Annotated in this window: 50 protein-coding genes and 2 pseudogenes (2 of these 52 running past the window's edge); 30 read left to right on the forward strand and 22 right to left on the reverse strand. The window is 53.5% G+C overall.

All coding sequences use genetic code 11. The features are described from left to right. From PO881_RS09130 to PO881_RS09145, 4 genes are all read right to left on the reverse strand, one after another. Positions 1-26: the 5' portion of an ABC transporter permease gene (locus PO881_RS09130; RefSeq protein WP_280172793.1), read on the reverse strand. 880 nt of this gene lie to the left of the window's left edge; the window shows 26 of its 906 coding nt (coding positions 1-26); its start codon is at positions 24-26; the stop codon falls past the left edge of the window. Next, positions 23-1048 carry an ABC transporter permease gene (locus tag PO881_RS09135; RefSeq protein ID WP_064741146.1) on the reverse strand — a complete coding sequence of 342 codons (1026 nt, stop codon included), beginning with the start codon at positions 1046-1048 and terminating at the stop codon, positions 23-25. Before PO881_RS09135 ends, PO881_RS09130 begins: the two co-directional genes overlap by 4 nt. Next, complete coding sequence (locus tag PO881_RS09140) at positions 1045-2676, reverse strand: ABC transporter substrate-binding protein (RefSeq protein ID WP_277974831.1); 1632 nt, start codon at positions 2674-2676, stop codon at positions 1045-1047. Before PO881_RS09140 ends, PO881_RS09135 begins: the two co-directional genes overlap by 4 nt. Positions 2677-2737: 61 nt before the next feature. After that, a complete protein-coding gene (locus PO881_RS09145) occupies positions 2738-3892 on the reverse strand; it encodes a mandelate racemase family protein (protein WP_192411886.1) in 1155 nt (384 codons plus the stop codon). A gap of 322 nt (positions 3893-4214) precedes the next feature. Here PO881_RS09145 and PO881_RS09150 point away from each other — a divergent pair, with 322 nt between their 5' ends. The 4 genes from PO881_RS09150 to PO881_RS09165 all read left to right on the forward strand — a co-directional run bounded on the left by PO881_RS09150 (position 4215) and on the right by PO881_RS09165 (position 9145). Beyond that, positions 4215-5330 carry an ABC transporter substrate-binding protein gene (locus PO881_RS09150; protein WP_280172794.1) on the forward strand — a complete coding sequence of 372 codons (1116 nt, stop codon included), beginning with the start codon at positions 4215-4217 and terminating at the stop codon, positions 5328-5330. Positions 5331-5460: 130 nt separating this feature from the next. Then, entirely contained in the window at positions 5461-5883 is a 423-nt protein-coding gene (locus tag PO881_RS09155; protein WP_192411885.1) for a DUF2231 domain-containing protein, read from the forward strand. Then, complete coding sequence (locus tag PO881_RS09160; protein ID WP_101764461.1) at positions 5880-7172, forward strand: sorbosone dehydrogenase family protein; 1293 nt, start codon at positions 5880-5882, stop codon at positions 7170-7172. Before PO881_RS09155 ends, PO881_RS09160 begins: the two co-directional genes overlap by 4 nt. 590 nt (positions 7173-7762) lie before the next feature. Beyond that, the gene (locus PO881_RS09165) at positions 7763-9145 is read left to right on the forward strand and encodes an aminopeptidase P family protein (protein ID WP_277974834.1); all 1383 of its coding nucleotides are present in this window, start codon (positions 7763-7765) and stop codon (positions 9143-9145) included. 158 nt (positions 9146-9303) lie between these two features. On the opposite strand, the gene uxuR is transcribed toward PO881_RS09165, so the two are convergent. The 3 genes from uxuR to uxuA form a co-directional block, all read right to left on the reverse strand. Next, positions 9304-10080 (reverse strand): Uxu operon transcriptional regulator, encoded by a 777-nt coding sequence (gene uxuR, locus PO881_RS09170; protein ID WP_137385745.1) that lies wholly within the window; start codon positions 10078-10080, stop codon positions 9304-9306. A 121-nt stretch (positions 10081-10201) separates the two neighbouring features. Then, the gene (gene uxaC, locus PO881_RS09175; RefSeq protein ID WP_280172888.1) at positions 10202-11620 is read right to left on the reverse strand and encodes a glucuronate isomerase; all 1419 of its coding nucleotides are present in this window, start codon (positions 11618-11620) and stop codon (positions 10202-10204) included. Then, positions 11617-12810, reverse strand: coding sequence for a mannonate dehydratase (uxuA, locus tag PO881_RS09180; protein WP_280172795.1), 1194 nt, complete (start codon positions 12808-12810; stop codon positions 11617-11619). The genes uxaC and uxuA overlap by 4 nt, the downstream gene beginning before the upstream one ends. Positions 12811-13040: 230 nt before the next feature. On the opposite strand from uxuA, the gene PO881_RS09185 reads away from it, so the two are divergent. Both PO881_RS09185 and PO881_RS09190 read left to right on the forward strand, forming a co-directional pair. Further along, on the forward strand, positions 13041-14342 hold the full coding sequence (locus PO881_RS09185) for an MFS transporter (RefSeq protein WP_280172796.1): 1302 nt from the start codon (positions 13041-13043) through the stop codon (positions 14340-14342). Positions 14343-14355: 13 nt separating this feature from the next. Next, positions 14356-16749, forward strand: coding sequence for a glycoside hydrolase family 31 protein (locus tag PO881_RS09190; protein WP_280172797.1), 2394 nt, complete (start codon positions 14356-14358; stop codon positions 16747-16749). Positions 16750-16832: 83 nt separating this feature from the next. Here PO881_RS09190 and PO881_RS09195 read toward each other — a convergent pair whose 3' ends face one another. Both PO881_RS09195 and PO881_RS09200 read right to left on the reverse strand, forming a co-directional pair. Then, the gene (locus PO881_RS09195) at positions 16833-16994 is read right to left on the reverse strand and encodes a hypothetical protein (protein WP_225608150.1); all 162 of its coding nucleotides are present in this window, start codon (positions 16992-16994) and stop codon (positions 16833-16835) included. Between the two features lie 14 nt (positions 16995-17008). Beyond that, positions 17009-17884, reverse strand: a complete 876-nt coding sequence (locus PO881_RS09200; protein ID WP_280172798.1) for a LysR family transcriptional regulator — start codon at positions 17882-17884, stop codon at positions 17009-17011. A gap of 103 nt (positions 17885-17987) precedes the next feature. Between PO881_RS09200 and PO881_RS09205 the strand changes: the two genes are divergently transcribed. Continuing rightward, a complete protein-coding gene (locus PO881_RS09205) occupies positions 17988-19082 on the forward strand; it encodes an NADH:flavin oxidoreductase (RefSeq protein ID WP_280172799.1) in 1095 nt (364 codons plus the stop codon). 53 nt (positions 19083-19135) lie between these two features. Here PO881_RS09205 and PO881_RS09210 read toward each other — a convergent pair whose 3' ends face one another. Continuing rightward, positions 19136-20038, reverse strand: a complete 903-nt coding sequence (locus PO881_RS09210) for a ParB/Srx family N-terminal domain-containing protein (protein ID WP_222233484.1) — start codon at positions 20036-20038, stop codon at positions 19136-19138. Positions 20039-20170: 132 nt separating this feature from the next. Here PO881_RS09210 and PO881_RS09215 point away from each other — a divergent pair, with 132 nt between their 5' ends. Next, positions 20171-20803: a DapH/DapD/GlmU-related protein gene (locus PO881_RS09215; protein WP_280172800.1), complete on the forward strand. Its 633-nt coding sequence runs from the start codon at positions 20171-20173 to the stop codon at positions 20801-20803. Between the two features lie 77 nt (positions 20804-20880). Beyond that, entirely contained in the window at positions 20881-22179 is a 1299-nt protein-coding gene (locus tag PO881_RS09220) for a Fic family protein (protein ID WP_280172801.1), read from the forward strand. A gap of 58 nt (positions 22180-22237) precedes the next feature. Here PO881_RS09220 and PO881_RS09225 read toward each other — a convergent pair whose 3' ends face one another. The 3 genes from PO881_RS09225 to PO881_RS09235 form a co-directional block, all read right to left on the reverse strand. After that, positions 22238-23203, reverse strand: a complete 966-nt coding sequence (locus PO881_RS09225) for a GT-D fold domain-containing glycosyltransferase (protein ID WP_280172889.1) — start codon at positions 23201-23203, stop codon at positions 22238-22240. A 236-nt stretch (positions 23204-23439) separates the two neighbouring features. Further along, positions 23440-24783 (reverse strand): NtaA/DmoA family FMN-dependent monooxygenase, encoded by a 1344-nt coding sequence (locus PO881_RS09230; protein ID WP_280172802.1) that lies wholly within the window; start codon positions 24781-24783, stop codon positions 23440-23442. After that, entirely contained in the window at positions 24780-25709 is a 930-nt protein-coding gene (locus tag PO881_RS09235) for an ABC transporter substrate-binding protein (RefSeq protein ID WP_280172803.1), read from the reverse strand. Before PO881_RS09235 ends, PO881_RS09230 begins: the two co-directional genes overlap by 4 nt. Before the next feature lie 368 nt (positions 25710-26077). Between PO881_RS09235 and PO881_RS09240 the strand changes: the two genes are divergently transcribed. The 6 genes from PO881_RS09240 (at position 26078) to PO881_RS09265 (ending at position 35918) form a co-directional block, all read left to right on the forward strand. After that, a complete protein-coding gene (locus tag PO881_RS09240; protein ID WP_280172804.1) occupies positions 26078-28438 on the forward strand; it encodes a membrane-bound PQQ-dependent dehydrogenase, glucose/quinate/shikimate family in 2361 nt (786 codons plus the stop codon). Between the two features lie 99 nt (positions 28439-28537). Further along, entirely contained in the window at positions 28538-29179 is a 642-nt protein-coding gene (locus PO881_RS09245) for a glutamate racemase (RefSeq protein ID WP_280172805.1), read from the forward strand. Positions 29180-29438: 259 nt separating this feature from the next. Continuing rightward, a complete protein-coding gene (locus tag PO881_RS09250; protein ID WP_280172806.1) occupies positions 29439-30581 on the forward strand; it encodes an efflux RND transporter periplasmic adaptor subunit in 1143 nt (380 codons plus the stop codon). Positions 30582-30583: 2 nt separating this feature from the next. Continuing rightward, the gene (locus PO881_RS09255) at positions 30584-33739 is read left to right on the forward strand and encodes an efflux RND transporter permease subunit (protein WP_280172807.1); all 3156 of its coding nucleotides are present in this window, start codon (positions 30584-30586) and stop codon (positions 33737-33739) included. A gap of 1 nt (position 33740) precedes the next feature. Then, the gene (locus tag PO881_RS09260) at positions 33741-35174 is read left to right on the forward strand and encodes an efflux transporter outer membrane subunit (protein ID WP_280172808.1); all 1434 of its coding nucleotides are present in this window, start codon (positions 33741-33743) and stop codon (positions 35172-35174) included. Between the two features lie 162 nt (positions 35175-35336). Beyond that, positions 35337-35918: a TetR/AcrR family transcriptional regulator gene (locus PO881_RS09265; protein WP_222182904.1), complete on the forward strand. Its 582-nt coding sequence runs from the start codon at positions 35337-35339 to the stop codon at positions 35916-35918. A gap of 2 nt (positions 35919-35920) precedes the next feature. Here PO881_RS09265 and PO881_RS09270 read toward each other — a convergent pair whose 3' ends face one another. Continuing rightward, positions 35921-36484 (reverse strand): TetR/AcrR family transcriptional regulator, encoded by a 564-nt coding sequence (locus PO881_RS09270; RefSeq protein WP_217546678.1) that lies wholly within the window; start codon positions 36482-36484, stop codon positions 35921-35923. Positions 36485-36688: 204 nt separating this feature from the next. Between PO881_RS09270 and PO881_RS09275 the strand changes: the two genes are divergently transcribed. The 5 genes and pseudogenes from PO881_RS09275 (at position 36689) to PO881_RS09295 (ending at position 40226) form a co-directional block, all read left to right on the forward strand. Continuing rightward, entirely contained in the window at positions 36689-37360 is a 672-nt protein-coding gene (locus PO881_RS09275) for a pirin family protein (protein WP_280172809.1), read from the forward strand. Between the two features lie 85 nt (positions 37361-37445). Beyond that, a pseudogene (locus PO881_RS09280) lies at positions 37446-37958 on the forward strand (GntR family transcriptional regulator); the annotation flags it as partial. A gap of 249 nt (positions 37959-38207) precedes the next feature. After that, positions 38208-38393, forward strand: a complete 186-nt coding sequence (locus tag PO881_RS09285) for a hypothetical protein (protein WP_280172810.1) — start codon at positions 38208-38210, stop codon at positions 38391-38393. A gap of 177 nt (positions 38394-38570) precedes the next feature. Next, a complete protein-coding gene (locus tag PO881_RS24100; protein WP_348273500.1) occupies positions 38571-39713 on the forward strand; it encodes an HNH endonuclease signature motif containing protein in 1143 nt (380 codons plus the stop codon). Between the two features lie 18 nt (positions 39714-39731). Continuing rightward, positions 39732-40226 (forward strand): YrhA family protein, encoded by a 495-nt coding sequence (locus PO881_RS09295; RefSeq protein WP_280172811.1) that lies wholly within the window; start codon positions 39732-39734, stop codon positions 40224-40226. Positions 40227-40273: 47 nt separating this feature from the next. Here the strand turns inward: PO881_RS09295 and PO881_RS09300 are convergent, their stop codons facing one another. From PO881_RS09300 to PO881_RS09310, 3 genes are all read right to left on the reverse strand, one after another. Further along, a complete protein-coding gene (locus PO881_RS09300; RefSeq protein ID WP_280172812.1) occupies positions 40274-40957 on the reverse strand; it encodes a hypothetical protein in 684 nt (227 codons plus the stop codon). Positions 40958-41061: 104 nt separating this feature from the next. Next, positions 41062-41667 (reverse strand): hypothetical protein, encoded by a 606-nt coding sequence (locus PO881_RS09305; RefSeq protein ID WP_280172813.1) that lies wholly within the window; start codon positions 41665-41667, stop codon positions 41062-41064. Then, the gene (locus PO881_RS09310; RefSeq protein WP_280172814.1) at positions 41667-42227 is read right to left on the reverse strand and encodes a hypothetical protein; all 561 of its coding nucleotides are present in this window, start codon (positions 42225-42227) and stop codon (positions 41667-41669) included. The genes PO881_RS09305 and PO881_RS09310 overlap by 1 nt, the downstream gene beginning before the upstream one ends. A gap of 1192 nt (positions 42228-43419) precedes the next feature. On the opposite strand from PO881_RS09310, the gene PO881_RS09315 reads away from it, so the two are divergent. Together PO881_RS09315 and PO881_RS09320 are read left to right on the forward strand one after the other, a co-directional pair. After that, entirely contained in the window at positions 43420-43800 is a 381-nt protein-coding gene (locus tag PO881_RS09315; RefSeq protein ID WP_280172815.1) for a hypothetical protein, read from the forward strand. Between the two features lie 474 nt (positions 43801-44274). Beyond that, the gene (locus PO881_RS09320; protein WP_280172816.1) at positions 44275-45036 is read left to right on the forward strand and encodes a hypothetical protein; all 762 of its coding nucleotides are present in this window, start codon (positions 44275-44277) and stop codon (positions 45034-45036) included. Positions 45037-45056: 20 nt separating this feature from the next. Here the strand turns inward: PO881_RS09320 and PO881_RS09325 are convergent, their stop codons facing one another. Together PO881_RS09325 and lplA are read right to left on the reverse strand one after the other, a co-directional pair. Beyond that, positions 45057-45263 (reverse strand): hypothetical protein, encoded by a 207-nt coding sequence (locus tag PO881_RS09325; protein ID WP_280172817.1) that lies wholly within the window; start codon positions 45261-45263, stop codon positions 45057-45059. A 339-nt stretch (positions 45264-45602) separates the two neighbouring features. Then, positions 45603-45707: pseudogene (lplA, locus tag PO881_RS09330) on the reverse strand (lipoate--protein ligase LplA); the annotation flags it as partial. A gap of 205 nt (positions 45708-45912) precedes the next feature. On the opposite strand from lplA, the gene PO881_RS09335 reads away from it, so the two are divergent. Continuing rightward, the gene (locus PO881_RS09335; protein ID WP_192411975.1) at positions 45913-46593 is read left to right on the forward strand and encodes a type 1 glutamine amidotransferase domain-containing protein; all 681 of its coding nucleotides are present in this window, start codon (positions 45913-45915) and stop codon (positions 46591-46593) included. Positions 46594-46692: 99 nt separating this feature from the next. Then, on the forward strand, positions 46693-47301 hold the full coding sequence (locus PO881_RS09340; RefSeq protein ID WP_280172818.1) for a TetR/AcrR family transcriptional regulator: 609 nt from the start codon (positions 46693-46695) through the stop codon (positions 47299-47301). Between the two features lie 60 nt (positions 47302-47361). On the opposite strand, the gene tkt is transcribed toward PO881_RS09340, so the two are convergent. Both tkt and PO881_RS09350 read right to left on the reverse strand, forming a co-directional pair. Beyond that, positions 47362-49353 (reverse strand): transketolase, encoded by a 1992-nt coding sequence (tkt, locus tag PO881_RS09345; RefSeq protein WP_280172819.1) that lies wholly within the window; start codon positions 49351-49353, stop codon positions 47362-47364. A 29-nt stretch (positions 49354-49382) separates the two neighbouring features. After that, a complete protein-coding gene (locus PO881_RS09350; RefSeq protein ID WP_101764432.1) occupies positions 49383-49841 on the reverse strand; it encodes an RpiB/LacA/LacB family sugar-phosphate isomerase in 459 nt (152 codons plus the stop codon). Positions 49842-50287: 446 nt separating this feature from the next. Here PO881_RS09350 and PO881_RS09355 point away from each other — a divergent pair, with 446 nt between their 5' ends. The 6 genes from PO881_RS09355 (at position 50288) to PO881_RS09380 (ending at position 56985) form a co-directional block, all read left to right on the forward strand. Beyond that, the gene (locus PO881_RS09355; RefSeq protein ID WP_101764431.1) at positions 50288-51622 is read left to right on the forward strand and encodes an MFS transporter; all 1335 of its coding nucleotides are present in this window, start codon (positions 50288-50290) and stop codon (positions 51620-51622) included. A 1-nt stretch (position 51623) separates the two neighbouring features. Then, positions 51624-53369, forward strand: coding sequence for a dihydroxyacetone kinase family protein (locus PO881_RS09360; RefSeq protein WP_280172820.1), 1746 nt, complete (start codon positions 51624-51626; stop codon positions 53367-53369). Positions 53370-53372: 3 nt separating this feature from the next. Next, positions 53373-54146 (forward strand): triose-phosphate isomerase family protein, encoded by a 774-nt coding sequence (locus tag PO881_RS09365; protein ID WP_101764429.1) that lies wholly within the window; start codon positions 53373-53375, stop codon positions 54144-54146. After that, positions 54146-54955, forward strand: a complete 810-nt coding sequence (locus PO881_RS09370) for a TIM barrel protein (RefSeq protein WP_210080639.1) — start codon at positions 54146-54148, stop codon at positions 54953-54955. The genes PO881_RS09365 and PO881_RS09370 overlap by 1 nt, the downstream gene beginning before the upstream one ends. 4 nt (positions 54956-54959) lie before the next feature. Further along, positions 54960-55817, forward strand: a complete 858-nt coding sequence (locus PO881_RS09375) for a phosphogluconate dehydrogenase C-terminal domain-containing protein (protein ID WP_280172821.1) — start codon at positions 54960-54962, stop codon at positions 55815-55817. Between the two features lie 193 nt (positions 55818-56010). Further along, a complete protein-coding gene (locus tag PO881_RS09380; protein WP_008104043.1) occupies positions 56011-56985 on the forward strand; it encodes a sugar-binding transcriptional regulator in 975 nt (324 codons plus the stop codon). A 197-nt stretch (positions 56986-57182) separates the two neighbouring features. On the opposite strand, the gene PO881_RS09385 is transcribed toward PO881_RS09380, so the two are convergent. Beyond that, positions 57183-57671, reverse strand: partial view of a nucleotidyl transferase AbiEii/AbiGii toxin family protein gene (locus tag PO881_RS09385; RefSeq protein WP_280172822.1) — the 3' portion only. It continues 429 nt past the right edge of the window; only the last 489 of its 918 coding nucleotides appear in the window; its start codon lies off the right edge, out of view; the stop codon is at positions 57183-57185.

The raw sequence follows: 57671 nt of genomic DNA on the forward strand, positions 1-57671 counted from the left end.
AACGGCGTATCGAGAGAAATCGTCATACTTTGGTCCTCGGATCGAACACCTGATAGAGCAGGTCAGAGAGAAGATTGAGCAGCACGAAAATCAGGCCGACCACCAGCACGCAGCCCATCACCGCATTCATATCGCCGAGCATCAAACTGCCGGTCAGATAGGAACCAAAACCGGGCCATGAGAACACGGTTTCAATCAGCACCGCGCCTTCCAGCAGCGAGCCGTACGCCAGCGCAACCACCGTCAGCAGCTGCACCAGAATATTGCGGAACGCGTGCTGCCAAATCACCTGCCATTCGCTGAGACCTTTCACCCGCGCCGTCAAAATGAACTCCTGCGACAGCTGCGCCAGCATAAAGCTGCGCGTCATGCGGCTGATGTAAGCCAGCGAGTGAAAGCCGAGCAGGGACGCTGGCAGAATCAGGTGATTGAGCGCATTGCTGAACACCGTGAAGTTGCCCACCAGCAAGGCATCGATCAGCAGAAAGCCGGTGCGACGCGGCACAATGCCATCGAGACTGAAATCCACACGGCCCGCGCCGCCAACCCAGCCGAGATGGGCATAAAACAGCAGCAGACCCACCATACCCACCCAGAAGATCGGCGTGGAGTAACCCGCCAGGCTGATGATGCGCACCAGATAATCAATCACGCTGTTGCGGCGCGCGGCGGCCCACACGCCCAGCGGGACGCCGAGGCCGGTACCAATCACAATCGCCAGCGTCGCCAGCTCCACCGTGGCCGGGAAGACGCGCAGGATATCGTTGATTACCGGTTGTCCGGTCAGCAGCGCCAACCCAAGATTGCCGTGCAGCAGGCCTTGCAGATAGATACCAAACTGCACCCACAGCGGTTTATCGAAGCCGAGTTGGTGATAAACCTGCTGATAGGTGTTGTGATCGGCATCCGGTCCGACAATCGCCAGCACCGGATCGAGCGGCATCACGCGACCAATAAAGAAGGTCAGCAACAGCAGGCCAAACAGCGTGATCGCCACCTGAACGGTGCGGCTACGCAGGCGCCGCCAGTGGCTTTTTGTCAGCTTCATTGCGCACCTCCCGCCAGGCTGTCTGGCGTTTTCCATACGTCACGCAGGAAAGTGGTGGCCGACGGATGCGGCACGTAATCCTGCACCCGATTATTCACCACCACCGAATCGGTCATTTGCGAGATCGGCATCAGCGCCGGAATCAGCTGGTCGTAGCGCTGCTGGATAGCGAAGTAATCCTGCTGCTGCTGTTTTACATCGCGCTCCAGCAGCGCTTTATCGATCATGCTGTTCAGCTGCGCGTCATAAAAACCGGTGCGCCAGCCCTGAAAATTGGTGAGGCGCGCGCTGTCGGCGTTGTTGGGGTTGTACACCAGCGCGCGCAGGCTGGAGTGCGGATGCGGCTCCACGCCGCTGCCGCCGCGCCCGACCAGCAGATTGAACTGACGATCGCGCATCGCACCGTAGATCTGGTTACCGGTGCCGGTAATGATTTTGGCGCGAATGCCGCCCTGCATCAGCGTGGACTGAATCGCAATCGCGACATTGAGGAACGGCTGATCGGCCAGCACGCGCAGCGTGGTATCAAACCCGTTGGGATAACCGGCGGCGGCCAGCAAGGCTTTGGCGCGCGGCACATCCAGCTTGTAGCCAGGATCGGGCAGCGTTGCCGGCATGCCGGCTTGAATTGGCCGCTGATGCAGCGTGCCGTAACCGGCCATTAGCGTTTTGTTAATCCCCTGATAATCCACCAGATAACGCAGCGCTTCGCGTACCTGCGGATGGGCGAAGTGATCGTCCTTCATGCTCATCGCCAGGTAATAAATCGTGCCTTTTTGTACCGCGTCGATGGTGAGATCGGGATCGTGGCGCAGCGCTTTTACATCGGGGATCGCCATGTTGCTGGCAATATCGAGATCGCCTTTCTCCATCATCAGACGCAAGGTTTGCGACTCCTGCAGATGACGGAACACCACACGCGTCAGCTTCGGCGCACCGCGCCAGTAGTGGGCATCGCGGCTGATGCGCAGCACATCTTTGGCCTGCCACACATCCAGGCGGAACGGTCCGGAACCCGCTTCGTGGGTGGTGAGCCAGCGATTGCCCCAATCGTTATTCACCGCCTGCGCCTGCACGGTTTTGCTGTCGAGCACCACCATGCTGCCGAGCGCCGCCAGCGAATAGAGCACCAGCTTGGGATCGTTAGGCTTGGGCAGGCGAATCACTACCGTGCGCGCATCCGGCGCGCTAATCATCTCATCCACGTTCTCTTTGCTGAAGCCGTAAGATTTCCATACCGAGGCCTGTGCCAGGTTCAGGTGCAGCACGCGACGCATCGACCAGATTACATCGGCGCTGCTCAACGGATTGCCGGAGTGGAAGGTGACATTGTCACGCAGATGGAAGGTGAGTTGACGATTGTCGGGGCTGATCTCCCAGCGCTCCGCCAGCGCCGGGCGCACGTTGGTGAGCTGTTGCGGATCTAACTCGACTAAACCGTCATAGAGATTGACGACAATGCCGACCACTTCGTTGCCGGTCATGGCGGCGGGGTCGAGCGTGAGCAGGTTATTCATGTTCATGCCCACAATCAGCTGGTCGTCTGGCGTGGCCGCCAGCAACGATGGGCTACAGGTGAGCAGCAGCAGCGCGGCGCACCACGCTCTGCAGGGGTTCATCAGGTTCATAAGCAAAGTCCAGCAGGTCAGAGGTTTATCGTTTTTATGCCGTACTGCTTGTGTTGGGCGCTTACCAGCGATTTAGCGTGTGTGTCTCAATCCACGCGAAATTGATGTCCTCCCCAAGTCCGGGACGCGTTGGCAGATGGACAAAACCCTCTGCGTCCATGGGATCGACCAGCGCGTTGAGATAGGCCGGCGGCTGTTCGTAATCGAGGAACGGATGCAGCAGACCGCGTTCGTACCAGCGGCAGTTGCGGATAGCGCCGACCACCGCGATGCTGGCGGCACCGTTGCCGTGTACTTCGCAATCCATACCAAAGGCTTCGGCCAGGCTGGCGACCTTCATGGTGGCGGAGATGCCGCCGACGCCGTTAGCACCGGCGCGCAGAATGTCACACGCACCAGCGCGCACCCAATCGGCGCGGCTGTGGTGTTTGCCGCCGAGACTTTCCGGGCCGAGCACATCAATGCTGAGGTTTTCCGCCAGCCACGCGTATGACGCCATGCTTTCCTCTTCCATCGGCTCTTCGAACCAGGCGAAATTGAGTTTTTCCAACGCTTTGCCGATGGTGAGCGCCTCGCTGCGGCTGTACCAGTGATAGCCGTCGAGCATCAGGGCGATGTCCGGGCCGACCGCTTCGCGCACCGCAGCGCAGGCTTTGATGTCCATTTGGGTGCTGGGCGCGAACGACACCGGCGGCATCCAGGTGTGTAGTTTGATGGCCTGATAACCGCGCGCGACCAGTTTTTCGGCAAACTGCGCGTATTCATCGGGCGTGGATAAACCGCCTTCCAGCTCATCGCCGCACATGGTGCTGCCGTAAGCGGGAATTTTCTCGCGATAACCGCCAAGCAGTTTGTGGACCGGTTGTTTGAGCTTGCGACCAATCAAATCCCACAGCGCCTGTTCCACCGCCGATAACGCGCGTTCGGTGAGCTGATGGGCGCTACCGCGCTGCCAGTGCACCAGATCCTGCCACAGACGCTCGCGATCAAAGGCATTTTGCCCAATCAGCACCTTGCGGAAGAAGGCATTCACCACGTGCGGACGAATCACTTCGGCGGGGGCAAACGCGTAGCCGCAATCGCCATCTTCGCTGGTGATGGTCAGCAGCGCCATTTGCGCATCGGTCTCTGCACCGGGATGCGAATGTCCGGCGCTGTCAGAGACGCGGCGCGTGGGGTAGCTAAACAGGGTGACATCAATGGCACTGATCTTCACGGTAACTCCTCCTTCAACTCAGTGGCTTGCCCAACTGGGTATTAACATAAAAATAAAACGACGTTTCATTTTGTAATTTAGCGTTCACATTTTGTTTACGCATTAGCCAAAGCGCGGGATAGCGTGGCGATTAATTGTGCATTTGCCCGGTGCGCTGTGAGGTTTTTCACGATTAACGGGCGTTTTGTGAGCGAATGCACAGCGGGAAAAAGCGCGGGGAATGTAAAAAAATGTGTATCCAGGGCTTTTCATTTCCTGTCTGCCAGGTAATAGTGACGCCGCGAAATTTAAATAATAATCATTATCATTCTAGGTGTACTAAATGAAATCATGGCTGATAGCACTGGGATTACTGGCGGTGGCGGGGCACGCTGCGGCGAAAACCATTACCGATGTGGCTGGACGACAGGTCGAGGTCAAGGAGGAGTCTAAACGCATCATTCTCGGCGAAGGGCGTCAGATGTACTTGCTGGCGGCGTTTGACACCGCTGCGCCGTTCCAGCGCGTGGTGGGCTGGCGTGACGATTTCCATAAAGCCGACTACGACGGCTATATGGCGTATGAAAAGAAATATCCGCAGATCAAAAAGCTGCCGACCTTTGGTGGCGCGAAAGATGGCACCTTTAACGTCGAACAGGCGCTGACGCTGAAGCCCGATTTGGTGCTGATGAACCTCGAATCCAAAGCCGCGACCGACGAAGGCAAGCTGATCGAGAAGTTACAAGCGGTGGGCGTGCCGGTGGTGTTTATCGACTTCCGCGAGAAGCCGATGGAACATGCTGAGCAAAGCATCCGCATCATGGGCGAGCTGGTTAACAATCCACAGCGCGCCGAAGAGATCGTGGCGTTCCGCCGTGCGCAAATCGAAAAGGTGACCGATCACCTGAAAAACTTTAACGGCACGCGCCCGAAAGTGATGATTGATCGTGCTGGCGGCTACAGCGACGAGTGCTGCATGTCGTTTGGTAACGAGAACTTTGGCCAGATGGTAGAACTGGCGGGCGGCAGCAACATCGCCAAAGCGTTGATTCCAGGCACGTTCGGCACACTCAATCCCGAGCAGATCATCGCCAGCCGTCCCGATGTGGTGGTGGTGACAGGCGCGAACTGGAAAAACTACAACACCGTGGGTAAATGGGTTGGCGTGGGGCCCGGTGCGGATGTGAAAGAAGCGACGGCGCGTTTACGCCTGCTAATGATGCGTGATGCCTTCAAAACACTGCCGGTGGCGCACAACGGTAACGCGCATGCCATCTGGCATCAGTTCTACGACAGCCCGTATCAGTTTGTCGCGATTCAGGCGCTGGCGAAGTGGCTGCATCCTGAATTGTTTGCCGATCTCGATCCGGACGCCACGTTCCGTGAGTTTCATGAAAAGTTTCTGCCCTTGCCTTATCAACCGGGTTATTGGGTAAGCCTGCCGGCAGATAAGTCTTAAGTTAGAGTGTGTTAGATAAGTGTTAAACGTTACTGTTTATCTTTACTAATATTTCACAGGTGGCTGCACGTTGTTTTATAAAAGCGAAACGCGTGCACCATCTGACAATAATACGGTAAGGGAGAGAGTAATGTTTCATACCTCAGGAAGATCGGTGTTCGGTGTGACGTTGTATACGCTGCTGGAACCGTTGCCGCTGGGCTTTTTTGTCGCCGCCTGGTTTTTCGATATCCTCTATTTGCAAACCTTCGTCATCATGTGGACCAAATCCGCCAGTTGGCTAATCACTATCGGTCTGGTGCTGGCCATCCTGCCACGTTTAATCAGTTTGGTTTATTTATTCCGCGGCGCGCGGCCGAACGAGAAAACCCATTTCTGGCTGTCGCTGCTGGCGATCGTGCTGGCGGTGGTGAATGCCTTTATTCACAGTCGCGATGCTTACGCGGTGGTGCCACTGGGCATCACGCTGTCGACGCTGGTGGTGGCGCTGCTGCTGATCGCTAACGTGCAGCTGGTGTTGCGCGAACGTCGCACGCAAGGAGGTCGCGTATGAAACACTTACTCAGTGCGGTAGCCATCGCGATGCTGCTCAGCGCCTGTGACGATGGGGCGCTGATCGATCCTCAAAAGCAAATTGGTGCGAATCCTGAACTGCCACAGGCGCAGAACTTCTTTATGCCGCCGATGCAGGTGCCGGAAGGCACGCCGTGGAAAGCCGGTGAAATGCCGAAAGTGGCGGATGGGTTAAAGATCGAAAAGATCGCCGACAATCTGCAGCATCCGCGTCAGGTGCTGGTGCTGCCGAACAATGATGTGCTGGTGGCGGAATCCAATGGCACACCGAAACCGACCACCGCACCGAAGCAGCTGATTATGGGCATTGTGCAGAAAGCGTCTGGCAAGGGCGGCGAGGGCGGTAATCGCATTACCTTGCTGCGTAATGTTAACGGCAAATGGGAGCAACATCGCTTTATCGACAACCTGACGGCGCCGTTTGGTATGCAGCTGGTGGGCAACACGCTGTATGTGGCGAACGCCGATAGCCTGGTGAAATTCCCGTATGAAACCGGGCAAACCGAGATCCGCACCCCGCCGGTGGAAGTGACCGAGCTGCCGGGCGGGCCAATTAATCATCACTGGACCAAATCGCTGCTCGCCAGCCCCGACGGCAGCAAGCTGTACGTTGGCGTAGGTTCGAACAGTAACGTGACGGAAAACGGCATTGGCGAGGAGTATCGCCGTGCGGCGGTGCTGGAAGTGGATGCGGCCAGCGGTGCCAGCCGGATTTATGCCAGCGGCCTGCGCAATCCCACCGGATTGCAGTGGGAGCCGCAGAGCGGCAAGCTGTGGGCGATTGTGAATGAACGCGACGAGATCGGTTCTGATTTAGTGCCGGATTACATGACGTCGGTGCAGGACAAAGGCTTTTACGGCTGGCCGTACAGCTATTATGGCCAGCACGTGGATGAGCGCGCGCAGCCGCAGAGGCCGGATCTGGTAGAGAAGGCGATTAAACCGGATTACGCCCTGAGTTCGCACGTCGCACCACTCGGTCTGTTGTTCTACGGCGCGGATAATATGCCGCAGTATCGCGGCGGGGCGTTTATCAGCGAACACGGCAGCTGGAACCGTACGCCGCTCAACGGCTATCAGGTGGTGTGGGTGAAATTCGAGAATGGGAAACCGGTGGGACAACCACAGCCGGTGGTGACAGGTTTCCTCACCGACGATCAGAAGCAGGTGCGCGGCTTGCCGGTTGGTTTAGCCACCGATCGGCAGGGCGGCGTATTAATTGCCGATGATGCGGGAAATACCATTTGGCGTATCAGTTCCGCCAGATAATTAATCGCAGGTAATAAAAAAGGATTTGGCATTAAGCCAAATCCTTTTTTTTATGTTCGCTAAACGGCTGGTAACCGCGCCGCGAACGGGGTGCTCAGCACTCCTCACAACAGCGATAATAAAATGTGCGGCGAGATATTTCAAGTTTTGCCATAATACTGTATGGTTATACAGGTATTGAGTGACGAGCGAAGCCTCATTGTTTTTCTGATGACTCCAGGGGCGCGGATAGTTAAATCCCGGCAGGTTTCAGGTGGTGCTGGCCTGTGGCTTTTACAATGAGAGCCGCTCAGCACTCCTCACAATTGTGCTTAGGCGGTCGGCGGGTGGAGTCAAAGCCCCGGCAGCTGAAAGGCGCGCTCCTCTCAGAGGAGAAGGAAAGTGATGGAACTTGTTCGATTGCTGCTGGACATCGTCCGCATCATTCTTCAAATCATCGTTGCCCTTTTGCAACTGACCGGTCAGGCACACTGACTGGAACTTGAGACAAGGCGGAGCTCACCCCTCCGCCTTTTTTCGCGTGGATCAAAATCCGCTGCGCTAAAAACGCGACTATCCTCATCTCATTCTGTAATGCGAGGAAGTGCATCATGGCAATCACGTTCGGGCCGATTACCGCGCCGATGACGTTCAGCGACGTTGAACCGGTTTTTCTCACCGATGATACGCTTGTGCAGCGCAAGAACGCGCTGCTGGCGGGCATGCAGCGCGAGGGTTTTGACTGGCTGGTGATCTATGCCGACAAGGAACACGGCAGCAATTTCGAATATCTGACCGGATTTATCCCGCGTTTCGAAGAGGGGGTGCTGCTGCTGAATCACTCCGGAGCTTGCACGCTGGTGCTGGGCAACGAAAACCTGAAAATGGCGCGCTTCTCACGCACAGCGGCCGCGCTGCTGCACACGCCGTACTTCTCGCTTCCCAATCAGCCCATGGACGATGAAGTGCCGCTGGAAAGTCTCTTCAAAGATGCGGGCTTAGCGAACGGCCATAAAGTCGGGCTGGTGGGCTGGAAGATGTTTACGCCCGCCGCCGGCAATGGGCGTGCGATGTTTGATCTGCCGTACTTTATTGTCGATGCCATTCAGCGCACGCTCAGCGATGACGCCACGTTAGAAAATGCCATCCATTTGTTTATTGGCGATAACGGCGCGCGCACCACCTGCAATGCCAATGAAATCGCCCATTACGAATATGGCGCAAACCTCGCGTCAAAGTGCATGCTGGACGCGCTGAATGCCATTGAGGTGGGCGTGCGTGAAACAGAATTGGGCGCGTTACTGCACGCCGAAGGGCAATGCAACTCGGTGGTCACCATCGCCGCGACCGGCAGCCGTTTCGACAAAGCGAACCTTTATCCCACCTGCAAAAAAGTGCAGCGCGGCGATCCGCTCTCGCTAACCACCGCTTTTAAAGGTGGACTCTCCAGCCGCAGCGGCTTTGTCGTTGCCGATCAAAGCGAGCTGCCGCCAGGCCAGCAAGATTATCTGGAGCGCATCGCCAAACCCTATTTCTCGGCCGTGGTGGCCTGGCTGGAAAACATTCGCTGCGGCATGAGCGGTAGCGAGCTGTATCAGCTTATCGAGCAGGTTTTGCCGAAAGCCCGTTTTGGCTGGCACCTCAATCCGGGACATCTGGTGGCGGACGAAGAGTGGATGTCGTCGCCGATTTATCATCAGTCCACCGAATTGCTCAAGAGCGGCATGATGCTGCAAATTGACATCATCCCGTCGGTGCCGGGCTACAGCGGTGCCAGCGCCGAAGAGTGCGTGGTACTGGCCGATGCGGCGCTGCAAAGCGACATCCGCAACCATTATCCGGCTTTGTGGCAGCGCATCGAAACCCGCCGCCGTTATCTGCGGGAAACCATCGGCATTCAGCTTAGCGATGAAATTTTGCCGCTGTCGAATAGCGTGGCGTATTTAAGGCCGTTCTTTTTGGCAAAGGATCAGGCGTTAAGCGTGGTGAGTTGATGTTGTAAGGTCGCCCTGAATGGCGTAATGCCGATCAGTCAAGCGCCGTGCCGAATCACCACACCTTTCGTAGCGGCGCGATTTAGCGCGCAATGATTTGCGCCGCTTCAATGTGTGCTCTGGGTAATTAGCCTTACAAGGTAAGTCGTTAACGCACATTAGTTTGGCGGATTATGGGTGGCGTACAGCGGCCAGGATTCAAACAGATAACCATCGAAATCAATATCATCAACGTCTGAGAACTCCAGCAGCCGCTGTTTCACATTTTCAAGGTGTTGCCACATCGCCAGCTTGGCGGCGCGCGCGTCTTTTTTGATCAGCGTCGCGAGGATTTTTTTGTGATCGTCGAGCCACTGTTTGCGGTAATCGTTGTTGACCAGATGGCGATGCAGTTGGCTCCACATCACGTTATCTTCGCGCCACTGCCAGGATTGCTTAAACAGCTCAACCAGCATGCTGTTATGGGTGGCTTCGGCAATCGCCAGATGGAAATTGCGATCGCCGTTTTCACTTTGGTTGACCGCTCCCGACGCCAGCTCTTTCTCTTCCAGCTCCAGCGCCTGGCGCATCTTCATGATGTCTTCACGCGTCGCCTGCAGCGCGGCGAACTCGGCAATATTGCTCTCCAGCAGCTGACGCGCCTGCAACATCTCGAACGGTCCGGCATCGTTGCTGGCTTTGTGAAGCGAAACAGGTTGCTGCGGCGAATCGTGAATCACATAGATGCCCGCACCACGACGTACCTCAATTAATCCTTCCAGCTCCAGCATAATCAGCGCTTCACGCACTAGCGTACGCGTCACATTCAATAGCGCGGCGAGTTCGCGCTCCGGCGGCAGCCGTTCGCCCACCGCATACTGCTTTTGCGTGATCATCTGGCGGAGCATTTCCCCGACTTCCTGATAAGGGCGCTGTGCTGAAGTTTGAGTTTTCATCGTGCTCTTTTCTGTGTGTTAAAGGATTCACAACCTCTGATACAGCCTCACTCAGAGACGCGCACTATAGCATAGCGAATAAGAATCGGCCTGGTCACGGCGTGCAGTGACCTGGCCACCATCACTGGGCTTTCAGCGCGAAATAGCGTTCGGCATTGTTAAAGCAGATGTCGCGCAGCATGTTGCCGAGCATCGGCTCATCGTGCGGCACAATGCCGTCTTTTACCCACTGCGCCAGCAGATTGCACAGAATACGGCGGAAGTATTCGTGGCGCGTGTAGGAGAGGAAGCTGCGTGAATCGGTCAGCATACCGACAAACTGGCTGAGTAAGCCGATTTGCGACAGTTGCTCCAGTTGACGCAGCATGCCGTCGCGCTGATCGTTGAACCACCAGCCTGAACCGAACTGCACCTTGCCAGCAATACCCGCGCCCTGGAAGTTGCCCGCCATAGTAGCCAGCACTTCGTTATCGCGCGGATTGAGGCAATAGAGAATGGTTTTCGGCAGCTGATCGTTGAGGTCCATCGCATCCAGCAGGCGCGCCAGCGGCCAGGCAATATTGTTATCGCCAATCGAATCAAACCCGCTGTCTGGCCCGAGCTGGCGGAACATGCGCGTGCTGTTGTTACGGATCGCGCCGATGTGCAGCTGCATTACCCAGCCGCGTCGCGCATATTCGCTGCCAAGCCACACCAACACTGCGCTGCTGAACTGGGCGATTTCCAATTCATCCAGCGCATCGCCACGGCGACGTTTCGCCAAAATCGTATCGAGCACGCGGTCGTCCGGCACCGGCGCAAAGCGCAGGGTTTCAATACCGTGGTCTGAGGCGCGACAACCGTGGGCGGAGAAGTGGTCAAGGCGTCGTAACATCGCGCGGCGTAGCGCCTCGAAGCTGTCGATGGCGACATCGGCGGCGGCTTCCAGACGAGCAAGATAGTCGACAAAACCCTCCAGCTCGATTTTGAAGACCTTGTCCGGACGCCAGCTCGGCGCAACGTCAATATCAAAGCTGCGGTCATCGGCGATTTGACGGTGATAGTGCAGTGAATCAACCGGATCGTCGGTGGTGCCGACCATGCGCACCTTCATCTGGCGCATGATGCCGCGCGCGGAAAATTCCGGCGTCGCCAGCTGTTCCGCGCAGCGCTGCCAGATCGCAGGCGCGGTGTCCGGGCCAAACAGCGTATCGGTGATGCCAAACGGGCGCCGCAGTTCAAGGTGCGTCCAGTGATAGAGCGGGTTACCGAGGGTTTTTGGCACCGTTTGCGCCCAGGCGAGATACTTGTCGTAGTCGCTGGTGTTCTTGCCGGTAATCAACGACTCATCGACGCCCGCGGCGCGCAGCGCGCGCCATTTGTAGTGATCGCCTTCCAGCCAGATTTGGCCGAGGTTGGCGAAGCGACGATCTTCAGCAATCTCCTGAGGATTGAGGTGACAGTGATAATCGTAGATTGGCATATCCGAAGCGAAGTCGTGGTACAAGCGCCGCGCGATGTCGCTCTGCAGCAGAAAATCTTCATCCATAAAGCGCATTATTGGGCTTCCTGAGCAAAATAGGCGCGGTGGATCGCCAGTTCGACGCCGCGAATTTCCGCCAATCCTTTCAGGCGACCAATCGCCGAGTAGCCGGGATTGGTTTTCTTCTTCAGGTCATCCAGCATCTGGTGGCCGTGGTCGGGACGCATCGGAATCAAATCCGGCTGTCCTGCGGCTTTACGTCGCTGTTCCTCTTCGGCAATCGCTTTGATCACCGCAAACATATCGACATCGCCACCCAAATGCGCGGCTTCGTGGAAGCTGTTGGGGTTCTCTTCCCGCTTGGTGGAGCGCAGATGCGCGAAGTAGATGCGTGGGCCGAAGCGCTTGACTATGCCGGCTAAATCATTCTCTGCCAGCACGCCGTACGAGCCGGTACACATGGTGAAACCGTTGGCGGGGCTGCTGACGGTATCGATCATCCATTGCAGATCGTCGGCGTTGGAAACGATGCGCGGTAAGCCGAGAATTGGGCGTGGCGGATCGTCCGGATGTACCGCCATGCGTACGCCCACTTCTTCCGCAACCGCGACAATGGCGCGCAGGAAGGTGGCAAAATTCTCTCGCAGCTCGGCCTTACCGATACCTTGATAACGCGCCAGCTGGGCGCGGAATTGATCCAGCGTGTAGCCTTCCTCCGCACCCGGCAAACCGGCGATGATGTTGCGCATCAGGCGGTTACGGTGCTCTTCACTCATCGTTGCAAAGCGTTCAGCAGCCTCGGCGATCTCTTGCGCACTGTAATCCTGCTCCGCGCCGGGACGCTGCAGAATGTGCAGTTCAAACACCGCGAACTCAATCTGATCAAAACGCAGGGCTTTCGCGCCATCCGGCAGCAGATATTCGAGATCGGTGCGCGTCCAGTCAAGGATCGGCATGAAGTTGTAGCACACGGTTTTAATGCCGCACTGCGCCAGGTTGCGCAGCGACTGCTGATAATTGCTGATCCAGTTCTGGCAGCGGCCGCTGCCGGTTTTAATCTCTTCATGAATCGGCACGCTCTCCACCACCGACCACACCAAACCGGCGGCTTCCACCAGCGCCTTGCGCTGCATGATTTCGTCGACTGACCACACTTCGCCATTAGGGATGTGGTGCAGTGCGGTGACGATGCCGGTTGCGCCCGCCTGGCGCGCATCGGCCAGAGAGACAGGATCGTTGGGGCCGTACCAGCGCCAGGTCTGCTTCATGTTGTTACCTCACTCACTATTGGTTGACCAATATTCTTTATTAGCGCATTACATCAGATAATAACTACGCGATTCCGGATTAAAACTCTGCTCTTTACGGGGTTAAGTCAACCTGGTAAGTGATTTTGGTTAACCAGATCACATTTGCGACATCAATCTGGCGACCACTTTTCGCAACTGTGGTTCACTCCTGGCGGATGGTTAGAAATGACTCACTAACGGAGAATCAGATGAACCGCAGTTTAAACCCAGGGATAACCGCCGCAGGCACCAAACGCACCTTGCGCAATCTGCGCTGGTGGGTATTGGTGCTGTTCTTAGCAGGCGTCACGGTCAACTACATCACCCGTAACTCGTTGGGCTTGCTGGCACCGGAGCTCAAAACCAGCCTCAACATCACCACCGAACAATATTCCTGGATCGTCGGCGCATTCCAGCTGGCGTATACCTTCTTTCAACCGATTTGCGGCTGGCTGATCGACGTTATTGGCCTGAAAGTCGGCTTCCTGATCTGCGCCACCATTTGGGCCGTCGCCTGTTTGTTCCACGCTGGCGCGGCCAATTGGGTGCATCTGGCTATCCTGCGTTTTGTCATGGGCGGCGCTGAAGCAGCAGCCACGCCCGCTAACGCCAAAGTGATTGGCGAATGGTTCCCGAAAAAAGAGCGTCCTATCGCCGCCGGATGGGCGGGGGTGGGCTTCTCGCTTGGCGCGATGCTGGCACCCCCGATTATCTACTTTGCGCACGCTTCCTTTGGCTGGCAGGGCGCGTTCCTGTTCACCGGCTGCCTGGCGTTGGGTTGGGTGGTGCTGTGGTGGTTGTTCTATCGCGATCCGGAGCAGCATCCCAATCTGCAGGCCTCGGAACTGGAATTTATTCGTCAGGATAACGAACCGCCAGCAGTGAAACTGCCGTTCTTCACCGCGCTGAAAACCGTGTCGAAAAACAAACGTTTTTACGGCATCGCCATTCCCGCCTTTATGGCTGAACCTGCCTGGGGCGTGCTGAGCTTCTGGGTGCCGCTCTATCTGGCGAAAGAGCTGGGTATGGATCTGAAGCAGATTGCTATGTTCGCCTGGCTGCCGTTCCTCGCCGCCGATTTAGGCAGCGCGGCCAGCGGCTATCTGACGCGGCTCTACACCAAAATCTTTGGTTTTACCCAGGTTAATTCCGTGGTGGCGAGTTCGGTGACGGGCGCTTTCCTGATGCTGTCGCTGGCGCTGGTCGCGGTGACTAAAGATCCTTATGTAGCGATTGCGCTGATCTCGATTGGTGGTTTCGGCCATCAGATCATCTCCTGCATGCTGAGCGCGCTGGTGGTGGAGAAGTTTGATAAAGGCCAGATGGCCACCGTCAACGGCATGCGCGGCTCGTTCGCCTGGATCTCCAGCTTCCTGTTCTCACTACTGATCGGCGTTACCGCCGACACCATTGGCTTTAATCCGCTGTTTGTCGCCATGGGCTTCTTCGACCTGATTGGCGCCGTATTCCTGATTGCTTTTATTGCTGAACGTCGCGCCCAGCGCGCATGAAAAGTAGGTAACGATGAAAACGTTAAAAAATTGGTCATTAGCCGGTTCCGATGCACACCACGTGGCGTTAAACGTCGACGGCAAACACACGCTGTGTCTGTATGTGCTGGAAACGGGCATGTTCCGCGTGGCGATTAAACGTCATGGCGCATACAGCCTCGATCGCACCTGGAGCATCGCGCCACAAAGTGATGTGCCGTGGGAAGGGCGTCAGCGTGACAGCCTGGCCGGATTCACCTTGCCATCGTTCACGCTGGAAGAAGAGGGCGACACGCTGGTGGTGGCCACCGATAAGCTGCGGGTGATCGTCCATCAACCGCTGGCGCTGGAGTGGCAATATTGCGACAGCCACGGCGCATGGCAGCTGCTGACCTGCGACCGTCCAACCAGCGCTTATCAAATCAACACGCACGGGGATGGCGTGGCGCACTATCAGTGCCGCATGAACGACGATCGCTATTATGGTCTGGGCGAGAAAACCGGCGATTTGCAGCGTAATGGCCAGCGCTATGAGATGCGTAACCTTGATGCGATGGGCTACAACGCGGCCTCCACCGATCCGCTGTACAAGCATGTGCCGTTTACCATCACCCGTCGTACCGATGTTAGCTTTGGTCTCTATTACGATAACCTCAGCAGCAGCTGGTTTGATCTGGGTAATGAACTCGATAACTATCACCAACCGTATCGCCGCTGGCAGGCCGAAAGCGGTGATATCGACTATTACCTGTTTGTTGGTGACAAGGTGCTGGATGTCACCAAAGCCTTTGTGCGTCTCACAGGTAAAACGCTGTTCGGCCCGAAATGGAGCCTTGGCTACAGTGGTTCAACCATGCATTACACCGATGCGCCGGATGCACAACATCAGCTGATGAACTTCATTCGTCTCTGCGAAGAGCACGATATTCCGTGCGATTCATTCCAGCTCTCGTCCGGCTACACCTCGATTAACAACAAGCGCTACGTGTTCAACTGGAACTACGACAAAGTGCCGCAGCCGGAGGTGATGAGCCAGGCGTTTCACGACGCCGGCTTGCGCCTCGCCGCCAATATCAAACCGTGTCTGTTGCAGGATCATCCGCGTTATAACGAAGTGGCGGAACAAGGGCTGTTTATTCGTGACTCCGAAGAAGATGCGCCTGAACGTTCGGTGTTCTGGGATGACGAAGGTTCACATCTCGATTTTACCCATCCGCAAGCCGTCGCCTGGTGGCAGGAAAACGTCACCAAACAGCTGCTGGAAAAGGGCATCGATTCCACCTGGAACGATAATAACGAATATGAAGTGTGGGACGGCGAAGCGCGTTGCCACGGTTTCGGCACGCCAATTGCCATCAAACACATTCGCCCGGTGATGCCGCTGCTGATGATGCGCGCCTCGATGGAAGCGCAACAGCGCTTCGCGCCGGAAAAACGTCCTTTCCTGATTTCCCGTTCGGGTTGCGCCGGGATGCAGCGCTATGTGCAAACCTGGAGCGGCGATAACCGCACCAACTGGACCACGTTGCGTTACAACATCCGCATGGGATTGGGCATGAGCCTGTCCGGTTTGTACAACGTGGGACACGACGTCGGTGGCTTCTCCGGCGATAAACCAGATGCAGAACTGTTTGTGCGCTGGGTACAAAACGGCGTGATGCATCCGCGTTTCACCATTCACTCGTGGAATGACGATCACACCGTCAATGAACCCTGGATGTATCCGGCGGCTACGCCTGCGATCCGCGCCGCGATTGAACTGCGTTATCGTCTGCTGCCTTACCTCTATACGTTACTGTGGCAGGCGCATGCTGACGATGAACCGATGCTGCGTCCGACTTTCCTCGATCATGAACAGGATGCGCAGACGTTCGCCGAGTGCGATGAGTTTATGCTGGGCCGCGATCTGCTGGTGGCCAGCGTGGTCGAACCGGGCCAGCGCGAGCGTCGTCTGTGGCTGCCCGACAACCAAACTGGCTGGTATGACTTCGCTACCCAGCAATGGTTCAGCGGCGGTCAATGGATCACGCTGGCGGCTCCGCTGGAAACCCAGCCGATGCTGGTGCGTGCCGGAGCGGGCTTACCGCTCAGCGAGCGCCTGCGTCATGTTGACACTAAAACTGACGATCGCCGCACCTTGCAGCTGTTCCCGCTGAAAGGCAAAGGTGTCAGCCACGGTATGCTGTTTGAGGATGATGGCGAAAGCTGGGGTTATCAGCAGGGCAATGCGCTGTGGCTCAACTGGAAAATGCGCAGCGATGCTGAGGCGATTCACCTCAACTTCCAGCGCAAAGGCAGCTTCCAGCCAGCCTGGCAGACGCTGAAGATTATGCTGCCGCCGGGTGAACAGCGTCAGCTGTTTATTGATGGCGTGGCGGTGGATAAGGCGCAGGCAGAAGCGGTGTTAGCGGATATTGCTGCGGAGTAATCGGTCGCCCTGAATGGCGGCACAACATCGATGTTGTATTCGTAGGGTGCGCATTCATGCGCACCTGGAATAAAGCAGAGAGATCAGTCGATTAACCCTTTCGCCCGCGCCAACAAAAACGCGGTAACCGTTGTCGCATCGCTGATCTTTCCTGCCAGAATTAGTTCAAGAAATGCGTCGATTTTAATTTTCTTCGCGGTTAATCCCACCTCTTCCGCATCCAGATTTTGCCCCTGATTCGCCATGCACATTTTCTGAATTAGCGCGCCATCGCCTGTTTTAGGGCGTTTAGAAAAACCGTGACGCGCGTTGGCAGGTGCCGTGCGGTGGGAAACAGCGCCCAGACGCCGAGAAGCTGCGGTTGGGCATCTCGCAAGGTAATCTCAGTCAGTTCACCTGCCGCCAACTCTTGCTGCACATCCCACGCAGAGAGCTGGGCGATGCCGCTGCCCGCCACGCACAAAGTACGCACGCCTTCCACATTGCTGCCGCTAAAACGGCCCTCAACGCTGACACTGGAAATATGGTCGTCGACTATAAAACTCCATTGCGGCACGCCGGATAAGCGCAGGCAGTTATGCTGATGCAAATCGGCCAGCAGTTTTGGCGTGCCAAAGCGCGCCAGATAGTCTGGAGAAGCACAGAGCACGCGCGGATTATCCGCCAGCCGCTGCGCGACTAAGCGCGAATCCCGCAGCGGGGCGATGCGAATGGCGACATCGTAGCCCAGCCCAACAATATCGGTGACGTTATCGCTGAGCTGGAAATCGGTCTTCAGTTCGGGATTCTCCGCCATCAGCGCGGACAGCAACGGAATAATGGTGCGGCGGCCAAAACCAGAAGGTGCGGTGATGCGCAGCTGGCCGGTGGCGCCCTGTTTATTCGGTGAGAACAGATTGCGCGCGCTCTGTTCGGTTTCCGTCAGGGTTTTGGCGTAGGGCAGAAACTCTTCACCTTCATCTGTTAACGCAATGGCGCGGGTGGTGCGATGCAGCAGGCGTACGCCGAGATCTTCTTCCAGCGAGGCGAGTCGGCGTGAGACCGTCATCGGCGTGGTGTTCAGTCGCCGCGCAGCCTGCGTCAGGCTGCGCGTCTGGGTGACCATCAGGAACACCTCAACATCTTTTGAGTTCATTGTAACGATTTCCGTTATACAGACGTATCATCATCGGCCATTTTTGTCCCTGTGGCGACCGAATATACTGCGCTCTGTAGATAATCCGCATCCAGAGAGCAATATGAGTGATAAACATCTTTTTCAGAGCGGCACACTGAACCGGCTGGCGCTGAAGAATCGCATTATGGTGGCGCCCATGACGCGCATCTCCGCCAGCGTTGACGGCATACCGGGCGAACGTATGCAGCACTACTATCAGCGCTTCGTGCGCGGCGGCTTTAGCGCCATCATCACCGAAGGCATCTATATCGATGAAGCCTGGTCGCAAACCTATGCGTTTCAGGCGGGGCTGATTAACGCTAAACAGAGCGCCGGCTGGCGCGCGATCACCGATCGGGTGCATCAGCATGGCGGCAAAATCATTGCGCAGTTGATGCATGCCGGGGCGATATCGCAGGGCAATATCTATCGACCGGACACGCTCGCGCCCTCAGCGGTGCAGCCGCGCGGGGAACAACTCGGTTTCTATCACGGTCATGGCGCCTATCCGCTGCCACGCGAAATGAATGAAGAGCAGATCCAGCAGGTGATCGACAGCTTTGCGCACACTGCGGCGCGGGCAATCGGCGAAGCGGGTTTTGATGGCATCGAAATTCATGGCGCTAACGGCTATCTGCTTGACCAGTTCTTTACCGATTACACCAATCAGCGCAGCGATCGCTGGGGCGGCGATATCGTGGCGCGTTTGTCTCTGACGCTGGCGGTGATTGCCGCGGTGCGCCAGCGCGTAGGCAAGGATGTTACGCTGGGAGTTCGCCTCTCACAGGGCAAAGTGAATGATTTTCATCACAAATGGCGGGAAGGCGAAGCGGGCGCGCGCCTGGTATTCGCCGCGATTGCTGAGGCCGGCGTGGATTATCTGCATCTGACTGAATATGACGCGCTGCAACCGGCGTTTGCCGATTCGCCGCTGTCACTGGTGCAAATTGCGCGCCAGGCGGCACCGAAATTGCCGATTATCGCCAATGGCGCGTTAAGTGATGCCAGCACGGCGGCGCAGGCGCTGGAGCAGGGCGCGGATTATGTGTCGATAGGCAAAAGCGCGCTGGCCAATCCCGACTGGCCGATGCGTATTCGTGATGGCGTGGCACTGCGCGAATTTGATAAAAATCTGCTGGCGCCATCGGCGGATGTGAAAAACTGCGAATTGGTTTAACGCTGAAAGGGCGCTGATGGGTAAATGGGTCGCCATGAATGGCGACCACGCGATTATTGCGCAAAAGCCCACGTCAGTTTGCCCTTGTCGGAGACCAGCTTCTCCAGCTTCTTCTCATTCACTTTCTTGCGTGCACCTAACCGATCCGCCGTCAGCGGGCCGCTATCGCTGTGCGCAATCACCGTGTCTTTCGGCACGCTGGTCATCTTCTCAGCGATGGTTTCCAGCGCTTTGGCGTAACCGTTGCGGTTATTGAGGTCAAAGTTCTTCAGCGGCAGCTGCGTTTCCAGCCATTTGCCCCAGTAGAACTCGAGGAACGGCGGCGGATTCTGCTCCTTCTCAAAGCCAATATCGCGCACGAAATAGACCAGCGAGCGATATTCATCATTCTGCATATGCTGGCGGCCCAACTCTTTCGGCAGCGCGTCCGGTTTGATTTTGCCTGCTGGCGTATCCAGCCACACCAGATGTGCCGTTTCCATTTTTTGCCAAAAGGCGGACATGGTTTTCAGGCTGCGGAAGTCATCGGTGATGCGCACCTGCACCGGCGTGTTAAGACCGGCGATATCGGCGAAATTGCTGAAAGTATGATGACCATCGGTAAGGTACAGCACGTTATCCGGCGCAATCACCGCCGTTTTCATCGGCCCCGGTTCGCTGCCGACCGGCGCTTTACAGCTGAAGCTGCTGGGCTGCGAGAGACGTGATTTACTGTCAAATTTATCAACGCCTTTCTGCCCCATGCTTTCGCAATAATCATCGAACAGCTTTTTCGGTTCGGCTTCATAACGATGCTGTTTGTAATCCAGCTGACGATAGCCAATCGCAGCCTGCGTCGGGTGGAGTTGCGCTAACTGGACTTGCACAATATCACCGGCTTTGATGTCGGCGGGCAGCGCGGCGGATGCCTGTCCGGCTGACCATAACAGCGCCAGTATTGACCACGGTGTTCTCATTCCTTTTCCTCGAATCGCCAGAAACAGATTTGCACAATAGCATTAGTGTCATTTTGCCGCTGTAGTGTTGTCGCTCGCGGTTGCCCAGTCGCAACCGGTCATCCAGACATCTGACCACACGGAGCTTTCATTATGGCACTTGCTGCTGTGCAACCGACAAAACTGCAACACACTGTTATCGATCCCAGCGTGCGCATGCGCGAAACCCAGATTGGCGCGCAATGTGAAGTGCTGGCCGAAACCTATATCGAATACAGCGAACTGGGCGACTTCTCCTATCTCGGAGAACATTGCTGCGTCGCCGATGCGCAAATCGGACGCTTTACCGCCATTGCCAATCATGTACGGATTGGCGCACCCAATCATCCGATGGATCGCGCCTCGCAGCACCGTTTCACCTACTGTCCGGAATACTACGATGCGCAGGCGGAACGCGATAATGGCTTCTTTGCTGACCGTCGCGCCGATCGCGTGATTATTGGCAATGATGTGTGGATTGGCCATGGCGTGATCGTACTGCCGGGTGTGGCGGTGGGTGACGGCGCGGTGCTGGCGGCCGGTGCGGTGGTGACGAAAGATGTGCCGCCATACACCATTGTCGGTGGCGTGCCAGCCAAAGTGATCCGTGCACGTTTCGCGGCGGATATTGCGGCGCAGCTGCAGGCGATTGCCTGGTGGAACTGGCCGCTGGAGAAGCTGATGGCGAATCTGGCCGATTTCCAGTCCTCCGATCTCCGCGCATTTTGCCAGCGGCACGGCAGCTAACTCCGCTGCAAGCGACATTTGTCGTCGCAGCGAATCTCAAGTAAACTCAAAATACCCTGTTTTTGAGATTGCTTGAGATGAAACTGCGCCGCCCGCCCGTTCAACTTATTGATTCACTGAGTATCAGTGAGATTAACTCGCTTCTTGCCAGTCATGCCGAGTGGGATGAGCGCTATCTGCATTTCGATGAGTTATATCGTCGTGTCAGTGATAGTCAGACGCGTGAGAAAGTGTGGAGCGCACTGAAATTCAAGCGCCGCAGCAGCGCGCAGCACTTTGTGATCGCCGATCAAACCGTGACCTGTAATCTCACGGCCAAAATCACGGCGGCGATGTCGATGGTTGATCGTATGACCTTTGCGCGCAACGGCGAACCAACGGATGAGGACGCGGCTTCTTACCTGATGTCACAGCTGATCATGGAAGAGGCGATTTCATCCAGCCAGTTGGAAGGCGCGGCGACCACCTCGCGCGTGGCGATGGAGTTGCTGGCGGTGGGGCGTGCACCGCGCAACGAAGATGAAAGCATGATCATGGGCAACTGGCGCTTGATGCAGCACATTGCCACGCTGGGTGACGCGCCGCTGACGCGCGCCGATATTCTGGAAATTCATCACATCGCCTGCGCCGGCATTAATGATGACAAATATCGGCCCGGCGCCGTGCGCGACAATAACGATGTGTTTGTTGCCGGGCGCGACGGCGAAATCATTCATCAGCCGCCGGATTATCAGCGGCTCAATAGCCTGCTGGACGCGCTATGCGCCGAAGTTGCGTGGCTGGAGCAGCAGGGCACGCATCCTTTGCTGGTGGCCTGCGTGATGCACTTTGCTATCGGCTACATTCACCCGTTCAATGATGGCAACGGGCGCACCGCACGCGGGCTGTTCTACCATCATCTGATTCGTCACGGTTACAGCGCGTTCCGCTACATCTCCATCAGCAAGCTGTTGAAAGCCGCGGCGGTAAAGTACGGCATTTCCTATCTTTACAGCGAAACTGATGAGATGGATCTGACCTATTTCGTGCAGTTTCAATGCGAAGTGGTGATGCGCGCGGTGACTGCCTTCACCGAGCAAATCGCCACGCTGCATAAAGAGCGGGAACGTTTAGTGACGTGGGTGGAAGAGCATATGACTTTAGCCAAAGGTGAGCTGGATATCATGGCCATCGCGCTGAATGCGCCGGGTTCGTTACTCAGCTCTGCCGGGATTAAATCGCGGCTCGGCATCGCGGATAACACCGCGCGTGCGCGCCTGAAAAACCTCACCGAACAGGGATTGTTGCGTCCACTAAAGGAGGGGAAAGGAACGGTGTACCAGGCGCCTGTTTCACTGCGCAAGCTGCAGGAGTGGCTGAAAAAGCGCGAAGGGTAACAGCGTTATCGCAAGCAATCTCAAAATGCCCTATTTTTGCGATTACTTGCGATGTGGATTAGATCGGCGGATGCATTACCATCGCCGATAGCACCGCTTCCTGCGGCAACCCGACATGCAGCAAAATCTGCTGGCGATAATGCTCATCGGCGTCGCGCGCATCGTCGCTGAGTAACACGCCCACTTCATTGACGTTCTTGCCGGCCACCTGCACCTTGTCACGCGCGGCACTGCGCATCCATTCGTACTCGATATCAATGTGGCCGGTATCAATGCAGCGAATGCCATGCTGGCTGAGATCGTAAGCCAGCACCGTGGCAGTGGGGCCGAGCGACATTAGCACCATATCGTAATCGCGTGCGTGCGCCAGCACCGAGCTGTAGAGATCGTTGTAGACCGAGAAGGCGTTGCGATTGAGCGTGGTGATGCGTCTAATCTCCCGCGCGCCATCAAGCAGATCGTTACCGATGCCGAGACGCGTGCCGCTGCCTTCCACAATTAATATCTTTTTATCGCTGAACAGCTGCTTGAACTTATTAAACACGCGAACCGCCTGCTGCTTGTCCTTATAATCGTGATAGGGACGCGTAACGGAGGTATTGCCGTAGCGGTAATCTTTCTTTAATAAGCTTTCATAATGGCGAAAATAAAATGCTTTATGAAAAAACCAGAATAGGGCCGAACCAAAACGCATATTCGCGGTGCCGCGAAAGGCATCGGGCATACACAATAAACACGGATTCTTCGGCTGACTTCCGCGCCGTAATATCTCTTTAAGGCGAATAGAGAGTCGTTCATCAAAAGATTGAAAGCCGATATTCTTGAACAAAGTCATTTCCAATTCGCCGTCGCCATAGCGGCTTACGGAGAGCTTGTGGTTGCTGAGCAGCAGGTCAATGGTCTGTTCAGGCGACATCACCTGATATTGCCGGGCTCGCGCATTGGCAACCGGAAACTTAAAAGCAGCGTGTGTGAGTTTAAAAGGAAAACGTAATTTACGATAAAAGAAATCTGCGCTAATCATCATAACCTTCTTTTTATTAGCGGCCTTGCCGCAGAGCAGTTACGTGATTTATATCACGCTTAATCCGGGATAACAGGCTGAGGAAACTCTCAAAAAGTCATTGCGGCGCAATGGCTAATCAATTTAAAAAAGATTAAATGAAGAGGGGATAAATAAAACTGTAATAAAACCGCACTTATTCGCGCTGCTATGATAATTGTTGCCAGGAATAATCGCAGCAGCGCATTAATGATTAATTAAGTTATTTCAATTAATGACGAAAGGTTAAAGCGATTTTCCGGCTTTACTAAGCCTAAACGATCGCGCAGCGTGCCCGGTTGATAGTCGCTGCGGAAGACGCCCGCAGCCTGCAGGCGCGGGACAACCTGTTCGAGGAAGCGATCTTCGTTCTCGTCAATGTAGGTGGGCAGAATGACAAAACCGTCGCAGGCCTGATGCTGATACCAGTCAATCATCTGCTGCGCAATGCTATCCGCTGTGCCGGTCGGTGCCGGGAACGACAAGCTCTCGGCGTAGCGTTTCGCCATCTCGCCCAGCGTCAGGTTCTGATCAATGGCGCTGGCGATCACATACTGAAAACGGCCTTTGCTGCCGGTGATCTTTTCACGCAGGTCAGGCACCGGCCCGTCAATGGGGTACTGCGACAGATCGATATTCATGCTGGCCGAAACAAAGCTGAGGCCCGATTCCACGGTAATCAATGATTTCAGGTACGCCGCACGCTCCTCGGCATCGCGCTGCGTATTGCCGACAATCGGCACCATGCCGGGCAGAATGCGCAGTTGATCGGACTGACGCTGATACTGCAGCGCACGCTGTTTCAGGGTTTGATAAAACTGCTGCGCGCGTTCCCGATTAGGTTGCACCACAAACAGCACTTCCGCCTGTTGCGCCGCCAGATCGATAAAGGCTTCTGATACGCCAGCCTGAATCACCACCGGATGGCCTTGCGGCGGACGCGGCAGATTAAGCGGTCCCTGCACGTTGAAAGATTCACCCTGATGATCAAGCCTATGGAAGCGTGCCGGGTCGGCAAAGTGCGCCTGCGCTTTATCCAGAATCAGCGCGTCCTCTTCAAAGCTGTCCCACAGCGCTTTCATGACATCGATAAATTCGGCCGCGCGGCGATAGCGGTCTTCATGGCTGAAGTGCTCGCTGCGACCAAAGTTGCGCGCTTCGGCGTGGCTCAGCGAGGTAACCACGTTCCACGCTGCGCGCCCGCCGCTGATATGGTCGATGTTTGCCAGCTGACGTGCGGTGGTGTAAGGCACCGAATAGGAGGAGGAAACCGTGCCGCCGAGGCCGATGTGGTCAGTCACCGCCGCCAGCGCGGCTAATAATGTTAAGGGTTCAGACCAGCCAACCTGACGATGCTGCACGGTGTGCGCCAGATGCCCGCCGTAAACATCATCAATCGCCAGCTTGTCCGCGACAAAAATCATGTCCAGCTTCGCGTCTTCGGCGCGCTGGGCGATTTTGCGGTACAGCGGCCAGTTACTGCCGCCGGTCGCAGCTGAATCGGGATGGCGCCAGCCGCCCTGATGAATGCCGGAGTCGAGGTAGAGCGCCAGGTTCATCATGGCTTGGCGGCTCCGTTGGCGTTAAAGAAGGAGGCATCCACCAGCTTGTCGGCTTTTAAGCCGGGTTTGATCAGGCCGCCGCGGGTGAAGGTATCAATCGCCAGCTGCTGGCGTTTCTCCACCAACGCGTAATCCTCTACCGGCGCGTTGTTTTCACGCTGCACTTTACTCAGCGCCACCGCATCTGGCAGACGCAGCAGTTTGGCGATCTCGCTGGCGTAGGCTTGTGGATGCGCCACGCCCCACGCACGTGCGCGAATCAGGCGCTCGCGGAAGTCCGTGAGCTGCTCACGCTTGCTGGCGATGGCGCTATCGGTCGCCACCAGATAGTTTGAAACCGGCGAATTTTTGCCGTCGATGGCGATGCGATCGCCGGACTGCGCCACGGCAAAGGACACATAAGGTTCCCAGGTTGCCACCGCATCCACCGCGCCATTATCCAGCGCCAGCGTCGCTTCCGACGGCGTGGTGAAGACAAAATTGACGCTGTCGTCGGGCAAACCCGCTTCGTGCAGCGCATTCAGCACCATGTTTTGCCCGGCCGATCCTTTTACCGTCGCCACTTTCTTGCCTTTCAGGTCGGCGATGCTGTGCAGGGCGCTGTCCTTTTTCACCAGGATGGCATTGCCGAGATATTGCGATGCCTGAATGGCGCGGATCTGCGCGCCTGCGGCCACGGCAAACGACAGCGGACCATCGCCGACTAAGCCGGCATCCAGATGCTGGGAGTTGAGCGACTCCAGCAGCGGCGCAGCGTTGGGGAACTCATACCATTTGATTTCATACGGCACATTGTTGAGCTCGCCAGCGGCGGACATCACCGCGCGGGCATTGCCTTTTTGATCGCCGACGATCAGTGGGTTAGTGGCAGCGTGAGAAGTCACCGCGAGGAGCAACAATGAGCTGGCTAATAAAGTGATTTTCATAACGTTTCCCGGGTAAAAAAGAAAACAGCGTAAGTTTTCTACTACAGCGGGCGTAGTAACAAATCTGCGCAAGGTTATGTCTCAGGCGCAAATGCCCCCAAATCGTGCATCCTCGCCATTTTTCGTTATCAAAAAATGCGAATTTTCCTCACTAATGATTAATTCTCTCAACGAAAATGAAACGTGATTTCAGTCACAGATTGAACGAGGCGGTAGCTGGAAGCCATTAGCCAAACTACATTCATTAGCGGAGCTAACGACACACCTCGCAACGGGTTTTTACTAAACGGTAACGTACGTTAAAATTCTGTTGATTTTATGTGGGGTTATTTTTGAGGTTTTTCGATGAAAATGGTTGAGGGATTAGCATGGTTAACAAATTAACCAGTATCGTGCTCGCGATTCTGGCGATTGCCTTGCTGTACATGGGCGGCAAGCTGTTGATGCTGGGCGGCAGCGCCTTCTATGCGCTGATGGCGGTGGGATTACTTATCACCGCAATTTTACTGTTCCGCAACCAGCGCAGCGCGCTGGCGCTGTATGCGGTGCTGATGTGGATTACGCTCGCCTGGATTATCTGGGAAGTGGGCTTTGATAAATGGCAGTGGATCCCACGCGGTGACCTGTTCGGCGTGATCGGCCTGTGGCTGGCGATGCCGTGGGTGGTGAAACCGCTGTATCGCGGCGAACGCCGTTTCCACGGCTTCCTCGGCGGCACCGTGATGATCATGATCGTGGTGGTGATTGGTCTGTGCTTCTACGATCCGGTTCCGCAGCAAGGCACCATCAGCAATGCCCGCGAGCAGAACAGCGAGCAGGGCGCCGCTAACGACTGGACCGCGTACGGTGGTTCGTCTGACGGCCTGCGTTTCTCGGCGCTGAATCAGATCAGCAAAGACAACGTCAAAAACCTCGAAGTTGCATGGACCTATCACACCGGTGATTTGCGCCAGGATGCGGATGCCACCGAATACACCTTCGAAGCTACGCCGCTGAAAGCTAACGGTATGCTGTATTTCTGTACGCCGCATAACGAAGTGCATGCGCTTGATCCGGAAACCGGCGCGGTGAAGTGGAAATTTACGCCAAATAAAGACCGCTCTTACCTGCAGCAGCATCAGACCTGTCGCGGCGTAAGCTACTACGAAGAAACCCCGGTTGCCGCACAGGGTAGCGCCGCAAATCCGGCCATCTGCAGTAAGCGTATCTTTAACGCCACCACCGATGCGCAGCTGATTGCGCTGGATGCCGATACCGGTAAACCGTGCGCAGATTTCGGTCAGAACGGTGTGGTTGATCTGCACGCCAACATGGGTGAAGTGCGTCCACATGCGCTGATGCAAACCGCAGCACCGCTGGTGGCGGGCAAGCTGGTGATCGTTGGCGGTTCCGTGATGGATAACGGCTTCAACAGCGGCAACCCGTCAGGCGTGATTCGCGCCTATGACGTGCAAAGCGGTCGTCTGATGTGGAACTTTGATCCGGCTAACCCGGAAAACACCGCGCCAATTGCTGCCGGTCAAAACTACCCGCAGGACACGCCAGTGGCGTGGGGCACGTTGAGTGCTGACCTGAAAAACGGCGTAGTCTATGTGCCGTTTGGTAACGCTTCACCAGATGAAGTGGGCATTGAACGCGATCCGAACAGCAACACCGAGAAGTTCCGTGATGCGCTGGTGGCGCTGGATTTGCAAACCGGTGCGTTCAAATGGCGCTATCAGAGCTCCAACCACGATCTGTGGGACCGCGATAATCCATCACAGCCTTCGCTGGTGGACATCGATTATCAGGGGCAGAAGCAGCCTGTGGTGATCCTGCCGACCAAAACCGGCAACCTGTTTGTGCTGAACCGTCTTACCGGCCAGCCGGTGTATCCGGTAAACCAGGTGAAGGTTTCGACTGAAGGTGGCGTAGCGGGTGAGAAATTTGCGGCGACTCAGCCGGTTTCCAGCCTGAACTTCATCCCGCAGCCGTTGACCGAGAAGTCAATGTGGGGCATCACGCCGTTTGACCAGATGTCATGCCGCATGGATTTCCGTAGCCTGCGCTATGATGGCAATCCGTGGACGCCAGCAACGGAAGGCGGTTCACTGATCTTCCCTGGCAACATTGGTGTGTTCAACTGGGGTTCTATTGCTGTCGATCCGCAGCGTCAAATGCTGATTGCCGCGCCAGTGCGTCTGGCCTACAAGTACAACCTGATCAAACGCACCGAGCAGACCGCCACCGAGCGCCTGTTCACCAAAGATGGCACGCCATACTGGAACGAAAACTTCCACGGTGACTACGCGATCCATATCCAGCAGATGGCGTCAGGCCTCGGCATTCCCTGTGTAGCGCCGCCTTGGGGCCGCATGGTGGGTGTGGATCTGAAGACCGGTAAAACCGAATGGCTGCGCCGCGTGGGCGTCACCAAAAACCTGAAGACCAGCTTCCTGCCTGGCCGTTTCCCCATCGGCTTCCCGATGGGCATGGTGGCGCACGGTGGTCCATTGCTGACCGCAGGGGATTTGGTGTTCCACGGTGCAACTGCGGATAACTTCTTCCGCGCCTACGACAGCACCACCGGCGAACTGCTGTGGCAGACCGAGCTGAGTGCCGGTGCGCAAGCCACACCGTCTACCTTTATGGGTAAAGACGGTAAGCAGTACGTGGTGATTGCCGCAGGCGGTCACGGTTCGCTCGGCACCCAGGCGGGTGACAGCGTTGTGGCATTCCGTTTGAAGTAATCGCTGTAAAATAGAATAAGGCGCCCGCTGTGGCGCCTTTTTTTGTTTTTGTCAGGTTATATTGAACCTCCGTGAAAGACGCCACTGATAAGGAACTGTATGACTATCGCCTGCCTGCATACCGCTGCCAGTAATATCGCTATTTTCGATGATGCCGCGCACTCATTGGGCATGAGCAACGGCGCACTGAGTCATATCGTGATGCCGCATTTGCTGGCGGAAGCGGAGCTGACCGGTGGCATGACCGCTTCTCAGCAGCAAAAGCTGGAACAGCTGTTACGCAGCCTGACGCCGTGGTTCGACGCAATTCTGATTACCTGCTCGACGCTGGGTCCGGTCGCCGATGATTTTAACGCTGAAGGGCATGATTGCCCGGTGTATCGCACCGATCGCATGCTGGCCGATGAGGTGCGCCGTTTGCCGGGAAAATCTCTGGTGCTGTGTGCGGCGGAATCCACGCTGGCGGCGACGCGCGCGCTGTTTTGCCCAGCAACGCTAACGGTTGAACAGCATCCTGTTGTGCAGCTGATTCCTGGCGCATGGGCGGCGTTTAAAGCGGGTCATCAGGATGCGTATCTGCAAATGATTGCGCAAGCGGTGGCAGACGGGAAACAGCAGGGCGCAGATCATGTGGCGCTGGCCCAGGTTTCCATGGCGGCGGCGTCCAGGCTGTTTAGCGCCGGTAGTCAGCCATTAACCAGCCCGCAGCTGGCGTTAAAGGTGGTACGTGATTTTTCGTAGGGTGCGCATGCAAGACCGCGCATCAGGTTAACGTTTACTTTCATGTAAATAATAATCATTTGCATTAGTGGTTATAACTCATTATCGTTAGCAACACTTTGTAACCCATAGCGATTTAACCCCTAAAAATCCTCAATCAAAGAGGTCGCTATTCTGCTGTCGCTTTTCAGGAGCGCTCTTTTCATTTTCCTGACATACGCCCACATCCGCGATTTGGTAGACTCAAGATTGAGAATGAACGTTCACTACAGGATTATTCATGAAGAATTTTCAGCGCGCGGCCATCGCCGGGCTGGTGTTATTGCTCGCCGCCTGTGACCAAAATAGCGCCCCGCCAGCGGGCGACATGACCACCGAAGTCGGCGTGAATACGCTGCAAACTGAGTCGGTGACGCTCGATAGTCAACTCACCGGACGCGTGGTGGGCAGCATGGTGTCGGAAGTGCGTCCGCAGGTGGACGGTATCATCCAGAAGCGCCTGTTTACCGAAGGCGACGAAGTCAAAGCCGGTCAGGTGCTGTATCAAATCGATGCGGCCAGCTATCAGGCCAGCTACGATCAGGCCGTTGCGCAGTTGAAAAATGCGCAGGCGTTAGTGAAAAGCAGCCAGTTAAAATCCGCGCGCTATAGCGCGCTGGTGAAAGAGAACGGCGTATCGCGTCAGGATGCCGACGATGCGCTGGCAACCTATCAACAGAACGTGGCGTCGGTTGATCAATATCGTGCCGCCGTCGAAAGCGCCCGCATCAACCTCAACTACACGCAAATCAAAGCACCGATTTCTGGCCGCATCGGCATTTCGTCAGTGACGCCAGGCGCGCTGGTGACCTCGGCGCAAACCACGGCGCTGGCGACCATTCGCGCGCTCGATCCGATCTATGTCGATCTCACGCAATCCAGCGTGCAACTGCTGAAACTGAAGCGTCAGCAGGCTTCCCTTCAGCAGAGCAGCGATGTGGTGCCAGTAACGGTAAAACTGGAAGACGGCAGCAATTACGATCATCCCGGCAAGCTGGAACTGACTGAAGTGGCGGTTGATGAAGCCACCGGAACCGTTACGCTGCGCGCCATTTTCCCTAATCCGCAGCATGAATTGTTGCCGGGCATGTATGTGCGCGCCAGCGTCACTAACGGCGTTAAAAATGATGCGATTCTGGCGCCGCAGCAGGGCATCACGCGTGATGCCAAGGGCAATGCCACGGCGCTGGTGGTGGATAACGAGAACAAAGTGCAAAGCCGGGAAGTGGTGACCGATCGGGTTATCGGCAACACCTGGCTGGTGACCAGCGGTTTAAACAGCGGCGACAAGCTGATTGTCGAAGGCACCGCCAAAGTGCAGGCCGGGATGACGGTGAAAGCTGTTGAAGTGACGCCGAACAGCGCCCGCAGCGGAGGCCAGTAATTATGTTGGCTCAGTTCTTTATTCGTCGGCCGGTATTCGCCTGGGTGATCGCCATCTGCATCATGATGTTTGGCGTGCTCAGCATTAAAAGCCTGCCGATTGCGCAATATCCCGACGTCGCACCGCCGCAGATCAGTATTCAGGCTACTTACACCGGCGCGTCGGCGGAAACGCTGGAAAGCAGCGTCACGCAGGTGATCGAGCAGCAGCTCACCGGCCTCGACGGCTTGCTCTATTTCGATTCCACCAGCACCGCCTCAACCGGCCAGGTAAAAATCAGCGTCACTTTCCAGCAGGGCACCGATCCGGATATTGCGCAGGTGCAGGTGCAGAACAAAGTGCAGCAGGCCGAAAGCCGCTTGCCGACGTCCGTTACCACGCAAGGCGTGACGGTGGAGAAGGCGCAAAGCGACTTCCTGCTGATTCTGGCGCTGTACGATAAAACCAACCAAAGCACCTCGGCCGATGTGGCGGACTACATGGTCAGCAACATGGAAGATACGCTGGCGCGCGTGCCGGGCGTCGGTAGCGTGCAGGTGTTTGGTGCCGAATACGCCATGCGCATCTGGCTCGATCCCGCCAAACTCGCCTCCTTTTCGCTGATGCCGTCCGATGTGACCAGCGCGCTGGAGAGCCAGAATACCCAGGTTTCCTCCGGTCAGCTGGGCGCGCAACCGGCCAACAAAGAGCAGCAGCTGGTGGCGACCGTGCGTTCGCGTTCACGTCTGCAAACGCCGGAACAGTTCCGCAATATCGTGTTGAAAAGCCAAAGCGACGGCTCGGTGGTGCATCTGAGTGATGTGGCTCGCGTAGAAATGGGTGATGAGGATTACAGCGCCAACGTGCTGGCGAACGGTCATCCGGCTTCAGGGATCGCGGTGCAGCTGGCGTCCGGCGCCAATGCGCTGTCAACCGCCGAACAGGTGAAAGCCACCATCGACGAGTTCCGCAGCAGCATGCCGCCGGGCTATGAAGTGGCGTATCCGCTCGACAGTACCGACTTCGTGAAAATCTCGATTGAAGAGGTGGTGAAAACCCTAATCGAGGCGGTGATTCTGGTGGTGATCGTGATGTTCGTGTTTCTGCAGAACATCCGCACCACGCTGATTCCGGCGATTGCCGTGCCGGTGGTGTTGCTGGGAACCTTTGGCGTGCTGTCACTGTTCGGGTACTCGATCAACACCTTAACCATGTTCGGCATGGTGCTCGCCATCGGGCTGTTAGTGGATGACGCAATCGTGGTGGTGGAGAACGTCGAACGTGTGATGCGCGAAGAGGGTTTGCCGCCGCGTCAGGCCACTGAAAAATCGATGAAGGAGATCACCGGCGCGCTGATTGGTATCGCGCTGGTGCTGTCGGCGGTGTTTCTGCCGATGACCTTCTTTAGCGGCTCAACCGGCGTTATCTATCGTCAGTTCTCCATCACCATTGTGTCATCGATGGTGCTGTCGGTGATTGTGGCGTTAACGTTGACGCCGGCGTTGTGCGCCACGCTGCTCAAACCGCACAACGAAGAAGGCGGCCAAAAGGGCTTTTTCGGCTGGTTCAATCGCAGCTACGAGCGCGTGCAGGCGCGTTATCACAACGGCGTGGGTCATGTGCTGCACAGCTCGGTGCGCTATCTGCTGCTCTACGCGGTGCTGCTGATCGGTTGCGCGGTGCTGTATATGCGTTTGCCGACCGGCTTCCTGCCGACTGAGGATCAGGGCTATATCATGGTGCAATACCAGCTGGCACCGGGCGCGACGGAAAACCGCACCAGCGCGGTTCGTCGTCAGGTGCAGGAATACTTCGCCACCAAAGAAAAAGACAACGTCAACGTCAGTATGCTGGTGAATGGCTTCAGTTTTGCCGGCAGCGGCCAGAACGCCGGGATTGGCTTTATCTCGCTGAAGAACTGGAGCGAGCGTAAAGGTGCTGAAAACAGTGCCGATGCCATTGCCGCGCGTGCAATGGCCAATCTTGCCAGCATTCGTGATGCGCAGATCTTTGTGCTGTCGCCGCCGTCGGTGTCCGGTTTAGGGCAGTCAGACGGATTCACCTTTGAGCTGCAGGCGCGTGGTGCCACCGGGCGCGATCAGCTACTGCAAATGCGCAATCAGCTGATTGCTGAAGCCAATCAGGATCCGCTGCTCAGCGCGGTGCGTGCCAACACCTTGCCGGATTTGCCGCAGCTGCAGGTCAATATCGACGATGAAAAAGCGCAGTCGCTAGGTCTCACCATCAGCGACATCAACGACACGCTCAGTGCGGCGATTGGCGGCAGCTACATCAACGACTTCACCGATCGTGGCCGCGTGAAGAAGGTTTACATGCAGGGCGATCAGCAGTTCCGCAGCAAGCCGGAAGATATCGATCGCTGGTACGTGCGCGGCAGCGATAGCAACAGCAATACCACCATGGTGCCGTTTGCGTCGTTTGCCTCCTCAGAGTGGGCGTACGGCCCGGATGTGCTGTCTCGTTATAACGGCCTCGCGTCCTACGAAATCGAAGGTTCGGCGGCGGCCGGCAAGAGTTCCGGGGATGCGATCAGCGCGATGGAAAAACTGGCGGCGAAGCTGCCGGCGGGCACCACTTTTGCGTGGAGCGGCTTGTCCTATCAGGAAAAACTCTCCGGCAACCAGGCGATGTCGCTGTATGGCATCTCGCTGATTGTGGTGTTCCTGTGCCTGGCGGCGTTGTATGAAAGCTGGTCGGTGCCGTTCTCGGTGATGATGGTGGTGCCGCTGGGGGTGATCGGCTCGCTGCTGGCGATCAGCCTGCGCGGGCTGGAAAACGACGTCTACTTCCAGGTGGCGCTGTTAACCATCATTGGCTTGTCGGCGAAGAACGCGATTCTGATCGTTGAGTTCGCCGAAGACAATTACCGCAAAGGGGAAAGCCTGGTGAAGGCGGCAACGCACGCGGCATCGATGCGCCTGCGGCCCATCATTATGACTTCGCTGGCATTTACCGCTGGCGTATTGCCGCTTGCGATTTCCACCGGCGCGGGCGCCAACAGCCGTATTGCGATTGGTACTGGTATTATTGGCGGCACGCTGACCGCTACCTTGCTGGCGATCTTCTTTGTACCGCTGTTCTTTGTTCTGGTGCGTCGCGTGTTCCCGGCGATACCGCATGACGATAATCATGCATCTGTGGCCAAGGCGGGGGAATAACATGTCGGCAAAACTCTTAATGGTATTGGTTCCCGCGCTGCTGTCGGGTTGTGTGTCGCTCGATCCGCACTATCAGCGCCCGCAAGGCGCGGTCAGCAGCGAGATGCCGAGCGGTGAAGCCTATCGTTCATTGCAAGGCACACCAGCCAGCAACTACCGCGACCTGAGCTGGCAGGATTATGTGCTCGACGCCCAACTGCGGCAGGTGGTGGCGATGGCGCTGGATAGCAGCCGCGACTTGCGTGAAGCGGTGGCCAGCGTTAAATCCGCGCATGCGCAATACGGTGAAGAGCGCGCCAATCTGTTCCCGGCTATTAGCGCCGGCGTGAGCGGCACGCGTTCGCGCGCGTTAACAGGCGAAGGCAATCAAACCGCCATCAGCAACAGTTATTCGGCAGAAGGCAGCGTCAGTTCGTTTGAACTCGATCTGTTTGGCAAAAACCAGAGCCTGACGCGCGAGCAGTATGAAACCTATCTCGGCACGCTGCAGGGCGCACGCAGCACGCGCCTGACGGTGTTGTACAACACCGTGGATTACTGGCTGCAGCTCGCCGCCGATCGCAGCAATCTGGCGATTGCCAAGGAGACCGCCGAGAGCGCGCGACAATCGTGGCAGGTGACGCGCAAGCAGATGGAAAATGGCATCGCCTCGATGGTGGATGTCTCGTCTGCGGAAACCACCTATCAGTCCGCGCAGGCCGATGTCGCCAGCTACAGCACGCTGGTGGCGCAGGATAAAAACGCGCTGGATTTGGTGGTGGGCCGCAGCGTGCCGGATAACCTGCTGCCTGACAGCATTGAATCGATAGGTAACGCACTGCGCGAGGTGCCTGCGGGCGTCTCATCAGATGCGTTGCTGAATCGTCCTGATGTGTTGCAAGCCGAGCATAATCTCAAGTCTGCCAACGCCAGTATCGGCGCGGCGCGTGCCAACTTCTTCCCGAGCATTACGCTGACGGGCAGCGGCGGCGTCGGCAGTAGCGATCTGTCGACGCTGTTTAAAAACGGGGCGGGCATTTGGTCGTTTGCGCCGAGCATTTCGCTGCCGATTTTCCAGGGCGGCTACAACGTCTCTTACCTGAAATACACCAAAGCACAGAAGGAATATTACGTAGCGGCGTATGAGAAAGCGGTGCAAACCGCCTTCCAGGAAGTGGCGGATGCGCTGGCGCGTCGTGGCACCATCAACGATCAGCTCAGCAGTCAGCAGCGTAATGTAGCGGCATCGCAAACCTATTATCATCTGGCGGATCTGCGCTACCGCAACGGCGTTGATAGCTACCTCAATGCGTTAACCGCGCAGCGCACGCTGTACAGTGCCCGAACCAATCTGGTGAGTACGCAGCAAGCCTATTACCTGAATTTGATCACCTTCTATAAAGTGATGGGTGGCGGCACGGCGTTGAAAGAATCTGAAATAATGAGCGCGCAATAATTGCACTTTTCGTAGCGGCGCGATTTATCGCGCAATAAATTGCGCCGCTACAATGCCTGCGTGCGGGGAAGCAAGAATTGGAAACATTGTCTGGGTTTCTCACCGGAAACGCATCACGTATGATGACGGGATTAAAACGATAAATTCTTTTTCGGAGCCAATGTGAGTCACTCTGAACATGACGATTTTCTCTTACAGCGTCAGCAGCAGGTGATTTCTGCGGCGAAAGTCTGTTTTAGTCGATCCGGATTTCATGGCGCCAGCATGGCGGATATTAGCCGCGAATCTGCGTTAGGGGCAGGACAGATATATCGATACTTTAGCAGTAAAGAACTTATTGTAATGGAAACAATAAAAAGCATCGCGCAGAACTGGCGCCTGTTTTTAATACAACATTTGCCCGCACAACAATCGACTCAGGATATTATCAACGCTGATTCGCCATTCTGGCAGCATTGGCCGAGTCAGGACCGGAAATTATTACTGGAAATGTATTCTGAGGCGTCGCGTAATGAATCGGTGCGTACCATTCTGGCCCAGCAGGAGCAATTATTACTTGCTGAGTTAGCGGCTATTTTTCGCGCGCAACAACCTGATATCGATCCAACACAGCGCGCCAATCGCATTCAATTTTTATTGCTGCTGGTCGATGGCGTCGCCTGTCGCGCCTTCGTCGATAGCGACCTGGACCAACGTGAAATGCAGCGGGTGAACGGCGTTCTCAGCCAGCATCTGTTCGGCTGAATTTACACCGCCCCGTGCGGATAGACATCATTCACCACCGCATTGAAAAACGGCATAAAGCCCGACGCCATATCGCGCTGCTTCATGCAGCGGCGAATAATAATGCCGTCAATAATCAGCGACATCACATATAAGCGGGTGTGAATGGCATTGGCGTCCTGCTCGGGGTGCAGCGTCTGCTCCTGAGCAATAAAATTATTTTTAAGATCATGCCAGGCATCGAGCATGATTTGTTGGATGCGATTATTACGCGTGGCTTCAGATGACACTTCCATCAGCAGAATAATACTGTTTTCCACTGCCGCCGGCACAATATCTTCCGCTTCGTGATAATGTCCTTTCATATGCGCGATACGTTCAAAGTCGGCATTGAGTAGCGTGATCATCCGCTGCACTACATTGGTGACTAATGCCTCAATGATCGCCTCTTTGTTTTTATAGTATTTATAAATTAAACCAATACTGACGTCGGCCTGGCTGGCAATATTCTGAATCGATGTCTGGTGAAAGCCCTTCAGCCGCATGCATTGCTCGGCGGCGGCCAGGATCTGTTCGCTTCGGTTCATGATTATTACACTCGCAGAATAAAGCGGCTATTTTACGCAATTAAAGCTGTACTGGCGATGAATAAAAACATTAACCCAACCTGATTATTTCGGCGCTTTAGCATTGTTCAGTTTTTTTGATTTAAGCGAGCAGTTTTGCCTGCTGTTCATGATTTTTCAGACCTCTATGATGGTGGACAGAAAAAATCATCAAGGAATAACATCATGAACATCCTGCGCGCCCAACGCGATCAGCTGTTTGAATATGGTCCTTTTTCCATTCGCCGTCAGCGTCCCGGTGAAGCGTTTGGACCGCTGGCGATTGTCGACCAAATGACGCTGCAACTGGATGCCACTATCCCGCTGCATTCTCATCAGGATAGCGAGATTTTCAGCTACGTTTGGCGCGGTTCGCTGCTGCACAGCACCGAGCAGGGTGAAACGCACTCCCTTAACGCCAAACGCGCGCTGCTGCTGAGTGCCGGTAGCGGCATGCGCTTTGCCGAGTCTGCGCCTTTTATCGAAACCGAGATGTTGCAGGCCACCATTAATCCAGCGCAAACCGGCGGTGAGCCGCAGGTCAATACCTTTACCCGCGCGGACGGTGCGGCAGTAAACGCGTGGACGTTACTGGCAGGGCCGCACGGCAGCGAGGCGCCGCTGGCGCTGAATCAGGCGGTATACATTTATGACCTGAAACTGGAGCGCGGCAAACAGGTGGATGTGCCACAGCGTGCAGGCTTTTCCAGCTGGGTCAGCGTGCTGGACGGCATTGTGCGTATGGATAATGAACGGTTGCACAAAGGCGATTCCGTCAGCGATAACAAGGCTTTGCCAGCGTTGATGGGCGAGCGGGATGCAACGCTGATTGCGTTTCTGGTGCAGAAAAGCCTGTAGAGCCGCCATTCATGGGCACCTAACCCTTCCTCCATATAACATCGTGCTATCATCTGCGGATAAAACACCGGAGGAGGGTAATTCAATGAAAAAGAAAGAGTTCGTTACCCAGGATTTGCTGAGCAAGATCTATCAGGAAGATACCTCCGCGCCGCGCAAATTACCGCCTGAACGCCAGCTGGCCGAAGAATATGGCGTATCGCGTTTCACTATCCGCCAGGCGCTGGAGAAACTGGTGAGTATCGGCGCGGTACGTATCGTGCAGGGATCAGGTATCTGGATTAATGAAACGGTACGTAATAACCCGCTGGTTTATAATTCGATCACCGAAAAGCGCTTTGATCAGATGCATTACCGCTCACTTAGCCTGCGTAAAAGGCGCCCCGATAGTGATGAGCAACAGATATTTGCCATTAACGACAACGCATTTATCTGGGAGTTTTCCCGCCTGCGCTATGTCGATAATGTGGCGGTACAAATTGAAATATCGCGTATGCCCGCAACCTTATTTGGATATTATTAATTCAGGAATAGGGGACTTACTGACTATTCAGTCTCTGAGAGCCTAACTTCGCTTCGCTCGTTAGTCTCTATAAACTAAATTGTTAGATCAGAACTCGCGTGTTTTCGGCAGTAAAACTACCTCAAAAAACGCCGTGTTCGTTTCTCGCTTTGCTCGGTCATTTGATAGTACTGACAAAATGATTTGGGTATTCGTCTTCGTGAGTAACTACGCGTCACTTCGTTCCTTATCGGGAATCGGGCTGTTTAAGCCCTTACTGTTGGGCAGTCATGATTTATTAATTACATCTGGAGAAATTGAACCATTACGAAATAGGGAAAATAAATGTTAGATAAGATCACTGTAGGCCGATTTGCAGTACATAAAGTCGGTGAAGAAATCCAGTACTATATTGAAGGTGAAGCGTTCAATATAGTACTGGATTGGGATTCCCCAGAGAGAATCACACTCGATGTAGTAAAAGAAATCTTTGACCGAGAATCACGCGACAATGGTTTAAAGTGGAAATAATGGAATACGTAGAACTCTTAAGGATAAAAATAAATTACAAATTTACTGTATTATATAAGGTTATTTTATAATGCATCACGTGGATTAAGATTGAATTTACATTACTGAGATGTTTCTTTTTAAGAAAGCGTAAGATAATATTTTCGTGAAGGAATACACATAACCAAAGGGGATTGGATGTTAGATTTCAAATTGATCAGAATTTGGGACGCTGAGAGAGAGCTTGCACCGCAAGATTTCCAGTACATATTATCGCCATACATGGCATTTAAAGCAGCTAAGATATACTACGAATTAGACTACCAGAAATATAACGGTACTCAAAGTGGGCATGATGTCCCATTAAGAAAAAATGGTGTGAATCCCTTAACATCGAGCGAATATACTCGTAAACGTTCAGATATGTATGATCCAGTTTATGACAATACCCAGCATAACCTAGACAGTGCATGGATTATCGGCATTGGTGATATTGAACAATGGAATCATTACAAACATGCTTTCTCATTCAATGAGGATGGTGATCTTGTTTACGACTGCTTTATGGATCACTGGCATGAATGGTTTGAAATGCGAGTTCGTGAGACATATGAGAAAGTACTATTAAATCACAATGGCAGAAAGCCAAAACCCACTCAAAGATTCAATCCCAGTGATGCACCAGTGCAACATGCCCAAGCTGGAAAAACCATCAATAGCAAAGCAGCAGGTCGATTGTTAGCAGCGGGTGGTGTTTATAATGGCAACATTGAGGGCTTCAGGAAGACTGCGGAACAGTTAGGTGGTGAAGCCTTACAGGGTTATGACCAAGTACTAAACGAAACAACGGCAGGTACAGCAATAGCAGCCGCCTCAGTACTTCTAGCAAGACGCCCTACAAGCTATGAAGAAATGAGTAGCTATCTTGGAAAGCTAAGAGGCCAATCTAAATTTCTTGATGGCATTGAAATTAAAGACATCACTTACGTTAAACGAGATCCGAGTGATGTAGCAGTACTGAGAAGAGAATTTAACAGCACTGTGAGAAAAAACTTCGTCAATAAACTATCAAGTACTCAAGATGCTGCTAATACATTTAGTTCATCCGACTTACTTCGTATGAAAGAAGGGGGTGTTCCAAATGGCTGGAGTGTTCACCACAAATTACCCCTAGATGATGGTGGTACCAATGCCTTTGATAATCTAACATTGATTCAAAATGAGCCATATCATAAGGTGTTTACAAATATGCAGTCTTCAGCAACCAGGGGAATGATTGCAGGCGAAAGCCGAGTTACACCTTGGGCAGTGCCTAAAGGCTCAATTTATCCATTAAAATAATTTGAAAGGAATTAAATAATGAAAACCAGTGATATTCTAATCGAATTGCAAGACATGATGGATAAATGGGGCAACCCAGTAGAAGCACCAATTAATGAAGCATTTGTAGATAGTATTACGAAGCGTAAACCTGATTCGCTCGCTACTCCAATGCTTAAAAAACTGGGTGACGAGCTTTGTTTTCTCTTAGTAAATCAACCTGACTATTTTACTTTCCTGAAAACTATGGATGGTTTCGAATACAATGGACTGATTCTTTATAGTCTTTCAGTACCTGAACCTTTGGACAAAAACCTATTTGTCATGAATGATTTCTACAGGGATAACGATGATTTCATTAATCCTGATTTGGCTCAAAGGTTGGTCATAGGCAACGATAGTATTTCACTATTCACATATGATAACAAAACTAACTTGTTCGAGATTAGAGATAATGCCGCAACAGAGAACGTATTTGGTGTATTCGACAACTTCAATGAATTTCTAATTGAAGTTGTTGGCACAGTGAAATAATTACTAAGCTTGCCCCATGATGGGGCAAGTTGGTGCATAAGTAATTATCATCTTTTGTAAAACTCAGGGTTAGACGATTCTATCTTTGAATCCTTTATTTTACTCCATACAAAAGCTGGAACAATTATAGAAAAAATTGTATACGTTATAATTAATAAGAAACTGTCACTTTCACTCTTAAGTGTCGAAACGATGAAGGACAAAGTAAATATGAAAATTACGATCCAAAGCAAGCAAATTATTTTTGCAATATATGAGTTTATTTTGCTTACAGAAGGTTTAAGGATGTTTATTTTTGCAGTTATTTTGTATAAGTCACCAGATATGTAGTATTCAAGTTTATCTAAGTTCTTTTCCCAATTTTCCTGCCAGAATTTACTTCCTCGGTTTGCACAAAAAAAAGCCAAACCCAAAATGAAACCAACTATGGATAGAGCCGGACTTAAAACCTGAACGTAATGGTTTTCAGAATTAAGTGAGAATCCTATCAAACCGGATAGGGCCGTCATAAAAAGCCAGAAATAATTTGCTCTTTTCCAGTAAAGTTCAATTTCAAATTTACGAATATCATGTGCTTTAGCATAAGCTTCTTTTATTTTTAAATAATCGATTGACTCATTCAATTTACCATCTTTGAAACTCGCAAGAATTGCATCAGTTTTAATATCTTTATCAAGTAATAAAGTTAAATACTCTGTGTCTTTTTCTCTGACTTTAATAAAATCTTCCATGTTGGAGTTCCAATCAGTGATAATTAGATGTACTATACACCAAATCGCCCAGAACCGTCATTATCGGAATTGTTCTGCAAACTTTTCGTGGTTCGGGGCTTTTTTTATTGTAATTTAAAGAAATGGTCGAATCTTTGCACTTTGAATTTATTATACGCCCTGTCTAAATTTGCTAAGGCCAAAAGGTAATCGTCGTAATTACTTTTGATCACTTTAAAGTGATTATCAAAATCAACCCAACCAACATAATGTATTTGATAAAGACATGAATCACAAGATGCATAGAAATGTGCGGCAGATGAATGCATATCAATTAAATTATTTGTTACATCCAAAATGTCACCTGGATTTGAAACTTTTATAGCCCAACGCTCAAGGCAAATCAGGTCATTAATCAAGTTTTGAATTAATGTTACAGTGTTTTTATGCTTTAACTGATTTTCAGCATATTCGAAATGTGCGTTTTTAAGAGGTGCTGAACGAGTTTGTTTTATATCATCAAATAATGAAAAGCTTGAATGTATTATATTAACTTCATTTATTGTCTTTATATTGTGTTCATCAATAGAAGCTAATATCTCTTCTGCTTTATCGAAGCCTTTAGTATGAGACCTTTGTGAAAACCAACTTCTCGCATTCCATGCAGCATATACAGCAGCACCCGCCATTACCCAATCAGCAATCGTACCTGTTAAGTCATACCAAGCCATTACATCACCTTAGCAGAAGCAAGTTCATCACGAAGTGCTTGTCTGAAATTTTGAATTTCAATAAGAACTCTAACCGCAGCAGCACAACAAAATGTCAAATGGTTATCCTCATATGAAGGAGACGAAGTATCTTTTTGCTGGCGGTGAAAATCAAAATCTTTTTCTTCTAATTTCATTAAGGCATCAGTTAATTTATTCAAATAATCGTGTAATTTATCTTCCAGGAATATTGAATAGCTAACATAGAACTTACTTAACTCCTTTGTAATTAGTTCTCTTGAAGCTAACATGACTGATGTTCCAGTTTCTTGTGTTGTATGCACTGAAAAATTGCTTGGCTGACTTAGGATTTGAAGAAAACTAAGCATTTCATTTAATACTTTCTTTTTTTCGTTATATTCCTGCTCTTTTATTTTAAGAGTGGTTTGGTGTGCCATTTCCTTAAGTTTACTTTTATTACTATTCTTCTGAATTAATACAGTGGCTCCAGTACTAATTACAGTGGCTGCTAAAGTTGATAATACAGCTATATTTTTATCTAAAAACTGAAAGATATCCATGAAATCCCTCTCAAGTAGAAATGATAATAATACTTTATACATGAACTGCTTAGAAAGGCAACTCCCTCTCTAAAAGATCCAGAACAAAAATAAATACCCATATAACAACTACATGGGGTATTCAAAATGATTGTCTACTTAAACTTCACCAAAGGCACTACAACCATTACAGATGGGCATGAGACAGGCTATGAGCATTCCCGTAGTCATGTTCTGTTATCGGTTCGGATAGTGGTTACGGATGGGTATAGCCTGTTGATAGATGTCTACTCAATCACTGCCAAGTATAAATACATTACAGTTCGTTACCAACGTGGCTACAGCATAGGCCGTAGTAATTACCATTGGAATTCCATTGACCAGTACAGGGGTAGTGAGAGAGTAAACCTTGATATGCTACAAAATATGATCATTGAGCTAATCAATGACAGTTCCATAGATGGACAGCCAATAGAGTACTGGCGACTTTATCAACTCACAGAAGGATTTAGAGACAATGATTAGTCATATACACCATACCAATGATCAACGTGCTATTGCAGCAAAGGAATCAACCCGCATCACCATTAAGCCAGTAGGAAATGATTTAGAGTTCCACTATCACTATGACCGCCGTGTCATTGAAGTATAGGATAGCTCGGGCCAAATACGTGTACGTATTGGTTACGAACATCTGCCTTTCAACTTAGAGTGATTGTATTCAATCATCTAATCAACCCTGCTACTCACCTGTCTGTACTCATCATGTAATGACAGGGCAGGTGAGCACCTTAGATGGCTCGATTCATTAATAATATGCCATTACTATCAACCATTTACGCATAATCAATTCATTTGCGATCATTTCACATGGAATCATTCAAAAAGCAATGGTTCCTCCCCGGTATGGCCCCCAGTGCGAGCTTTCGACACCGATTAATTTTAAATATATTTGATTTAAATAAATCAAAAACAACACTCAAATGATTTAACTCAATCATTTTGATCAGTACTATAAAAGGAATAAATCATAATGGCTAAACTAACAATAAGCTATTCAGAACTCAGTAAACAATATGGTTATGACGTTTCAGTAATTTCGCGTACATGGGTAGCCGAAGGACTGGACTGTACAAAGTTTAAGGAAGAAATCTATAAATGAATTCGTGACAACATCATTAATAAATTACGTAATGGTGATATTAAAGATCAGATGGATCGTGAACGTTTCGCAAAACTATCTGCTGAAAAAGAACTTGCAGAAATCGAATTAGCAGAAAAACGTGAAACAGTTATCAGTACCATCTATGTAGAACACATTCTTACTCAATATCTTTTCCAGATAAAGAAAAACTCAAGAACTATTCCTAATAAAGTTTACCTTGAATTATTTGCACAGGAAGATGCAAAAGATTTACGTGACATATTACGTACTGCAATAGATCAACAATTATACGATTTGGGTGAAATGGAATTTACCCTACCTGAAGATATGGAAATCTTAGAAGATGAATTACAACCAGAAGAAACTAACGACGATACTACAGAAAGCACAGAAGACGATTCAACCTTCGAAGATTCAGAAAACGAGTGAATGGCTAAAGTCTCCAGATGCTCCAGTACGTTGGGTAGATGGGCCAAGTATGGGCCTACCATGGGTTCCATTTAATTTTCAATGTGAGCCTATCGACATGGCTCAACTTAGAAGTACTAAGAAAATAATTTTGATGTCATGTAGTCAGTTGCTCAAGACGACAGTACTACAATCAATCAGCTTTGGGATCATGGCTAATGATCCTGCTAACTTTGCATTTGCATCCAGTTCAGCAACCGAAAAACTACATCATTTTACCGATCCTAGACTACTTTGGTATTGTGTTATTCTCATTCCCACTAAGCGATATAATCAGAATTATTATTCTTCTGGTTAGCGGTAACTAATATAATTTCCATTAAGAAGGTCATCAATCTATAACACCAATTATTCCTTACAAAACCATAAAATGCATTATGAGGTAGTTGATTTTTATAGCTTCAGTAGTTTAATGAGGTTTTTGAGAGGGATGCTATGAAAAAGATTTTAGTGGTTTTAGTTTCAGTGATGCTTCTGGCGTTTTTAGTCATCGTTTATTATCGTCATTTTCCTGGGCAGTTTACTAGTACTAAGAGTACTGATTGGATCAGTGCTAGTGCTAATATCATTATGGCGAGTGCTGCAATCACCGGTTTGATGGTTGCAAGAGATTGGAAATCAGAACTCGCAAAGCATAAATCTTTTGAGTTATCTATAAAATTTATGATAGATGATCTTCATCACTTATTCTTTTCACTGAAGTATAGGATTTTCTATAGTCTTCTTAGTAGCCAAATTTCTAACATAGTTTGCACTGATAAACTTCAAGTTAAACATTTTGAGCAGTTGTATTCAGTGTACTGGTTAGCGATGAAAAACCATAATGAAATTGATGCATCATTTAGTAATGTGAAAAGATCAATGTATAGTTTGTATATACTGAATATAAAGTTTAACGGAAAGTATGATGATATTTTTAGAGAGATTGAGAAAACGGTTCAACAATTTCTAGCTAAATCATCGTTCTGTCTTGGAATCATAAGTTCTATCTATCTTCCACAATTAGATGTTGAAGTACAAAATCATGATTTTAAGGATTTTGATATTAATAGGATACATATTACACAATTAGAAAACATTGCATCAGAAATGGAAAAAGTTAATTTTTTACGTCTTCGTCTAACTAATCTTGTATCAAAAATGGAAGAAGATAGACCAACCATTTTCGATATTTTCAAGTTTAATAAAAACAAATAAGCCCACAATGTGGGCTTTTTTTATTCCCAATTCTTACTTGTGGCGAACCCGTTCACGTTCATATGGTCTGTATAGGTTGCTTTGTGAACCGTTTCACCTGTAGCAATATCAACTATGTCATATGAGTAAATTTCAGTTTGTCCCAAATGACCTTTTTCTCTTCTAGCCGTCTGAACATACTGATATAGCTCACGAGGGTATAGTTTTTCGAAATCTTCTGTAGTCATCACTTTCTCCTTGTTGTGAAGCTCATATATTACATGCAGTTGCAATACAATGTTAAGAAAAATCACAGTGTAGCATTTTTGGTATAACAAGGATCAAGCGATAACAGTGTGTATCTTTTGTGACAACACTTGAGTATGCCACGACTGAAAGTTTAAAAGGTGTGAATGAACTTTATTTTGAGAGTGATAAATTAATAAAAAGCATTTTTCTCCGATTCAAAGCTTTGCGTGAAGGTAATCATGACTTGAACGAGGTTTTCAGATTTGATTAATGTAAACACCCGCATATTACCTATTCGGGTGTAGTACTTCCCACAATCTCACTTGCTGATGTGTGGGAAGCACGCGCTGCGTTGTCGGCATCTGGCGGAAAATACACTCTTCTACTGCGAGGTTGAACCAGGGATCGTGTGAATCAGAAATGAGTAATCGTAGGGTGGACATGATTTTTTCGGTTCCGTGAGAAAGGGCAAACCGGGACAGAGTACGCTGAAGCAGATCGAAAGGTAAGAAACAGCAGCGCATACCATTTCAATAATAAAAATGAATTAACTTCTAGACGACTGGTCTATTAGCTGTTACTTTGAATTCAAGCGCTAGACGACTGGTCTAGTTTAGAAGTTTAAACCCAGCAAGCAGGAGATGGATGATGAAGATTCTTATGGTTCTAACCTCACACGACCAATTGGGTAACACCGGCCGCAAAACCGGTTTCTGGCTGGAGGAGCTGGCCGCGCCTTACTACGCCTTCAAAGATGCTGGCGCAGAAATCACGCTGGCGTCACCGAAAGGCGGCAATCCGCCGTTAGATCCTAAAAGCAATGAGCCCGATTTCCAGACTGAGCAAACGCATCGCTTTGAAGCTGACGCAGCAGCAACCGCGCAACTCGCCGCCACCGTGCGTCTGGACAGCGTATCGCCAGCCGATTTCGACGCGGTGTTTTACCCAGGCGGTCACGGTCCGCTGTGGGATCTAGCAGAAGATCAGCACTCTATCGCACTGATTGAAGGCTTCCTGGCCGCCAATAAGCACGTTGCGCTGGTGTGTCATGCGCCGGGCGTGCTGCGCCACGTCAAAACCCCGCAAGGAAACCCGCTGGTAGCAGGCCGTAAAGTCACCGGTTTTACCAACAGCGAAGAGGAAGCGGTCGGCCTGACTCAGGTGGTGCCTTTCCTGGTGGAAGACGAGCTGGTTGCGAAGGGCGGTCTGTATTCGAAAGGCGCGGACTGGAGTTCCTATGTCGTCAGCGATGGTTTGCTGATTACCGGACAAAACCCAACGTCTTCAGCAGAGACGGCGCAACAGTTGATCAAGCAACTGGCGCAATAAACGCATCGGGAGGCGAACCGCTGTCCGCCTCCCTTATCGCAGCAGTAAACGCATGCTTAGCGCCTAGACGACTGGTCTAGTATTTGGTAACCTAACGCTATGACGACTACATCCCAATTGCATAGCAATGAAATCCGCGATCACATCCTTGCCACTGGCCAACGCATTATGGCCGGCAAGGGTTTTTCGGCTGTCGGATTAAATGAAATCCTCACCGATGCCGGTGTGCCAAAAGGCTCGTTCTACCACTACTTCAGCTCGAAAGAGGCTTTTGGCGTGGATATGCTGGCGCGCTATTTCGATGATTATCTGGCTGAGCTAGACGCGACGTTGAGCCAGCCGGGCCTGACGATGGCGCAGCGGCTGATGAATTACTGGCAGCTGTGGCGTGAATCGCAATCGTTCTCCGATTGTCAGGGCAAGTGTCTGGCGGTGAAGCTGGGCGCGGAAGTTGCCGATCTCTCGGATAGCATGCGCGGCACGCTACAGACCGGCACGGCCGGCATTATCGCGCGACTGGCGGATGCGTTAGAAGCGGGTGTTGAGGAAGGTTCGCTGTCTATCGATGACAAACCTATGCGTGTAGCGGAAAGTTTGTATCAGCTGTGGGTGGGCGCCAGCTTGATGGTGAAAATCGTGCGCAATACCGGCCCGTTTGATTCCGCCATGAGCATGACGCAAAAAATCATTCGTATCACCGATGAGTAAAAAGGGCGACTCAACAGAGCCGCCTTTTATTTTGTTGGGTCGCTATTTAGCGACCTCAAATCACAAAACCGATTTCGCCGTGTTAACCACGTTCTCAACGGTAAAACCAAACTCTTTGAACAGCTGATCCGCAGGCGCTGACTCACCGAAGGTGGTCATGCCGACGATCGCGCCGTTCAGGCCGGTGTATTTGAACCAGTAATCCGCGATACCCGCTTCAATCGCCACGCGTGCGGCAACCGCTTTTGGCAGCACGGATTCACGGTACGCCGCGTCCTGCTTGTCGAAGGCGTCGGTGGATGGCATAGACACCACGCGCACCTTGCGGCCTTCCGCCGTCAGCTGATCAAACGCCGCCACCGCCAGTTCCACTTCTGAACCGGTAGCGATCAGGATCAGCTCTGGCGTACCTTCGCTGTCCTTCAGCACGTAACCGCCGCGCGCCACGTTAGCCAACTGCTCAGCGCTACGATCCTGCTGCGCCAGGTTCTGACGCGAGAAGATCAGCGCCGACGGGCCGTCCACGCGTTCAATCGCGTACTTCCACGCCACCGCTGACTCAACCTGGTCGCACGGGCGCCACAGGCTCATGTTTGGCGTCACGCGCAGGCTGGCCATCTGCTCAACCGGCTGGTGCGTAGGGCCATCTTCGCCCAGACCAATCGAGTCGTGGGTGTAAACCATGATCTGACGGATTTTCATCAGCGCGGCCATACGTGCGGCGTTGCGCGCGTACTCGACGAACATCAGGAAGGTGGCGGTGTAAGGCATGAAGCCGCCGTGCAGCGCGATACCGTTGGCGATGGCGGTCATACCGAACTCGCGCACGCCGTAATGGATGTAGTTGCCCGCCGCATCTTCGTTGATTGGCTTCGAGCCGGACCACATGGTGAGGTTGCTCGGCGCGAGGTCAGCGGAGCCGCCCAGATATTCCGGCAGGATTTTGCCGAAGGCTTCGATGGCGTTCTGCGAGGCTTTACGGCTGGCAATTTTCGCCGGACTGGCCTGCAGCTGCTCGATGAACTTCTGCGACTCGCTGGCCCAGTTCGCCGGCAGCTCATTGTTCACGCGACGTTTGAACTCGGCAGCCAGCTCCGGATGCGCGGCGGCGTAGGCGGCAAACTTCTGGTCCCATGCGGACTCTTTCGCCTGGCCGGCTTCTTTGGCATCCCACTGCGCGTAGATGTCTGAAGGGATTTCAAACGGACCGTGGTTCCAGCCGAGCTGCTTGCGGGTCAGCGCGATTTCATCGGCACCCAGCGGCGCGCCGTGCGAGTCGTGCGTACCGGCTTTGTTCGGCGAACCAAAACCGATAACGGTTTTGCACATCAGCAGTGAAGGCTTGTCGGAAACCGCTTTGGCTTCTTCCACCGCTTTTTTAATCGCGTCGGCATCGTGACCGTCCACGCCGCGCACCACGTGCCAGCCGTAGGCTTCAAAACGTTTGGCGGTGTCGTCGGTGAACCAGCCGTCAACGTGACCGTCGATGGAGATGCCGTTGTCATCGTAGAAGGCAACCAGTTTGCCCAGCTTCAGCGTACCGGCGATGGAGCAGACTTCGTGTGAGATGCCTTCCATCATGCAGCCGTCGCCCATAAACACGTAGGTGTTATGGTCTACGATGTCATGTCCCGGACGGTTGAACTGCGCCGCCAGCGTGCGCTCGGCAATGGCAAAACCCACTGCGTTAGCGATGCCCTGACCCAGCGGGCCGGTGGTGGTTTCAACGCCGGGTGTGTAGCCGTATTCGGGATGCCCCGGCGTTTTGGAGTGCAGCTGACGAAAATTTTTTAATTCACTGAGCGGCAAATCGTAACCGCTCAGGTGCAACAGGCTGTAAATCAGCATTGAGCCGTGACCGTTCGATAAAACGAAGCGGTCGCGGTTAGCCCAGTGAGGATTGCGTGGATTGTGCTGCAAAAAGTCGAGCCACAACACTTCAGCGATATCCGCCATGCCCAGCGGGGCGCCCGGATGTCCCGAATTGGCTTGTTGTACGCCATCCATACTCAAAGCGCGGATGGCGTTGGCTCTTTCCCGGCGTGTAGACATAAGGTTCTCCAGAGGTGCGACGTCGGCGCTTATTTAGCGTGGGATACTTGTTCGTAGTAACCGATCTTGTCTACTTTGGCGGTTGAGCCGCCACCTTCAAATTCCGATGCCAGCCAGGCATTCACGATGTTCTTCGCCAGCTCAGGCCCGATGACGCGCGCGCCCATGGTCATGATCTGCGCGTTGTTGCTCTTGCGAGCACGCTCAGCAGAGAAGGTGTCATGACACTGCGCCGCACGCACGCCTTCCACCTTGTTGGCGACAATCGCCACGCCGATGCCGGTGCCGCACAGCAGAATGCCGCGCTCAAATTCGTTCTTCTGGATAGCGGTGGCGAGCGCAAATGCCACATCCGGATACATCGGACGGTCGTTTTGCGCGTCATTGGTGTAATCCGTCACCACATACTCTTTCTCTTCCAGCAGCTTTTTAATCACATTTTTCAATTCGATAGCCGCATCATCGGCGCCAATTGCGATAGTTTTCATCGTCGTTCTCCAGCAGGGTGTGCAATGACGCCTGCACGTTTGTTCAGCAGGCGAGAAGATGTTCATAGTTAGCCTGCCACAAAATCAATCATATGTTCAATGGTTGTTCATATGAATTGCCATCAGGATCGCGCCTGAATATCTCATAGAACCCTTTGAAATCGCCTGTGCGCCGGCAAATGGGCGTAGTAATCCGATAAGTTGACCAAAATCAAATCTTATGCGGCTGCTCACACTTTCACGCGTTGCAGTTGAGAGATGCACAATTATCCGTGTAGTGTTCATATGTTCGCATGGCTATACCAATGTACAAGAAGACCCATCGAGGACTCGAACATGTGTCATTTACGCCGTACCTCTCAGTACTCCTGCAGCCAGCGCCTGTTTGGCGATTGGTCAACACCACATCAAGAAATGATCACTCACGCACGTCGTGGAGGTGCGTTATGAACCAACCATCAATGACAGCGGTGGAACAATCCACCATCAGAAAAATCTCCTGGCGCTTAGTGCCGTTCGTGGCGCTGATGTTCTTTATCAACTTCCTTGATCGCACCGCGATTTCGTTTGCCGGCCCCAACGGCATGACGCAAGACCTCGGCCTCACCGCGCTGCAGTTTGGCCTGGCATCGGGCATCTTCTTTATTGGCTACATTCTGCTGGAAGTGCCAAGCAACCTGGCGCTGCATAAGTTCGGCGCGCGTCGCTGGCTGGCGCGCATCATGATCAGCTGGGGCATTGTCTCGCTGCTGTTTACCTGGGTGAGCAGTGTGGAAGGCTTGTATACGCTGCGTCTGCTGCTGGGTATCGCTGAAGCCGGCTTCTTCCCAGGCGCGATTCTCTACCTCAGCATGTGGGTGCCGGGACGTCATCGCAGCAAAATCCTGTCGCTGTTCTATCTTGCCCAGCCGCTGACGGTGGTGTTCGGTGCGCCATTAGCCGCGTCCCTGATTCAGCAGCACGGCCTGTTTGGCATGGAAGGCTGGCGCGTGATGTTTATGGGCGTATCGATTCCCGCGATTCTGATTGGTATCGTCGCGCTGTTCTGGTTGGTGGATTCGCCGCGTCAGGCCAAGTGGCTGACCGCCGAAGAGAAAACCTGGCTGACCACCGAACTGGAAGCCGAGCATCAACAGAAGCAGGGCCATCAAAAACACAGCCTGCGCTCGGTGATGGGCAACGGCCGCGTCTGGATGCTGTGCCTGATTTACTTCGGCTTTATTTATGGCCTGTATGCGCTGGCGTTCTTCCTGCCAACCATTATCGCGGGCTTCCAGCAGCAGTTCGGCACCACTTTTAACGTGATGCAGAAAGGGCTGATTACCGGCGTGCCGTACCTGATCGCGGCGGTGGTGATGTTCTTCTGGTCGAAAGATGCCACGCGTCGCGGTTGCAAAACCTGGCATATCGCCATTCCAGCGCTGGCAGGCGGCATCAGCGTGCCGCTGGCGCTGTATATGGATTCGCCGTTCACCACCATTATGGTGATTGCGATCACCGCCAGCTCCATCTTCGCTGCACTGCCGAATTTCTGGACCTTACCCACGCAGTTCCTGACCGGCGCGTCTGCCGCCGCAGCCATTGCTTTGATCAATACCTTAGGAAACGTAGCGGGCTTCTCCGCGGGCTACATCACCGGCGCGCTGCATGACGCCACCAACAGCTACGCCTTGCCGATGTTTGTAGTGGGTGGATTCATGCTGCTGTCCGCGTTCCTCATGCTGTTACTTAATCGCCGTCGCTCGCCGTCTCAGCCGACCTCTTTAGCTCAGGAGCATTAATATGACGTACCTGTTTAACCAACCTTCAGCCTTTGCCGCTGAGCTTATCGAAGGCTTTGTCGCCGCCAACGCCGATAAAGTCCGTCAGGTCGCCGGAGGCGTGGTGCGCAGCACCCGCAGCCAGCCGAATACGGTGGCGGTGATTGTGGGCGGCGGGTCCGGTCACTATCCGGCGTTCGCCGGGTTGGTTGGACAAGGTCTGGCACACGGCGCGGCGATGGGTAACTTATTCGCTTCGCCATCAGCGCAGCAGATCTACAACGTAGCGCGTGCGGCCCATAACGGCGCGGGCGTGTTGCTGATGTTCGGTAACTACGCCGGGGATGTGCTGCACTTTGGCCAGGCGTGCGAGCGTCTGCGGGCGGAAGGCATCGCCTGTGAAGTGCTGGCGGTGACCGACGATATCTCCAGCGCGGGTAAAGATGAACTGGAGAAGCGTCGCGGTGTGGCTGGCGATCTGTGTGTGTTCAAAGCCGCCTGCGCCGCGGCTGAAGCGGGTCACGATTTATCGCAGGTTCTGCAGCTGGCACAGCACGCGAATCAACGCACGCGTACCTTTGGCGTGGCGTTTTCCGGTTGCAGCCTGCCGGGCGCTTCGCATCCGCTGTTCGAAGTGGAAAAAGGGCGCATGGCGCTGGGACTGGGCATTCACGGCGAGCCGGGGATCAAAGAGACCGACATGCCGAGTGCGGATGAGCTGGCCGAGATCTTCGTGGAGCGCTTGCTCAATGAATTGCCAGCCGACATCCCGCAGGCCGAAGGTCAGCGCGTGGCGGTGATCCTCAACGGTCTGGGCTCGGTGAAATATGAAGAGCTGTTTGTTGTCTATCGTCGCGTCGCGCAACTGCTGGAGGCCGCCAACCTGCAGGTGGTTGAGCCGGACGTCGGCGAGTTTGTCACCAGCTTCAATATGGCCGGTGCGTCACTGACGCTGATGTGGCTGGACGATCAGCTGGAAACCTTGTGGCGCGCGCCGACTAATACGCCAGCGTACCGCAAAGGCAGCGTATTGGTGGCCGAACCGTTAAGCGCCGCTGAGCGCGTTGAAAGCACGGAAGAAGCCTTGCCAGCAGCCACCGCGGAATCGCAAGAGAGCGCGAAACGCGTACTTCAGTTACTCGAATCCGTGGCGGGAATGTTACAGCGTAACGCTGAACGCCTTGGCGATATCGATGCGGTGGCCGGTGACGGCGATCACGGTATCGGCATGGAGCGCGGCGTGCTGGGCGCGGTTGAGAAAGCGCGTGAAGTCGCTGCGCGCGGTGCCGGGGCGGGCAGCTTGCTGTGCCGCGCGGCGGATGCCTGGGCCGACAAAGCCGGTGGCACGTCCGGCGCGTTGTGGGGCGTGGCGCTCACTGCATTGGGTACCGCGCTTGGCGATCGTCAGACACCAGATGCACAGCGTGTGGCCACCGGCGTACGTGAAGCAAAAGAAGGCATTATGCACTTTGGTAAAGCGCGCGTTGGCGATAAAACCATGGTAGATGTGCTGGTGCCGTTCAGCGACAGCCTGAATGAGGCGGTTGCCGCCGGTGCGTCGTTAACGGACGCCTGGCTGAAGGCGGCGCAGGTGGCTGATAAAGCTGCGCAGGACACCGCGCAGCTGGTGCCCAAAATGGGGCGTGCGCGTCCGCTGGCAGAAAAAAGCGTTGGCACGCCGGATGCCGGAGCCATTTCGCTGGCATTGATCGTCAATACCGTCGGCGATCTGCTAAAAGAACACAGTGCCTCTGAACAAGGAGCTTGAAGCATGTCTCAGCCAAAAATCTGGCTCGGCGTCAGTTTAAAAATGTACTTCGGCTATCAGCAAACCTTGCAATGGTGTCGTGATGTAGCGGCATTAGCCGACCATGCTGCGGTGAAAAACGGCGACGTGGGCTTGTTTGTGTTACCGGCTTATCCGGCGATTCCGGCGGTTGCAGCCATCTTCGCTGACACGCCGGTGCGCTTCGGCGCTCAGGATGTTTGCCAGGCCGAGAACGGAGCCTGGACCGGTGAAGTCAGCGCCAGTATGTTGCAGGAGTTGGGCTGCTCGCTGGCCGAAATTGGCCACGCTGAGCGCCGTCGTCATTTTCACGAAGACAAAGTGCAAATTGCCGCCAAAGTGGCGATGTCGCTGCGTCACGGCATCACGCCGGTGCTGTGCATCGGTGAAGAAGTGCAGGCAGAACCGCAGCAGGCAATCGCGCTGTGTCAGCAGCAGCTGGCCGAAGCGCTGGCCGAGTCTGCGCAGCAGGGCTTAAAGGGCGAGGTGTTCTTTGCCTACGAACCGCAGTGGGCGATTGGTGCGCCGCAACCGGCACCGGACAGCTACATCCGCGCCGTGTGCGCCGGATTGCAGCAGCTCGCCACGCCGCCCGGCATCACCCTGAAAATCATTTACGGCGGCAGTGCCGGTCCGGGACTGATTCAGCGCCTTGGCGCGGACGTAAATGGCCTGTTTCTGGGGCGCTTTGCCCACGATCCCAAAGCGTTGGCACAAATTATTGATGAAGCCAGTGAGCTGGCTCAGGAGCGCCGTTAATGAGCCGTATCGGACTCAGTACCTACGCCTTTTTCTGGCGCATGTCATCGAAAGTCCCTCATCCGCTGACGCTGGAGCAGATGCTGCAACAGACCGCCGAACTGGATGTGTCGGTGTTTCAAATCTGCGATTACCCGGCGATTGAAAGCTGGACTGACGCACAGCTGCTGACGCTGCGTCAGCAGGCTGATGCGCTCGGCATCACGCTGGAACTCGGCACGCGCGGCCTCGGCACTGCGCATCTGCGTCGTTATCTGCACATGGCGGAGATCCTTGATGCGCGCGTCATACGCTCGATGTTCTACACCGCCGATCACCGCCCCACGCTTGACGAAGCCGCCGAGCTGATTGGCGCAGTGTTGCCGGATTTTGCCCGCCAGCAGGTGCGTCTCTGTCTGGAGACATACGAGCAGGTGAACAGCGGCGCGATGATGTCAGTGATCAACAAGTTCCTGTCTCCGTGGCTCGGCGTGTGTCTCGACCCCGCCAACTGTGTCGCCGGACTCGAACTGCCAGAGCAGGTGATTGCCAACACCGCCGCGCGCGTCGGCAATCTGCACATCAAAGACTTTGCCTTCACGCGCCGTGATGGCTGGATCGGCTTTACCTTCGCCGGCTGCCCGATGGGCGAAGGCTTGCTGGATTACGACCGGATGATCGCCAGCGTGCGCCCGGCGGATAAAGGCATTAACCAAATCGTCGAACATTGGTTGCCGTGGCAAGACGATGCCGCTGTAACCTGCGAGCGAGAAGCCGAATGGACTCGCCGCACCGTTGAATTCTTACGTAGTAAACAAGATCAGGAGTAACAACATGAGCGTGCAACTGAAAACCATCACCGTGATTGGCGCGGGCGGCAAAATGGGTATGCGTATTTCTGCAAACTTCCAGAAAAGCGATTACCAGGTGTTTTACTGTGAGAACTCCCCCAAGGCGCAAGAGCAGGTGAGCGCGCAGGGGCGCGAACTTTCTGATGCCGCCTCCGTGGTGCCATTGAGCGACGTGGTGATTCTTGCTGTGCCGGATATCTTGCTGGGCAAAGTGTCTGAAGGCGTGGTGCCACAGATGAAACCGGGCGCGATTCTGCTGACGCTGGATCCGGCGGCGGCCTACGCCAATCTGATCGCCCATCGTGATGGCATTGAATACGCGGTGGCGCATCCTTGCCATCCGTCGGTATTCCTTGAGCGTTACACCAAAGAAGAACATGCCGATGCCTTCGGTGGTATCGCGGCGATTCAGCACGTGGCGGCTTCCTATGAAACTGGTTCTGATGAGCAGAAAGCCGAGCTGAGCAAGGTGATCAGCGTGATGTACGGCCCGGTGGAGCAGGTGCATTGGGTCACCGTGACGCAGCTGGCGTATCTGGAACCGACGCTGGTGGAAACCGTAGCCTGCATGGTGGGTGCGTTTATGAAAGAGGCGCTGGATGAAACCGTGAAGCACAGCGGCGTGCCGGAAGAAGCGGCTAAAGCGATGTTGTACGGCCATATTCAGATCGCGCTCGCCGTGGCGTTCCGCGCGACCAACCCGTTCTCGGATGCCTGCATGATCGCCATGGAGTACGGTCGTGAGAAGATTGTGAAACCTGACTGGAAACAGATCTTCGATCAGAAAGAGCTGGATATCGTGATTGCCCGTATGCTGAAAATCGACGCCATCAAGCGCTAAGCGTGACGCTCGATCGACTCGCGGCGCTGTGGTCTGGCGAAGCGAGTCGTATCAATGATATAACTCCCTGCCAAAGTCAGATCTCGCCCCATTTTGTAGGGTCGCCATTTATGTTGACCTGGTGCGCGTCAATTCGCACCCTACATGGCGTGGTCGCAACATCTTCATATAACACCCAAAAGACAGGTTACGGATGGAAAAAAACACGCTTTCTCAGGACTCCGAGCTGCTGACGGAAATAGCTGTCGCCTATTATCAGGACGAAATCACCCAGGAGGAGATTGCGCGTAAGTTTGGTATTTCCCGCATTAAAGTCGGCCGGTTGCTCAAACGCGCGCGCGAAGAGGGCATCGTCGAAATCAACGTGCGTTACCATCCCGTCTTCAGCACCCGCCTCGAACAACAGCTGCAAAATCGCTTCCCACAGCTGCAACGTGCGCTGATAGCGCTCGATCAGCCCGATCAGGAAGAGCAGCGACGTCAGGTCGCCGCGCTGGTGTCGTCACATTTAGCGCAGTCGCTGAAAGACGACGCCATTGTTGCCGTTGGGCAAGGACGCAACGTGGCCGCTGTCGCCGATTATCCCGGCCAGGTGCCGACACGTAATTGTCTGTTTATCAGCGGTATTGGCGGCACGCATCGTCCCGGTGATGCCATTAACGCCGACCATATCAGCCGTCGTCTGGCGAAGAAGTTCGGCGGCATCAGCGAAACGCTTTACGCGCCCGCTTATGTTGAGAACCGCGCGTTGCGCGATGCGTTTATGCAAAACGGCACCATCAAAGAGACGCTGGACCGCGCGCGTAAAGCCGACGTGGCGCTGGTGGGCATCGGCGACATGAACGAAAACAGCTATATGGTGAAACTCGGCTGGTTCACACCGCACGAAATCATCGACGCCAGCGTTAATCAGGGCGTGACGGGCGATGTCGCCGGCTACGACTTTTTTAATTCGCAGGGCCAGCACGTGGATACCGTGATGAACGATCGCGTCATTGGGCTGAGCATTGATGAACTCCGCAAGATTCCCTGCGTGATTGCCATTGCCGCAGAAAATACCAAAGCGATGGCGATTCTCGGCGCACTGCGCACTGGCGCGATCGATATTATCGCCACCACCGCGCAGAACATCCGCACCATTCTGAGTTTGTCGCAGGAGAAAGTTTAGTTAAACGGCCAACCATTGTTATGAGGCGATTAACAACGGTCTGCTCGATGTCGGCTATATGCCTGACTATCATCCAGAACCGACGTCTGCGCTGGCGTATGACTTAGATTAACCGCGAATTTAATGATGGTCAGTCGTAAGGATCAATGCAGCGGCGCGGTGTTAGCGTATCTTACTACCGCGCATGAAGCCTAATGCTAAATAATTTTCAAAACGCTCTTCAATTTATTAACTGCCGCCACATGTTTGGATTTTGGCATATTCGCTAAATTTTGCAGTTTCCAGCGAACGGCAGGAAGTTGATCGATATTCGATAACTCAAGAAGCGACCAATCGGGTTGGCCATTTTTGAAAGAGAGGAGAAACTTACGCTCTTTATCTGTAATTGCAGCATTAATCGTTTCAATTAAATGACGTCTGGCTGCTTCAAGTTCCTGCAGAGGCACATCTATCTCCGCCATGTTACGAAATTCGCCATCATAGATGCCTGAAATGTCTTTTAACTGTGGTTGCAGCAGTTCAGAAAGCGGGCGAGGGTGTCTGATCAAATAAACCAGTAATGCTTTGCGGAGCGCCTCCGTTAAGCCTTCATTTTCGAGCAGGAATTTGACATCGAACAAGTCTCTGGGATGCTGACGATCAAGTGCTGCACAAATCTTTCCTGCATACAGGTCGGCGAATGAAAC

Origin of the sequence: Pantoea sp. SS70 (assembly GCF_029866845.1) — a bacterium.
Lineage (GTDB): Bacteria > Pseudomonadota > Gammaproteobacteria > Enterobacterales > Enterobacteriaceae > Pantoea > Pantoea leporis.

What these genes read in the sequence shown, in the direction of transcription:
- PO881_RS09380 (WP_008104043.1), top strand. Translation starts at nt 56,011, where the DNA reads ATGGAAAAAAACACGCTTTCTCAGGACTCCGAGCTGCTGACGGAAATA.
- PO881_RS09275 (WP_280172809.1), top strand. Translation starts at nt 36,689, where the DNA reads ATGAACATCCTGCGCGCCCAACGCGATCAGCTGTTTGAATATGGTCCT.
- PO881_RS09215 (WP_280172800.1), top strand. Translation starts at nt 20,171, where the DNA reads ATGGCACTTGCTGCTGTGCAACCGACAAAACTGCAACACACTGTTATC.
- PO881_RS09295 (WP_280172811.1), top strand. Translation starts at nt 39,732, where the DNA reads ATGAAAACCAGTGATATTCTAATCGAATTGCAAGACATGATGGATAAA.
- PO881_RS09365 (WP_101764429.1), top strand. Translation starts at nt 53,373, where the DNA reads ATGTCTCAGCCAAAAATCTGGCTCGGCGTCAGTTTAAAAATGTACTTC.
- PO881_RS09340 (WP_280172818.1), top strand. Translation starts at nt 46,693, where the DNA reads ATGACGACTACATCCCAATTGCATAGCAATGAAATCCGCGATCACATC.
- PO881_RS09255 (WP_280172807.1), top strand. Translation starts at nt 30,584, where the DNA reads ATGTTGGCTCAGTTCTTTATTCGTCGGCCGGTATTCGCCTGGGTGATC.
- PO881_RS09165 (WP_277974834.1), top strand. Translation starts at nt 7,763, where the DNA reads ATGGCAATCACGTTCGGGCCGATTACCGCGCCGATGACGTTCAGCGAC.
- PO881_RS09260 (WP_280172808.1), top strand. Translation starts at nt 33,741, where the DNA reads ATGTCGGCAAAACTCTTAATGGTATTGGTTCCCGCGCTGCTGTCGGGT.
- PO881_RS09230 (WP_280172802.1), bottom strand. Translation starts at nt 24,783, where the DNA reads ATGATGAACCTGGCGCTCTACCTCGACTCCGGCATTCATCAGGGCGGC.
- PO881_RS09335 (WP_192411975.1), top strand. Translation starts at nt 45,913, where the DNA reads ATGAAGATTCTTATGGTTCTAACCTCACACGACCAATTGGGTAACACC.
- PO881_RS09200 (WP_280172798.1), bottom strand. Translation starts at nt 17,884, where the DNA reads ATGAACTCAAAAGATGTTGAGGTGTTCCTGATGGTCACCCAGACGCGC.
- PO881_RS09320 (WP_280172816.1), top strand. Translation starts at nt 44,275, where the DNA reads ATGAAAAAGATTTTAGTGGTTTTAGTTTCAGTGATGCTTCTGGCGTTT.
- PO881_RS09235 (WP_280172803.1), bottom strand. Translation starts at nt 25,709, where the DNA reads ATGAAAATCACTTTATTAGCCAGCTCATTGTTGCTCCTCGCGGTGACT.
- PO881_RS09185 (WP_280172796.1), top strand. Translation starts at nt 13,041, where the DNA reads ATGAACCGCAGTTTAAACCCAGGGATAACCGCCGCAGGCACCAAACGC.
- PO881_RS09375 (WP_280172821.1), top strand. Translation starts at nt 54,960, where the DNA reads ATGAGCGTGCAACTGAAAACCATCACCGTGATTGGCGCGGGCGGCAAA.
- PO881_RS09190 (WP_280172797.1), top strand. Translation starts at nt 14,356, where the DNA reads ATGAAAACGTTAAAAAATTGGTCATTAGCCGGTTCCGATGCACACCAC.
- PO881_RS09315 (WP_280172815.1), top strand. Translation starts at nt 43,420, where the DNA reads ATGGATCGTGAACGTTTCGCAAAACTATCTGCTGAAAAAGAACTTGCA.
- PO881_RS09250 (WP_280172806.1), top strand. Translation starts at nt 29,439, where the DNA reads ATGAAGAATTTTCAGCGCGCGGCCATCGCCGGGCTGGTGTTATTGCTC.
- uxuR (WP_137385745.1), bottom strand. Translation starts at nt 10,080, where the DNA reads ATGAAAACTCAAACTTCAGCACAGCGCCCTTATCAGGAAGTCGGGGAA.
- PO881_RS09270 (WP_217546678.1), bottom strand. Translation starts at nt 36,484, where the DNA reads ATGAACCGAAGCGAACAGATCCTGGCCGCCGCCGAGCAATGCATGCGG.
- PO881_RS09160 (WP_101764461.1), top strand. Translation starts at nt 5,880, where the DNA reads ATGAAACACTTACTCAGTGCGGTAGCCATCGCGATGCTGCTCAGCGCC.
- PO881_RS09155 (WP_192411885.1), top strand. Translation starts at nt 5,461, where the DNA reads ATGTTTCATACCTCAGGAAGATCGGTGTTCGGTGTGACGTTGTATACG.
- PO881_RS09220 (WP_280172801.1), top strand. Translation starts at nt 20,881, where the DNA reads ATGAAACTGCGCCGCCCGCCCGTTCAACTTATTGATTCACTGAGTATC.
- PO881_RS09370 (WP_210080639.1), top strand. Translation starts at nt 54,146, where the DNA reads ATGAGCCGTATCGGACTCAGTACCTACGCCTTTTTCTGGCGCATGTCA.
- PO881_RS09310 (WP_280172814.1), bottom strand. Translation starts at nt 42,227, where the DNA reads ATGGATATCTTTCAGTTTTTAGATAAAAATATAGCTGTATTATCAACT.
- uxuA (WP_280172795.1), bottom strand. Translation starts at nt 12,810, where the DNA reads ATGAAGCAGACCTGGCGCTGGTACGGCCCCAACGATCCTGTCTCTCTG.
- PO881_RS09135 (WP_064741146.1), bottom strand. Translation starts at nt 1,048, where the DNA reads ATGAAGCTGACAAAAAGCCACTGGCGGCGCCTGCGTAGCCGCACCGTT.
- PO881_RS09150 (WP_280172794.1), top strand. Translation starts at nt 4,215, where the DNA reads ATGAAATCATGGCTGATAGCACTGGGATTACTGGCGGTGGCGGGGCAC.
- PO881_RS09355 (WP_101764431.1), top strand. Translation starts at nt 50,288, where the DNA reads ATGAACCAACCATCAATGACAGCGGTGGAACAATCCACCATCAGAAAA.
- PO881_RS09325 (WP_280172817.1), bottom strand. Translation starts at nt 45,263, where the DNA reads ATGACTACAGAAGATTTCGAAAAACTATACCCTCGTGAGCTATATCAG.
- PO881_RS09285 (WP_280172810.1), top strand. Translation starts at nt 38,208, where the DNA reads ATGTTAGATAAGATCACTGTAGGCCGATTTGCAGTACATAAAGTCGGT.
- PO881_RS09225 (WP_280172889.1), bottom strand. Translation starts at nt 23,203, where the DNA reads ATGATTAGCGCAGATTTCTTTTATCGTAAATTACGTTTTCCTTTTAAA.
- PO881_RS09210 (WP_222233484.1), bottom strand. Translation starts at nt 20,038, where the DNA reads ATGAGAACACCGTGGTCAATACTGGCGCTGTTATGGTCAGCCGGACAG.
- PO881_RS09195 (WP_225608150.1), bottom strand. Translation starts at nt 16,994, where the DNA reads ATGGCGAATCAGGGGCAAAATCTGGATGCGGAAGAGGTGGGATTAACC.
- PO881_RS09140 (WP_277974831.1), bottom strand. Translation starts at nt 2,676, where the DNA reads ATGAACCTGATGAACCCCTGCAGAGCGTGGTGCGCCGCGCTGCTGCTG.
- PO881_RS24100 (WP_348273500.1), top strand. Translation starts at nt 38,571, where the DNA reads ATGTTAGATTTCAAATTGATCAGAATTTGGGACGCTGAGAGAGAGCTT.
- PO881_RS09350 (WP_101764432.1), bottom strand. Translation starts at nt 49,841, where the DNA reads ATGAAAACTATCGCAATTGGCGCCGATGATGCGGCTATCGAATTGAAA.
- PO881_RS09305 (WP_280172813.1), bottom strand. Translation starts at nt 41,667, where the DNA reads ATGGCTTGGTATGACTTAACAGGTACGATTGCTGATTGGGTAATGGCG.
- PO881_RS09245 (WP_280172805.1), top strand. Translation starts at nt 28,538, where the DNA reads ATGACTATCGCCTGCCTGCATACCGCTGCCAGTAATATCGCTATTTTC.
- PO881_RS09360 (WP_280172820.1), top strand. Translation starts at nt 51,624, where the DNA reads ATGACGTACCTGTTTAACCAACCTTCAGCCTTTGCCGCTGAGCTTATC.
- PO881_RS09205 (WP_280172799.1), top strand. Translation starts at nt 17,988, where the DNA reads ATGAGTGATAAACATCTTTTTCAGAGCGGCACACTGAACCGGCTGGCG.
- PO881_RS09240 (WP_280172804.1), top strand. Translation starts at nt 26,078, where the DNA reads ATGGTTAACAAATTAACCAGTATCGTGCTCGCGATTCTGGCGATTGCC.
- tkt (WP_280172819.1), bottom strand. Translation starts at nt 49,353, where the DNA reads ATGTCTACACGCCGGGAAAGAGCCAACGCCATCCGCGCTTTGAGTATG.
- PO881_RS09300 (WP_280172812.1), bottom strand. Translation starts at nt 40,957, where the DNA reads ATGGAAGATTTTATTAAAGTCAGAGAAAAAGACACAGAGTATTTAACT.